Genomic DNA, 57,671 nt, shown 5'->3' with positions numbered 1-57,671 from the left:
TTGGAAGCAAAAGGTGTGGCCTATTCGCGAGAAATGGCTGAAATGGGTTACCATGTAAGCTGCTACGTTCACGTTGATTCAAAAGAAGATGCATTAAAGTTAGTTCAACACATGCCATTTTCTGGACACTATGTAACTACTGCCGAAGTGAATGAGTATACGACTCCAGTGATTGAACAATCAATCAATAAAATTGTTCAGATGACACCACTTGAACGTGTGAACGAGAAGATGCCTGAAATTTTAGAGTTGATTAAAGATCATTTACAAGAATTTTTGTCCGTGTATGGCTTGACGTTAAATGACGTGAAGGCATTGATTTTCCCACGTGATGAGCGGATGAAGGAATTGATCGCATTGCGTGCCTTTGGTCTCTCTGAGATTGATGCAGTGCGCTATTATACGGCGATGATGATGGCACAAAATGGGGTCGTATCTGCACCTAATATGGCTGTTGGCAAGCCGTACTATGTGGGAAATCCGCAAGTGGCTGCCATGAAATCGGTTGCGGGTGGCGATGAGAAGTGAGTGGATTGAGTCGTTATGGAATCTCGCTAAGTCCTAATGATCCCATTTCGTTTATGCTAAAAGGCTGGTTAAATGCATGGAGTTATGATGCAAGTAATCCGCTCAATAGCATACGTGATCGAAGCGTTCAAATACAAAACATTTGCGATGAAGCACTCGCACAGTATATGGTGCAATTGCGGGAACAATTGAGTTTATTGCGTAGACATTTAGAGCAACCAACCCATGAGAATCCCAATCCCATACAAGATGGATTAGAAGCTGTGCAAGATTTTGATCGATATATTCATCGCGTTGAGGCTTTACGCACGAAAATTCGATCATTTTCCCCCCCGCCAAAAGATATGATGTGGCGGGGGAAGGCGGGTAATTTGCTCTTATTCCAACAATTAGAGCAAATAGATCGAGATCTGTTGTTGCAACTAAGTGAGATGAATGAAGAGCAAATTCATGCCATTGAAGAGACACTAGCAAAGCGCAATTTCATCATGCAGCAGTTTTTTTTGCGTGAATAATTAGGGTCTATACCAGAAATGAAAATGCAATGATTGCGACTGAAAGATAAAATGCGATCTCCAGCCATTTTCTTGAACGATTTTGAGCAAGTGTGAATGCTACATATACACAGCGAATGATAATGATTAACAAAGCAAGCTCAATGATGACATGCGGAATCATAATCCCATCTCCTTCGTCATCCAAGTTAGCCCTGCACCCATAACCCTATTGTAAATGTAGTATATTGGGACACTATTCATGAGTGGATTAATGCAACTTGGGTGTCCATCGCACACTTGGATGACGTATGAGGATGTTATTTGCTCAATTGGATAGGGAAAGAGTCGAGTGTTGAACATAAGTGAAACGACTACAGAGGTGATGGTATGACGTATGTTCCAGATGTATCCATAGGGGCGTTTTTACTTGCTACGTCACTTGCTCTGATTCTTGGAGCAGTTATTGGTGCGGAACGACAGTGGCGGCAACGTACGGCCGGATTGCGTACAAATGCTCTTGTTTCGCTTGGAGCTGCTTTGTTTGTGGCTGTAGCAGTCCGTATATCCGGACCGCCTGGGTATGATCCGACGCGTATTGATGCCTATATTATTTCTGGTATGGGTTTCCTTGGGGCGGGGATTATCATGCGTGATGGTGTCAATATACGAGGTATTAACACGGCTGCAACGATGTGGTGCTCCGCTGCAGTTGGGGTTCTTGCAGGAAATCACTTCTATTTAGAAGCAATTGCAGCAACTGGATTTGTTGTAATAGGTAATACGCTCCTAAGACCACTGGCTCGCGTAATGGACCATCACCCCATGGGCCAAGAGAGTGCGGAAGTGGTATCTGCTTTTCGCTTTCGTCTGGTTAGTAAGTCTTCGGAGGAAGCTCACGTTCGGCTTTTACTTGCACAGTCCCTTTCGGCACCAGGTCTTCACTTACGATCACTTCGAAGTGAACATTTAGAGGATGGGATGGATCACGTACAAGTCGAGGCAGATATTGAACGGAGTGGAACTGACAACGTATCCATGGAGCAACTTGTAAGTCGCTTGAGTCTCGAACCATCTGTTACTGCGGTTAGTTGGACAGCAGTAGATAGCTAAAATGGACATGAATAAATATGCCAGTACAATACATTTTGAGTAATAACGTGAATGTGTGCGCGATGTAATCTCTGTATAGTATCATTTTCAAAAATCATACATAAAATTTACGCGTTATTTTTTGTATGTTCACTCATCGTATACATTGAAATTGTATCATTCTATGTAGATTCACGAATAATGTTGAAGGACTCTTTTCTAGAAAATGAAAAGACTACTTATGTGGAGGTGTTCATATGACGCGGCGCATCGCAGTCATAGGGGATGTGCATTACAGTCTTACCAATAGTCTACATGGGGAAGATAGAAAACTTTTTTATCACGGTTTGTTAGATGTGTTTTTTTCTACGAAGGCAGATCTTCATGTTGCATTAGGGGATATCTCTCATAACGGGACACATGAAGAATGGGAGGAGTTTATCTCTTTAGCAAAACACTTAGCGGCTAAACACAACTGTAACTTTCAATTGATCATTGGTAACCATGATACACTTCATTATACAAAAAGTGAGATTGTAGCACTCACGAAACAACCTCTCTATTCAATGATCGAATGGCAAGATCTTCGAATCATTTTACTGGATACTACAAAAGAATGTTCTCCCCTAGACTGGGGCGGGGAAATTGACGAAGTACAATTGCAGTGGCTACGCTCACTCCGTACACATCCGTCAAAGGTAACGGCAATTTTTGCACACCATCCGTTCCCCAATACAACAAGTGGCTCCCATGAGGTGATGATGTCGCTTGCTGAGCCATACGAGATTTATTCTGAACTGTCACAATCAAATTGTCGTGTGATTTATATCAATGGGCATAATCATACGCACAGCGTATTTGCAGATGCCACACTTTGGCCGAAATGGACTTTTGTACAAGCTGCATCGATCTTATCTAGCCCGTCATTTCTGCTAATAGACATTGCTCTTGGCCAATTTCGTTCTTCAACAATCGTGATTGATGATCCAGCCATTCATAGCGCTGCTTATCGCTTGCGCCATGACATGTCACATTATCACCATCCATCTATATGATCGATTTCATCAATTGGTAAATAGTAACGTTAGAATGTAAGAGTTGGGGTACAAGTGCTTGTGACTCCATTTTACATGTACGGATACCTTTGCAAAAACAATATTTGAGTGAAATTGTGGTCAAAATCGAATAAACACGTGGGTCGTGATGGTGTATGATGTTAAGTAAAGCTAACTAAGTTGGCTGCAATTGATACTGCTCAACAGTTTGTAGCATCCTGTTTCTAGAGTGGTTAAATGACATAACTAAGAGGAGATGAAGTTATGTACCAACAAATAAATTCTACAGTGAGAGTTCCTAAAAGCATGATTCTTGCTTATATCTTGTGGTTTTTTCTTGGCAGTCTGGGTGTACATCGTTTCTATCTTGGTCGCGTGAAAAGTGGTCTTGCCATTTTGTTATTAACGTTGCTTGGATCAGCTACAATGGGCATCATTATCGGTTATATATTTCTTGGGATGGTAGGTATTTGGCTATTTATTGATTTGTTCTTAATACCGTGGATGGTCACGATGCCAAAATCACTGATGATTTCATCAACCGTAACAATGATGCATGATCACCGTTTGGATAACGATATTATTGACATAACTCCCAAGGATAAATAAACGGTAAAAGTCACTAATCATTGGCATTTAAAGTTTTATCTACTTTCGTATTAAACGCATAGTTCTCCATAATAAAGGCGGTGTCCATAAGGTACACCGCCTTTATTATGGAGAACTAGAGAAAGATTTATCACATGCGTGAACCGCGAGTGGTTGATGAAGGCGTATCGTTGAAACGCAGAGCTTCTTGTGCACGACGTTTTTCTCGACGACGGTAGGAAGTGCGAGAGATGACGACACTGATTTCATAGAGAATCATCATCGGTACGTCAACACTTAAGTGAGAGACAATTTCAGGTGGACTGATGATGGAAGCGAGAACAATCATCCCCATGTAAGCATATTTACGTGTCTGACGTAATTTTTGAGGGGTTAAGATACCAATCTGTGTGAGAAACATAACGACGACAGGCATTTCAAAAATGAGACCAAATGGAAGCAATAAGTTGACCATGAACGAAAAATAGTTGTCAGCGGTGATCAGCATCTGAAAATTGCCGCTTGCCAGTTGGATTAAAAATTTAAGCAAGATGGGAAAGATCACAAAGTATGCAAAACTAGTACCCACAAGAAACATGATCGAAGCAAAGGGAAGAAGGCCCAATGCCGTTTTGCGTTCGTGGGGAGATAAGGCTGGTTTAATAAACAGCCATAACTGAAGCAACAAAAATGGCAATGCGACGGTCAATGCAACGACACCGGCCACCATAAAATAGACATGAATTACATCGCCAGGTCCAAGTAGCACTAACTTGACGCCACGAAGGGGTAGCGTCAACCAGCGATAAATGTGTGTGACAAGGACAAGTGCCGCAATAAAACAGACAGCGATACCGATGAGCGAATAGATGAGATGTTTTCGCAATTCACCTAGATGTTCAATCACGGTTTGATCGTTGTGTACATTGCGTTTCCACTGTGATAAATTAAATTTCATCCTTCTGTCACATCTTGGACAGGCGTTTCGACCCCACTGTGTACGGGAGTTTTGGCGATCTCGACCGGGACCACGGTGGCCATGGTGACTGGTGCTTCACTGGTTAATTCGTGGGTGGCTGATTTAAATTCTTTGAGTGTTTTACCCATGGCTCTTCCTAATTCAGGGAGCTTGGCTGGGCCAAATAAGATCAGTGCAAAAACAACGATGAGAATAACGCCTGGTATACCGATATTAGAAAACACATGAATGACCTCCCCAGTATGATAGGACTGCCAGAGTACGGACGTTCTCACAACCGTACCCTGGATGAAGCGATGGATTGCGGGACGGATGAATTATCCGTTGTGAATTTGTTGTTGTGTGAGTGGTTTTTTGTTATTGGGATTCCACCCGCCGTTAGAACCGACAGCCTCTTTGACTTGCCAAGAGGAGGGGAGAGCATAAGGACCATCTGAACCACCAGGGAATTGGTTGGGTGTAACAAAGGGAGCTAACCCAGCGGCAATGGCGGCAACAGAAGTACCACCTGATTCTTCAAGGTAAAAGTCGTTAGGTACGTTCAGACCGGCAATTTCGTGGCCTAAGACGCGATGCTCACACTCGACCCCCATAATTTCAGCAGCCAATTGAGCGAGAGCAGGTTGTTTTAAAGGCCCTCCAAATTGATAGACGGCAGCAAGATAGGCTTTAATGAAAGTGCCTTCTAATGCTTCGAGGATCGTTAAGAAGGTTTCGCTAGAAGCAAAGGTACCACTAGGGAAATAAAAGTTGGTAAAAGACGATTGAGCGCCCGCCCCTTTTAAAAGTTCAACGTGGTAATATTCAGCACCGAGAGCACCTTGAAGATAGGGTTTGTTATTACTATTGAGTAAAACACCTATTGGAGAATGCAAACCGGTATAATAAAATGTAGTAGCTAACAGTTCAGCAGTCAAAGCAGCATCAATAATACTCTGGACGGTGTCCGTCGATGTTGCAGCAAAGGCGTCACCATCCAGTAATCCAAAACCTCCAAGAGCTACAGAAGCACTGACGAAACCGGCTTGCTTTAAAAAATGTCTACGTGATGTGCGTTTGTTTTGGTCTTCCACGAAAACTTCACCTCTTCTTTAGGATGAAATGCATTGTCACTCTCTAGTACGTGGTGGTGTGTATCTTGGATCACCAGTACTACATAAATTTTTTTTAATGAACACTACCTTCTCTTCAACGCAATGACTTCATTTCATCTAATTCACACATACAATGCCATGACGCCCTTCCTATTCACGCGTTAAACGGTAAAGTACACTGAGATCCTACATTGTTGTTTCTTGTGTAAGGTAAAAAAAAGATGGATTTAATGATGCCTTAAGATCATTGCAAAAGGTTGAATGGCTGTGAAAAAGTTCGTTGATTACTGTGAACGCATAAGAACGAATAAACGTAATTATTCATAAAATACATGTAAAGATGAAGCGCTAGATGGGATCATTCACACATGTTTATACAAGAATATCCTGTGATCGTTGTGGTACTCTTGGACACAATAATTCCAGAGAGATACGGTGGACCGAATCGCGTATCAGAATGAAATGAGAGATAACGATTCAACATTTGTCAGAACCAACATCTTATTTTGCGGTTTTCTAATGTAATACATAAATATCCAGATTTATAGCAGCTTTAAATAGTTTATAATTACCAGATAACAGTAGATGTTTTATTCGATAATAATTATAATAGACTATGATAAGCTTCTTATTAAGAGAGTAAAGGTGTGTTATGAATGAAACTGTTGCCAATTACTTCTCATCAGTAGGAATACCTACTTTTTTAAAAATGTAAAGGATAAGGATGATTATAATGGATAATATAGAGAAAGTAACAGATGTGATTTTGATTGGTGCTGGAATCATGAGTGCAACTTTAGGTGCACTATTAAAAGAGTTAGTACCGGAATGGGAAATAAAAGTATTTGAAAAACTGGGGGATTCCGGTGAAGAAAGTTCTAACGAATGGAACAATGCGGGAACGGGTCATTCTGCTCTGTGCGAGCTTAACTATACAACTGAAAAATCTGATGGATCTATAGATATTAGCAAAGCTATCGTTATTAATGAACAGTTTCAGCTTTCAAGACAGTTTTGGTCTTTTCTTGTGAAGAGTAATCTCCTTCGGAACCCCAAAGATTTTATCATGCCGATACCTCATATGAGTTTAGTTCAGGGTGAAAAAAATGTTGCTTTTTTGAAAAAACGTTTCGAGGTATTATCAAATCATCCAATGTTTCAAGGGATGGAATTTTCCGATGATCCTGATCAATTGAAAGAATGGATTCCGCTTATTATGGAAGGTCGTACTTCGGAAGAACCAATAGCAGCTACAAAAATTGATTCTGGAACGGATGTCAATTTTGGCGCTTTAACACGCATGCTATTTGATCATTTAAAAAGTAAAGATGTGGAAATAAATTACAATCATAGTGTTGAGGATTTTAAACGTCTTAGCGATGGTTCGTGGGAAGTGAAAGTGCAAGATATCGCTAATGGTACAATTGAAAACCACATGGCAAAATTCGTTTTTATCGGCGGTGGTGGTGGGAGTTTGCCTTTATTACAAAAAACCGGTATTCCTGAATCGAAACATATTGGAGGATTCCCTGTTAGCGGTTTATTTATGGTATGCAGTAATCCGGAAGTTGTAGAGCAGCATCATGCAAAAGTATACGGTAAAGCTAAGATTGGTGCTCCTCCAATGTCTGTGCCCCACCTTGATACAAGATATATCGATAACAAAAGAACATTGCTGTTTGGACCGTTTGCAGGCTTCTCACCTAAGTTCTTAAAAACGGGTTCAAATTTTGATTTGATAGGTTCTGTAAAACCAGACAATGTATTGACGATGTTAGCTGCTGGAGTAAAAGAAATGGCTTTGACAAAATATCTGATTCAACAAGTGATGTTATCGAACGAAGAGCGTATGGAAGAACTACGGGAGTTTATTCCCAACGCTAAAAGCGAAGATTGGGAAGTAATGTCAGCAGGGCAGCGTGTGCAAATTATTAAGGATACTGAGTCAGGCGGTAAAGGGACACTTCAATTTGGTACAGAACTCATTACCTCTGCTGATGGTTCAATAGCTGCATTGCTTGGCGCTTCACCAGGTGCTTCTACTGTTGTACACGTGATGCTTGAGTTGTTAAATAAATGTTTCCCGCAACATATGAAAGAGTGGGAACCTAAGATTAAAGAAATGATCCCTTCTTATGGATTATCACTTGTTGAAAATCCAGAACTTTACAAAGAAATTCATGATTCAACTTCGCAAACACTTGGGCTAAGTGAAAAAGAAACGGTTTATCTATAGGAGGTTAAGAAGTTCCTTGGCTTTAAATGATTTGTTCGCTTGTTTGTAGGGAGTTTTGCGATAGTAGGTACAAAGCTCCACTCATTGCTGTAGTAAGCAAGGAGTGGAGCTAAATAAGGTTTGAACTGTGGATATTCGGGCTCACGAGTCATGTTTTTGGAATTAAGAGAGAAGGAGCTGTTTGGTACTAGTCAACAGACCATGATCATAAGGTTATGCTGTATGTGATACACTGGTGGTATCATTTTCAGTGCGGAAAAGTAAAGGAGATAGGATGAAAAATGATCAATATATACTCCTATGAAAGTCCTCTATTTTGGACTCTGTTTTATGTGTGGTTCATACTGGAGATTTTCTTTGGAGTACGAGCACGTTATCTTCAACGCGGGCAACCTAAAAGGAATCATAATGATCGCGGATCAGGTGCATTGATTATGGGAGGCATGTATATTCTCATAGTAATTTCGATAATCTTTGTTGTTAATCAGATAGGAATTTTACCGATTTGGGCTAGATATATAGGATATTTTCTGATGATTATTGGAATGATCATTCGTTTTTTTGCAATCATTCAGCTAGGGCGGTTTTTTTCACCTACTGTTGGAGTCGTGTCAAACCAAGAGATGATTCAGTCGGGTTTATACCGATCTATTCGGCATCCTGCTTATACTGGTGGATGGATTGCAGCGGTTGGTATCGGATTGAGTCTTGGAACATCGTGGGGGGCATTGCTTTTGGGACTTGGATTATTGCTGATCTATACATATAGAATTCGTATTGAGGAGCAAATGATGATTCAACATTTTGGAAATCAATATACAGAGTATAGGAATCATACTAAAAGGATGTTTCCTGGTATATGGTAACCTGAAAGTTTATCATTACTATAGTCTTCGTTCGCAAAAGTACACAATGATTTAATGACAGATCGTAATGGATGCTTTTACCTCACTTGTGTTCTGCTAATATATGATTACTTAAATGAATGTGGTATATTTGTGATGTCAATGAGTATATTCATTTCATTAGCTTAACTGATAAAAATGTTCCGATATATTATTTTGATTTTATATAAATAGATGTTAATATAAATGTATTATGTAAGTAAGGTGGTGAACCTGCAATGAACCCTCAAGTTCATGAGGTATTTAGAGCTTTAGGAGATAGTAACCGGTTAAAAATTGTCAATGGGTTATTGTTAGAGTGTCAAAATGTGAATGAAATTTCTGAGGGAATAGGACTTTCACAACCATTAACATCACATCATCTGAAAATCCTCAGAGGGGTTGGGATTGTTCGAATGGAGATTCAGGCAACTTTTCGTTACTACTGACTGGCAGATGCAACGATCCGTGAGATCGTTCGATTATGTCAAGAGTTTGTTACTAAATAGTTGGATCAAGAATCTTAGAAAAAGAAAATCATGTGGAGGCGATACAAAGATGATGTGGGGGTATGATGGAATAGCTGAAGGATGGACTTTGTTTCCTGTTGCTGGAGTGGTTATGATGGGATTTATGGTTTTTTTCATGACCAGAATGATGAGACAAAATCGTGGGCATGATCGTAGAGATTATGATGAACAGTCACATTTAGCTCATGAAATTCAAAATCTGCGTCATGAAATTGATGAGTTGAAGCGAAATCAACATAAAGGAGATATATAATGGACAATCAACATGTACTGAATGAACAACAACCGCAATGGGAGCAAGCATTTGCTAAGAACAAGGATATGTTTGGAGAAGCACCAAGTGAAGCCGCAGTGCGTGCTGCCGAGATCTTTAAAAAACATAACCAGACACACATTCTAGAATTAGGAGCGGGTCAAGGGAGAGATACACTGTATTTTGCTCGACAAGGATTTCATGTTCATGTACTTGATTACACGGTTGAAGGTACAGAACGTATTATACAAAAGGCCAGTGAACACGGACTCAGTGATCGAATCACAGTGACTCAACATGATGTGCGAATTCCCTTCCCGCAATTGGATGCGTCGATGGACGGTTGTTATTCCCATATGCTCTATTGCATGGCATTAACAACGGATGAACTACAAAAACTAAATGCACACATTCACAAAATTTTACGACCGGGTGGCTTGAACATCTATACTGCACGGCATATAGGGGATCCACATTATGGTCAAGGGGTCTACCGTGGTGAAGATTTGTATGAAGTAGGTGGATTTATCGTGCACTTTTTTGATCGTGCTAAAGTGAAACAATTAGCAGAGGGATATCGGATAGTAGATATACACGAACTTGAAGAAGGTGGACTTCCAAGGCGATTATTTCAAGTTACTTTAGAGAAAGTCGACATAAAGTAATGGGACAGGGGTGGGTTTGATGAAAACAGCCATCATCGGTGCCATGGAACAGGAAATTATTCTTTTACAAGAAACGCTCGCAGAGCGAGAGACAGTCACGATTCATGGGATAGTCTTTTCCACAGGCTTTATTGGGAAGCAAGAAATCGTTCTACTAAAATCGGGTATTGGAAAAGTGAATGCAGCGATCGGCACAACCTTGCTAAAACAACTATTTAACCCAGATAACGTTATTAATACAGGATCTGCGGGAGGATTTGATCCGTCTTTACATGTTGGGGACATAGTGATTTCTAGTGAAGTAAGGTATCACGATGTGGATGCGACCATTTTTGGTTATGAGTACGGTCAGGTTCCAAAAATGCCATCCATTTTTATGCCGGATTCTGAACTTGTACAGTTAGCATATCGTGCTGCACGACAGGTTATGGGCGCGCACGTGATGAAGGGGCCAATTGCATCTGGAGATTCTTTTATGAATGATCCTAAACGTGTTGCTTTTGTGCGAGAAAAGTTTCCAAACTTATGTGCTGCTGAAATGGAATCTGGAGCCATCGCACAAGTGTGCTATCAACTACAAATGCCATTTGTTGTGATTCGTTCATTATCTGATATTGCTGGTCAAGCGTCGCGAATCACTTATGAAAAATATATTGAAGTTGCATCTGAAAATTCAGCGAATGTAGTGATTAAATTGGTAAAAGAAATGGGCAATGTTATCTTGAGATAAAAGGTAAAAACACTTTTTTTATAATTTTTTATAAATAGCACATCTATCTATTTGTCCTTTTAATCGTTCATCCTTTACGTTAATCTTGTCATATAGTATGAAATCGTGAGGATTCGTGAGAAAATATAATTTGCTAGTGCGAGGTGTATATAAGCTGAAAGTATCAACGATCATCCAATCTAGTTTATTGTTTTTATCTACTTTGGTTGTATTTATTGGATTCTCTCATCAAGTATTAGGTCGTTCGATGGTCAGCGCAAAACAGTCCATACCGCTCATACAGCTACCCGTTTCTCTACCTAATGTACATTCTTTACCAAAGCATGTCTTATTGAATGTTCCAGCGGTCAATCAGTGGCCTGAGCTACCTAATGGTTGCGAGGTTACTTCTCTTTCTATGCTGTTACAATTTGAAGGTATTGACGTAAACAATACGACATTAGCTAATGAAATTGCTCGCGCCCACACACCTAGGAAAATAGTTCATGGTGTAACCGTTCAATGGGGAGATCCCAATGATGGATTCGTCGGATCTATGCGAGATTTTGACGATGGGTATGGCGTCTTTAATGGACCGATTGATGCACTGGCACAGAAATATTTAGGAGCGGACGTGGATGACCAAACAGGACGCTCTAGTAAGACATTATGGGAAGATTTGGCGACCGGACGTCCAGTAGAAGTATGGACGAATGTTTGGTTCGAACATTTACCTAGTTACGATTGGATGACCTGGCAAAGTGATCATGGACCTGTACGAGCAACGATGGAAGAGCATGCTGTCGTTTTAGTTGGGTATTCGAAGCACGAGGTTTATATCAATAATCCGGAGAATGGAGATAAAGACGAGGCTGTTGCTCGTGGTCCATTTCTTGCAAGTTGGCGTCAAATGGGGCGACAGACGATCACAGTTAAAGATCCAATCTTACATGGATTGACGTAAGATATGTTGAATGAGGGGGAGCACCTTATGCCATTTAGTGGGATGGTTGCGGGCATGGCAGGGATGGTCTCAGCGTTCAATCCTTGTGGAATTGCGCTTCTCCCATCGTACCTTATGTATCTATTATCAGGTCGTATTCAACAACGAAAATTTGGTTGGCTTGATGGTTTACGAGCAGGCTTATTGATGACACTAGGATTTGTCGTTTTATTTGGCGTTGCAGGATTGCTTGTAACTAGTGCTGGAATATTGCTCTTTGGTGCCACTCGTATGATTTCGATTTTGTTAGCTCTTATGATTTTTATTTTAGCTATTTTTGTATGGCGGGGACAACTTCATGTTGGAATTTCTACAAATCGTGTCTCTACATTATTAGAAAGTATGTTTACACGTGGTTCTTCTGGTTCTTTTTTTGCGTATGGGGTAGGTTTCGGACTGGCTTCATTAAGTTGTAGTTTGCCCGTGTTTCTCAGCGTTGCATCTCAAGGATTTGCTGCTGGTTTTCGTCATGGGTTACTCATTTTTTTTGCTTATAGTATGGGTATGGGATTCATAATTACGATTCTTTCTATCTTGGCGACTTCTACTCGAACACTATTGGAGACTTTTTTACATATCGCATTACCGTATGTTCAAAAGCTCAGTGCTATTGTGATGGTAATTGCGGGTGTGTATTTGTTGTGGTATTGGTTACTAGGACCACAGGGATTACTGATATAATATAAAAATTTACAGGGGATGTTACTTTGAATAAAGGTGGTCTGGTAGGAGCTAGTGTAGCCACGGGTGTTATCGTTATCTTGTTAGGGGTGACTTACATTGGATAGGAATTTGTCACAGGACTTCATCCTACATCCATAGAAACAACATCACCATCAACGTACTCAGCGCTGATCAATCAAGATGTTGATCCTGGTGCACCCTTACACGGTAGGCCTGCTCCTGATTTTTCCCTTGTCAATCAAGCAGGAAAGACGGTGTCGTTACATAGCATGCGAGGGAAAACTGTGGTGTTGGCTTTTATGAACAGTGAAGGTCAAACGGTTAGTCCACTGATGGCTATTGTATTGCGTAATTTTGTATACGATTTGGGCTCGTATCAACATGATGTACAGGTAATTGCAGTCAATACAAATCCTGTGGCTAGGAGCGTTTCTGCAATTAATCACTGGTCTGGTAATCACAAATGGCCAACTGATTGGCCTTTTTTAACTGGATCAACTACAGCACTTATGCATGTGTGGGACGACTATGCAGTCTCTAGTCAAGTGATCCATGGTTCCTTTTGAACACTACATCCAAGAACAACAACTGAACTTTCCTGTGGCATTAGACAATAAAGGTGCTGTCAGTGATTTATATGGAGTGACAGGGCTACCTACTCAAGTACTTGTATCAGGCAGTGGTCATATCTTATGGTATCATCAAGGACTATTGACCTATGCAGATCTTATGAAGCACATCAACAACATGAGCACCTAATCCAAGGTGACGGCATCATAGCCGAGAGGTGTCCCTGACTATTTTGAATGGTTGTTATACCATGCATTGAGCCCGTTGACGAGGTAGCGAACAGTAAGACCTTGCGAACGCATGAGCGCTGCACCATTGAGTCCACGATAGACTCCTGCACAGTAAGTAACGTATGTTGTGGTAGGTTCCATTGTTTTGGCGATATCCCGGATCTCAGACAAGGGAATATGGATAGATCCGCGGATGTTTTTGTTTTCCCACTCCAACTTTGTCCGCACATCAATGAAAATGCTTGAACCTTCTAATATGTCTTCTATATCCATGGTTTCGATACTTAGTAGCGGATACCCACCATCACTCCATTCATGAAAGTTTACGTAATCCACGATATGTCCTCCAACTTGATGGATCGCGTCGACTATACTTTGGGGAATCGTTGCATGATTGCCTATCACAAGAATACCTCGAGGATGAGGAAAAATTTTACGTACATGAACCAAAAAATCAGGCTCAGATTCAGGTATACAAAGTGAAAATGGAATAAAAGACTGTGTAAAATCAAAAATGGAACGAATGTCTAGAACATCTATCGAGCGGTTTTCTAGAATAGTGGTGACGATAGGAGATAAAGTGACTCTATGTTCATTCATGTTGATTCCTCCAGACATTGAATTAATGTGATGTATATAATATATACTTATATTCGGATATTAAATTTTACTTTGCTGTTAGATAAAGTGCAAGCAAAAAATGAAAAGCAAAAGAATAGGGCAATATGTAAGTCATATAAAATACAATTGACACTACCTGGATTCAAACGTAAGATAAGCCCATACATCCGAATATGCGGATAAATGTACGTGATTATAGAATGTCCATCATTGTAGCAAAGGGAGCGATACGAGTGAATCAAGAATCTCATGAATTAGGGATAAAACCTAATTTGCAGCAATTTTTATGGCTTGTTTTTAGTACGATTCTAGTCGGGATGACCGTTGGATTAGAACGAACGGTTGTTCCGTTACTCGGTAAAGATGTCTATCATATCACTTCCATAAGTGTTATCTTTGCGTTCATTATTGCATTTGGTGCAACAAAGGCTGTTTTAAATCTTGTCGCCGGACAATTCTCAGATGCTTTAGGCAGACGGCCTGTTCTCATTATGGGTTGGTTACTTGGGATACCGATGATCGTTTTATTGTTGTTTATTCATACGTGGACAGCAGTGATCATTGCAAATATTTTTCTCGGGGCTAATCAGGCATTTGCTTGGACCATGACCGTCACTAAGCAGCTAGATCTAGTAGGAACAAAGCAACGTGGTTTGGCGATGGGCATTAATGAGGCAACAGGATATATCGGAGTGGCCATTTCGACTATAGCAACAGGGATCATCGCAGAGCGCTATGGACTGATACAGGCGCCTTTCGTATACGGTGCAGTTGTCTTATTATTTGGGCTCGGAACAAGTGTATTCGTCATTCGCGAGACAAGAGGCCATGTTTTAAAAGAAGCAAAAGCAATACAAGGCTCAGCATCAACGATGAAAAAAAAGAAAGTTGGTGTAGGTGAAATCATCTGGACGACCACATTCGCCAATCCGACATTATCAGCATGTAGTCAAGCAGGATTGGTCAATAAGCTGGCAGACACGTTAGTATGGGCGATGTTGCCGCTGTATTTAGCGCATTTGCATGTATCAATTATCGATATTGGATACATTGGAGGAGCGTACACCATCATTTGGGGATTTGCACAGTTTGGTACGGGAATTCTATCTGACGTTATTGGTCGCAAACCACCCATTGTCATGGGTATGGCGCTACTTGGGGTCGGAATAGTAGCTTTTGGTTTAGGTCATTCAGTATCTTGGTGGATGATAACTGCTGCAGTGATGGGACTTGGCATGGCCTTACTTTATCCGAATTTAAATGCTGCAGTGGCTGATGTTGCTCCACCTGAAATACGCGGGGGGGTGCTCGGGGTTTACCGATTGTGGCGCGATGGCGGCTATGCGATTGGTGGGTTATTGCTTGGTTTTACGATTCATTCAATGGGGATGCTAAATAGTCTTTATATGATTGGAATCATCGTACTTGTTTCAATGGTAGTTGTTCTCATACGCATGAAAGAAACACATCCTAGACGACAATAGGTGATGTAGACAGTTTGTAAAGAAAGTAGACGTATGTGTTTAATGCAAATGGCGGCTATTCAGATGTTTTTTCGTCAATGATTCAAGATGACCCAAAAGCCAAAGAGTTTATATGGAATTCAAGTATTTAATATTGGGGAAATAAAAATAAAATTGGAGGTGTTGTAAATTTAATAAGGAATGCCATGTACCAAATGGATGTTGAGTAAGAAGTATAGTTTCCATGAGAAAAGATACATCGACTTGGCCTCTATAAAAATACCAAAAAATTTCAATAAAAGGGGATAACCGGCATGGGAAATACAACGAATTCAAAGGGTAAAATGGGTATCATGATTGTGAGCAAGGATGAGCAGCGAGTAAAAGTGGCATTGTCTTTAGCTTTACATATTCAAGAAGCCCCTGAACAAGATGGAGTCAGTCATCTAGAAGTTTATTTATTTGCAGAGGCAACTGATCTCATCGATCATGCATCGGATGAAATTAAGCAGATGATCAGTGAGTTAATATCTCGAGGTGTCATGGTGGGAGCGTGTAAAAATTTAGTTGATGCGTATCATGTACATGAAAAAGCAATTGCACTCAACCTTCAAGTATCTGGTGCCAATGCAACTTTAGGCCGCTGGGCCAATGAACATTATGTAACACTCAGTTTCTAAACGCACATTGGGCAAATAGATTATTTTTAGAGCAACAATACTTGTTTTGGTATTAATTCAACAAACAGAGAAAAAATAAAAGTATTTTTTGTATTTTTGAGAAAAGCTAGAGCGTGTATGATGCCTTAAAACATCGTACACGCTCTTTACATTGAATGATATAGTCATTATGGGAATAGGTAAAAGAGTTGACGAATCAACAGATAAAGACTATATATCAATATATCGATAAATATTGATATATAGGAGATGTTCTTATGGATATTCGTGATGTGGCTACTATTAAGCATGAGGTTGAAGAGGGGAAAGTTGTTGTTCAGTTTGAAGGAGTAGATAAACAAAAATTGGAGGATCTGGTCACTGAGTGCTCCAGCGGTGTTTGCTCCTGTGGAAGCGAAGAATTCTTATCCAACGTAGACGCATTTGTTCTATCTGATGATGGGAAAACGATTGAGATATCTGGGAAAATAAGTGCCAAAGAGGTAGCACAAACGCTCAGCGACTGGCAAAAAGATCTATAACATAAGATTGGCTGTAAGTATGATTTGATGATACTTACAGCCAACTTGATTTTGCTAAAAAGGAGATACAACAGTTGACTCAAAATAAAGAAGAACAACAACTCAGGGATTCAAAACTGCCCATGTATATAAAAGTAAATTTAGAAACTATATTTAAGGTACTGTCTGATACTACACGATTACGCATGTTCAATATGTTGAACGATAAGGGTGGTGTGTGTTGTCGGATCGTTCCTGATCCGGGTCAAGAAGAAACTCAATATGGACTTTGCGTTCAGGACTTTGTTGCTCATTTACAGTTACCACAATCGACCGTATCTCATCATTTATCCTTGCTTCGCAATGCTGGGCTTGTGCGGAGTGTGAAGAAAGGATTGTGGGTGTATTACTACCGAGATGAACGCGCAGTAGAACTGTTTAAACGTGTAGTGGAATCTTTATAGCGGGAGGTTATTTATCATGCAAGGGAAAAATGTATTGGTTTGCATAGCCCATCCAGACGATGAAGTATTTTGTTCAGGCACTATTTTACGTCTTTCTGATGCGGGGAATAACGTAACTTTAGTGGTTGGAACGCAGGGAGAAAAGGGAAGCCACGACCCAACGATGTCACCAGAAGGCATTGCTGAATTGAGGAAACTGGAACTCGATGAGGCAGCTAAACGACTTGGAATTCACAAAGTCATCCAACTAGGATATCGAGATGGAGAATTACAGTATGCCAGTGATTTAAAAGAAACATTGTTTCGATTGGTAAGATCTGTTCAGCCAGACGTCGTAATTACGTTTGATCCTTGGAAAAGGTATGAAATACATTCTGATCATAGAATTATTGGTTTTGCGATGATTGAAGCGGCCCACTTAGGTGCGAATTGTTGGTATTATCACAACCAGCTAACGAATGACATCATTTGTCATCGGAGTCAAGAACTCTATTTGTTTAATTGCGACGAACCTAATTATTATGTGGACATCACGGAAGTATTTGAACGCAAGCTACATGCTGCAGAGGCGCATGCTAGTCAGTTTGGAGGAGAAATTAATGAAAGTCGTCTGCGTCAAATAGTGAATCAAATGAATCCTGACGTCCAAATGACCATTGAACCTCTCCACAAAATGTGGCACTCACAGCTTTACCTATAAAGAGACACCAGGATCATGTTCAAGCTTCATTCGTGGGCCTTATGAAATAGTGAGTTTCAATGTCACAAGTGAAGATCGTTATCAGCGTGACAAATGGTTGCTTATTAGCAACTTAGGTCGTGGTATATCTCAGACAGGTATTGCAGATATTGTTTTACATGGGCAAATACTTTTTAAATGCTCCCATTAGCCATTTTCTATGGTCTAATGGGAGCATTCACTTCTTCAGCAATGTGAAGTATTATACCTGAGATCGCAGACAACTAGGTGAAATAGTGGCAGTGCCTCTATGAAATTTTTGGATAAAAAACAATTGCCACGATGAGAGAAAGTATTTTCATTTTAAATGTCTTTCAGGACATCTCTACAGTCCAAATGGTGCAGTTTCATGATCCCCTTCTATTTTCTTTTATCCTCTGGTTGCCTCAATGGGCATGTGCGAATACCAAATGGTAAGTATAGTACACATGTACCAATCATTCCTGTCAGTACGAAAACGACACCAAGGATTAATCCAATAATACCTAATATAGCATGTAAATGCATAACTCCATAAATAATGAAAACTGCGCCAAGAATGATGCGTAATGTACGATCAATGCCACCTACGTTTTTCATTGTTTTTCCTCCTTTGATATTCTCAATCATTAGTACGAGGAAAATCAGAAATTGGATCACTTTAAAAGGTAACCTGATGAAGTTTGCATTTAGGAAAATACTTTACTTTATACAAAGAAGTGCTCCACAAATTTCATGGGATGCACTTTCCCATATACGGCAGTGCGAAAAGGAAGATCACGGGATAAATGCAGTTTATTGTTATTTCTGAGCGTGGTACAGCAGGGAATCTACTAAGCCTCCTTTTGAGGACGATAGGTTTTCTTTGATTATTTGTAGTATCAGGCAAATATATCTCATTAATTACGATTTATTTGCTAAAGTTAACCATATAACCGCAGTGGTAACCACTAGAGCTGTACTCATATATAAAGGAAGGACTCCGAATTGTTGAAGAATTATACCGCCTGTAATCGATCCTGTAAAATCACCTAAAAAACGAAGCCGCGCTGCACCAAAATAAGCGCCTTGAAATTCCGGGTTGGATACCTCCAGTAACCACGGTACAATAAGTGTTAAACTCAGCATTTCACCAATTGATACGATCACCATGGACAATAGGTAAGAAATGAGGTCATGTGCCAATCCAAAAGAGAGATATCCACAGGCAGAAATGAGTGTACCTGCTATAATGGTTGTGCGTTTTGAAAAGCCTCGTACAAGCTGGAAAAGTGGCCACTGGCAGGTGACAATAAGTGCAGTGTTAAGTACGAGAATCCAAGCAAACCAGTGAACCGCTTCTGCATGATGAATCGCTAGCACTTGCGGAAGTGTTACATCAATTTGAATATATCCATAGGTCAGCATACAGGCGGCGAGCAACCCAAAAAGAAACGGTTTATTGTGCACAATATCTTGGTACGCTCGTTTTATGGATATAGTTGATTTTGTTGATTTTTTTTCTACATCATTCATCAAACGACGAGTTAACATGTATAACATGAAAGCATAAATGACATATCCAGCACCATTAATATAAAACGCTAAACTTTGACCCGCATACCCTAACCACGCACCCATAAGTGGCCCAACTCCAGAAGCAAAGTTGACGATGATATAGCGAATAGATAGAACTTCACTCTGTCTTGCAATGGGTGTGACTCTTACTACTAAAGATTGATTACTGGTTTCAAAAGCATTGCGCAATAGTCCAACCGCGGTGAGTACACCGCCGATTAAACAAATGGAATGAAAAATTGGAATCATAACAATCGATGCTGCAAGTGTAAGAAGCGAGAGTAGCATGATGTTACGTTGTCCATATTGATCTGTTAGATAGCCTGCAAAAAGACTCATGAACGCACCCGCTAAATAACTGATACCTAAGAGCAGGCCAATGATACTTGGAGATAGATGATCGTGTCTTAATAAAAATAAGGATAAAAACGGAATTGCTGATTTATAAATCAATTTACCAAAAGCTGTAGCAACCAATAACAACCACGTAAAGATTGGGATCGGAACAATTACATGTGCAAGATTATTTTCCAACGATCTTCTGGTGATTTTGAACATCTTCATCCCCCCGCAAAATTTACTATATAGAAGAGAGGGTAGTTTGTGTTAACGAATATTGAATGCTAGTGATGCATGATTTCGATCGATCGTTAGATAGATAAAAAATGTAAAGGGGATGTATGGTATGAAAGTAGAACATGCGGAGTCCTTTCTGACTGTTGTACGTTGTGGTTCTTTGCATCAGGCTGCAGATCTGTTATTTATTGCACAATCCACCTTAACTCATCGAATGAAACAACTTGAAACTGATCTTGGTACTGAATTATTTACGAGGCATTCAGGAGGCGTGACATTAACGGACACGGGTGCTCGATTTGTACCAATAGCGACATCAATTGTTGAGCAATTACGGACGTTTATGCAAACTTCACAAGAGGCAAAACCGATTACGATCGTGGCGGGAAAAGCGTTTGCGTCTTATGAATTACCGCGACTTATTGGCGGTTTTCGTCGATTGCACCCCCATTTTCGCTGTTATGTACGGTCTACTTTATTACCTGAATCAATGCAATCACTGTTAACTGGAACAGCTAATTTAGCTTTTGTAGGACATGAGATGTATCATCCATCGATTGAACACCTTTCTCTTGGTGATGATCAAATTGTTTTAATAACACATCCTCATCACAATTTTTCTATACGATTTCCTGGACTTCACGCATGGGGAGAGCAAGAGGTGATTGCATTTGGAGATTCAGGCGCACCTTATCGCAAGAGGATTGAACATTTTTTTGCTTTATCAGGGATAAGTCCTAACACGATCATGGAGCTAGACAGCATAAGCGCAGTGAAACGCATGGTCATGCAAAATTTGGGTGTTGCATTGTTGCCTAGGCGAACGGTAGTTGAAGAGGTTAACAATGGGTTGCTTGTCGCATTGGATATTGCTAAAGGTGAATTGACTAGGCCTACCTGGCTCGCTTTATTACGTTCAAGTCTTATGGATCCATTGTTGCAAGAATTTATACAGTGGGTACAGTCCAATTATTAGCGAGACAGGTATTTAGGAATCGAGAGGACCCTTTAACGACTTGAATTAAGTGTTGTATGTTTACGTGAGGCTTGTATATAGTATAATTTATACTGGAAAAAAGGATAGATTCATAAATAATGAATTATTTTTATTTTTTTGACGACATTTCTTTGGGTTAGGAAGACGATTGATACACAATATCGACTATATGAAACTCTAACATGTTGCTAAGGAGTGAGATTGACATGACTGAATCAAAAAAACATACCGTAGACAACTCAATTCATAAGAAATTAGCTGTTGATCTGTTTAATATGACGTGGGAATTAATTGAGAAAACTGATCGTAATGCTACTGAAGATGAGACTATGCTACATGCATCTTATGCGTCTCGTTTTCATTGGGGTGTGATAGGAACACCGCTGCATTTTGCGCGAGGCGAGTGGCAAATTTCAAGGGTATGTTCCATTTTGGGTATGGCTGCTTGTGCACTGTTTCATGCAAACAAATCGTTGAATCTTTGCTTAGACAACCAATTAGGCGATTTCGACCTTGGTTTCGCATACGAAGCATTGGCTCGAGCTTATGCTGTACAGGGGGACGTGGCGCAACGTGATGAAAACGTTGCTTTTGCCAAGTCGTCTGCTGAACGCGTAATTAAGGAAACAGACAGAATGTGGCTGTTGGAAAACGTGAATACTGTGCAGTCTCTTTCTCTTCCAAAATAGGAGAACAACTGAAATTAATTGTGCGGAGTCTATTTAAGAGAGTTATTGTAGGAATATCTATATAGGAATATCAGGCGAGGAGGGGATTTGTTGGATGGGGTATTGGGAGTAGAAGAAGTCCTCTATTTTGTTCCTGATGTGCAAACGGCTAAGCATTGGTACGGCGACTTACTTGGAGTAGAACCATACTTTGATCAAGAGGGCTATTGTGCGTTTCGATTAGCTAATATCACTGTGGGCTTACATCCAAGTGATGAAAAAAATTCATCAGGTATTGCTGGTCAAGTAACCTATTGGCGTGTTTCTGACATACAAAAGACGATCGCTCATTTTGAATTGAACGGCTGTCGTAAATTCCGTGGACCGACATTTGGAGTCGACCGAGTATGGGTATGCCAAATCATGGATCCTTTTGGGGATGTATGGGGCTTATTGGAGAAATAAAGGTGTTATCTATGTTTGCCCTGATTTAGCACACTGGAGAGGGGACAGTTTGGCTATCTTAAGGTGACAATTGAAAAAAATTATAGATAAACAGAAGAAAGCATTAATTTGTGATGGGGGGTATTTTCCTGTGGAAAACAAATGGAATGCGGAGCACTATGATGATAAGCTTGCTTTTGTATCGGAATTCGGAAAAGGAATTGTTTCATTATTGCAGCCTAAAACGGGAGAGAACATTCTTGATTTAGGTTGCGGAACGGGGGACTTGAGTAACGAAATAGCGGCATATGGTGTATCAGTTGTCGGTATTGATCTCTCTGAATTATTGATTCGACAGGTGCAGAGCAAGTATCCAAACCTGCTATTTGAGGTCGAAGGGGGTATCGCACTCTGCAATAAGTGGTCATATAAAATAGTCCATTTAATTTGACGATTACTTGAGAGTTGATGTATGATATGAATTATTAAATATTCTGTTAGTTATCTTTGGGGGATAGTGACTGCGAACGGAGTGATGTTTTATGACGATGACTATTGCAGTTCAAAAGGGGAGTACTGCTTAGGTCGTAAGGGGTCCGAGTAAACCAAGGGCTCCTTCGACCAGTTGTAACTAGGTCGAGGAGGCGTTTGGTTGAATCTTGATATGTATGGTTGGAATGGCGACTGGGAAGAGAAGTTTGCACAGTACCGCGCTCAAGGTTGCGAACCTGCGCGGGTGTTAGAAGCGGCACAGGGAATATATCGTGTGTGGGTAGCAGATGGATGGTGTTTTGCGAAAGTGTCGGGGAAGTTGCGTCATTTCGCCGTTGGACGCAGTGATTTTCCAGCAGTAGGCGATTGGGTGGCGCTGGAAGGCGTTAGGTCAGGAGATGCTCTGACTGGCCACAGCGCGGTCATTCACGGATTGCTTTCTCGAAAGAGCGTTTTTCTACGTAAAATAGCTGGTAATGAGTTGGATTCACAAGTCATTGCGGCCAATGTGGATGTAGTTTTTCTTGTAATGGCTGCAAACGATATGAATTTGCGGCGGCTCGAGCGATTCCTCATCGTGGGGTGGGAGAGTGGCGCAGTACCTGTAGTGATTTTAACAAAGACTGATTTGGTTGCTGATGACGCAAGGAGTCATGTGGATGCCGTGATAGCCATGAGTTCTGGTGTCGCAGTTCATGCGGTGAGCGTAGAAGCTGGTGTTGGATTAGATGCTGTGACCGCCTATTTACAAAAAGGGAAAACGGTCGCGTTAATTGGTGCGTCAGGAGCGGGGAAGTCAACACGAATAAATTACTGTATGGACGGTACAGTACAACGTGTACAGGGTGTTCGCGAAGGCGATGTAAGAGGGCGTCACACAACTACACAGCGTACGCTATTTCTCTTACCTAGCGGAGCCATGATGATGGATACGCCAGGGATGCGGGAATTGCAATTGTGGGATGGATCAGACGGCATTGACCAGGCGTTTGATGATATTGCACGACTGGCACAGGGCTGTTCTTACCGCAACTGTCAGCACCTTTCGGAGCCTGGGTGTGCAGTGCAAGAGGCTGTGTTACGTGGGACGTTGGATGTTGCGCGTTTGAATAACTACCGTAAGACGGAGCGTGAGTTGGCATTTGTAGCGCGCAAAGATGATATGCGGGAGCAACGAGCGGAGCGCGAAAAATGGAAAAAATTAAGTAAGTCGGCGCGGCAGAACGCTCATAAATCTAGATAGATGACATGCAGAGTTGAAGGAGGTTGGAGAAATTTCCTTTAGCTCTGCTTTTCTTGTCATTCTAATATTTAACGAAAAATAATTTTATATTATTTATGTAAAATTATAAATGCATACATAAAGTTGATAAAATTTTTACTTGTTGACTGGGCAACAAAACTTACTGTTTTGCTTGATTGTAATGATTTTTGTTTGGATGAGGTTGGCGAACTGCTTAACTCATGTGCTTGTAGGTCACATTCTGACCGGAAAATAGTAAAAATTAGGGCTGGATGGTGAATTTCAATGTATCAGGTGCTCACTGACCGGGATATTGAAAATCTTGGCTCAATGAAAATGATTATAGAGGCAATTACACGGTCTTTTGAAGAGCAATCAAATGGAACGTTAATTTCACCTCCAAGATTTCGTATAGAAACAGATCTAGGTGATTTGGTTTTTACAGCAGGAGCTGCTACAGCCTTAGATAAGGTTATCGGATTTCGTGTATACGAAACGTATAAAAATGATGTAGATGGTCACGGGCAAATAGTTTGTGTATTTGATTCGGAAAATGGGGTTTTTAAGGGGATTATTATCGGGAATCTACTTGGTGCACTTCGCACGGGCGCAATTGGTGGCGTTGCCATAAATGAATTGTCTCGAATGGATGCCGAGCAAATAGCTGTTATTGGTACAGGGTTACAAGCGCGGACACAGCTGGAAGCAGCTGTAGCTGTAGCTGTAGCTGTAGCTGTAGCTGTAGCTGTAGCTGTAAGGAATATTAAAAATATTAGGGTTTATAGTCGTAGCCATGATAATCGAGAAACGTTTGCACAAGAAATGTCGAAGAAACTCAACACTGATATTTTGCCGGTCACTTCGTCAAGAGATTGCATTGAAGGTGCTGATATTGTCATTTGTGCCACTAATAGTGTTACTCCAGTGTTTGAAATAGATGGGTTAAAACCAGGCGCACACATCAATACTGTCGGTTCAAAATCAGCAAGAAAACATGAGATACCATTTGAGTTAGCAGCTGTAAGTTCAGTGATTGCTAATGACTCTATCGAGCAACTTCGGGCTTATCAAACACCACATTTTTTAGTAGGAACACCTGACGAGAGTCGAGTTGTGCAACTGTCTGAGATCGTAACTGGGAGGGTATCGGGAAGAAGGGCAGCAGGGATGTCACTTTGTTTTGCTCTGTAGGCTTAGCGGGGACAGAAATCGTTGCTGCAAATGAATTGATGAAGATGGTAACACGTAACAATATTGTGAGGTGAATGAATGGATAAGAGTAACGCGAAGTTCCAAACTAAGATATGGGCAGGCATTCTTATAACTGGAGTAGGCATTTCTGCTATCGGGGATTTAATATATCTAGTATCCATCAACATCTTCATTCTCTCTCAAACACACTCGCCATCCGCTGTTGCAGGTCTGTGGCTTGATTCAGTTAGCTTCTTTTTCTATGCAATGTTGTGTATCTTGTTACCTGATTTAGATAAACCAAAAGCTTCTACAGGAAGAATACATCCATGGCGCACTGTTTTTACAGATTGGCAAACTGCGTTCCAATTTCTCCGTGAAAACCGACCGTTTACCGTACTGTTTAGTTTGAACGCACTTATTGGTATTTTTGCTCTTACAGCAGATAAGATAGTTTGCTTCCACGTAGCGAAGACTGCAAACATTTCTCTCACGTGACATCCTACTTCGGCGCATAGACAATGAAGTTGAACATGACATCACTAACGTTCTTTAGTGATGGTAACACATGTAAATAGAGTGGCTATAATACACTAGATTTAATAGAATAGTTATGATATGTTAAATCTAAAGGGAAATATTAACTTCATTGCGAACAATGGGTGTAAATTCAGCGAATGCACTGGGTGACAACATAGTAAAGTGCCATCTCGTCTCATTGGTAGGTTGAGTTTTGTAAGACTCATTAGCTATTAGATGTATGAGAATGACACTATAGAACATTACCTTGAATCATGAGATTTTAAAAGACTCATTAAATGGGGATGTTGGAACATGAAAATGATCAGAGTAAGTTCTGATTACGGATCATTACAGGCTACACCATATAAATTGTTATCCGGAGCGTTACAATTTGAGGAGGGACTAGTTTATGAATAGAAAATCGATGGTATTAGGATCTTTTATTATCACTGCACCTATGATTTCGCTATTATTGTTTGGGTTCTCTAATGGCAATTTTGCTCAAGTAAATGATAAAAAAATAAGTCAACCATCTCTTTCCCAATCTCAAATTTCACACATTGAAAACCATATCGAAGATATAACAACTCCAAACGGAGTGTATATTCGTACGAATCATGTTGTTGAATTACCTGCCAATGAAATTGCATATAATAATGACGAATCTACCAAATCTGGGATAGAGGAAATCATTTTGCCATATGGCACTTTTGTAAAAACAACCTTATATGGATTAAAATCTTTTCAAGAACAATGGCAAAAAACTCATTCTAATTAGGGTGATCATTGAACCACTCATGTACAATCTCTATTAGTAATGAAAAGGGGATGATTTTTGTGGATGTAGGAACTATCTATTTAAATGAAGTAGTAGATAACTTCCGCAACATGAAAAAAACTGCGGAAAGTGCAATGGGACAACTGAGCTTTAACGAATTACAGTTTGCACCAACCGAAGAGTCAAACAGCATTGCTCGGATTGTTAAACATATGTCTGGAAATATGATATCAAGGTGGACGAATTTTTTAACATCAGATGGTGAAAAACCTACTCGGGATAGGGACGGGGAGTTTGAGGGATCTTACGCTTCTCTTGAAGAAATGATGTCTGCTTGGAGTGCGGGTTGGGAAGTATTATTTGATACAATCACTCAATTGAAAGTCGATGATCTAGTGAAGACCGTTTTTATACGTTCTGAACCGCACAATGTTATTCAGTCAATAGAAAGGCAAGTCTATCATCTCTCTTACCACGTAGGACAGATTGTGTATGTGGCCAAGCAAATTCGTAACTGCGAGTGGGAAGTCTTAACGATACCAAAGGGGAAATCAAGAGAATTTCAAACCCAAATGAATAATCAATTCAGAAATAAAATGTGAGTTTAAGCTTCAAGTATGTGGCTACCAAGGGTATCAATCCAATAAGTTAATGCAATAATTACGCTCACCAAGATACAGATTTGGTTATGGACAATTGACGAACTACAAGCCAATATTCCTGCATGAGTACTCTCAATCCCCTAAATTTTGTGCCTATATAAACGATAAAATCACACCTGAATGGGAAGCAATTATATGTAAATCAAATGGTTATGGATGTCTTAACTTGCGTGGGTTTTATATGTTCACCAGTTGTTTCTAACCCTAGTGGATTGTATGTGAAAACAATAGTTATGAGAAAAGTGTTGTGTCGTTAAATAGGTGCGGGAATTCATTAAGCTGGCGCAATGGAAAGTGTACGATTATACACTTGGGCGATGACCAGTGTACTCTTTTAACGACAAGAGTGTGCGATTAGAGTTTTTAAATAAATAAGGGGAGGACTACATGCAGCTGGCGAACGTAGGATTTAGCGGGTTGATTCTCTTGTTGATTCCAATGATCACTTTGATTTTCTGGATTATCATGCTTATTGCTATATTACAGATTCGTAATGGCGTACGAAATATATCCGAAAAGTTGGATGCAATCTACAGGTTGTTGTCTGATAGTAGGAAATCCGATTAAACAATCATAGTATATGCAGGAAGCAGAGCGAGTGACGGTTGCATAAAAACTAGGCAGTTCTACACTGAAATGCGGAGCTATAGGGCACGAGATTGTAGTAGCTTCTTGGACGATATTTGCTATAAGTCAGCAAATGGTGAGCGTGTTGGATTGGTTGGAGCGAATGGTTCATGAGGGCCGACTTTATTGAACATATTAGATTATGAAACGATTTTTAAAGTGGTCGCTTCATTTGTCAAAACAGTCTAAATTGCTTTAACTACCACAGGTATTTGAACCACTAAAACTCCGACTTTAGTCGGGGGTAAAACTGGACCGAAGTTCATTGTTTAATAGATGATCGACATGTATCATAATTGGCAAATGAGTAAAGGAAGGATTATGATGAGTCGCAGTTCACGCTGGGGTGTAGTTTTGTTGTTCTTTGGAATTGCTTATTTGTTCATCCAGTTGAAGGTCATTCCCTGGAATTCAGAATGGCTTCGCGGGGATGTTATATGGCCTGGACTTTTGGCACTCTTTGGACTTTATGATCTAGTTGAAAAACGGCGAGCGCGGGCTGCCTTGTGGCCCATTTTTCTATTTGTCCTCGGACTGCTTCTTCTACTTCGTGATCTCCATTTGGTGGCAGCACTTACGTCCATTCCTAATGGATGGGATCTATTTTGGGCACTATTACTCATTTTTGCTGGTCTTGATCTCGTTTTACCCAAACGAGGCCGTTTGTTTACCATTCGCATTCTTGATATTAATTCAAGGCAGCGGGATGGTAAAGAGAGTATAGGTACTTGGCCGCTTTCGGGTAAGGGTTCTAGGCAAAAGCAAGCGTCTCGTGATTTTGGTGCTCGTCGGTTAATCGGTGAGTTGATGGTGGGTCGAAGTCCGTGGACGCTAAGAAGTGCCGATTATTGGACGGGTGTCGGAGAGACACGCATCAACTTGGCGACCGCCCATATTGAAGACGGAGATTATGAATTGGACGTAAGCGGCTGGATTGGTGAAATTCGCATTCTCGTACCTGAATCCCTCGATGTGTCTGCAGATGTGCACTTGGGAGTTGGCGAAATCAACGTATTTGGTGACAGCCACTCAGGTCCTGGGGGTTATATTCTCTATGAAGATCCGACATTTGGTCAATCAAGGCGTCGCTGTAAGTTGAAGGTCAACCTGAGTATTGGTTCAATCTCTTTGGTGAGGGTTTAGGGGATGACGTTGCGTACAACTTTTATGGCGATGAGTGCCACATTGGCTCTGGGGGGATTTGGCCTCGGTACTCTGCTCTGGAATCTGCACGTGCGCTGGGATGTGGACATCATTTTGTGTCTTATTTTGTTCATTTTGGCGATGGCTGTGGGGTTTGCTTTTGCTCAGGGTTACCGTCGGCGTCTTGCAGATATTGAAGAGGCGACAACGCTGCTTGGTCTTGGGCGGCTTCAGTATCGGATTGCTACCTTTGGCAAGGCGGATGAGGTTGACCGCTTAGCTTTAGGCTTCAATCAAATGGGGGAGACGCTCGAACAGCAAGTCGCTCAACTGCAAGCACTGGCGGAGGAAAATCGTCGTTTGGCAGGAGATGCCGAACGCGCAGCGACGATGGAAGAGCGGCAAAGGTTGGCACGCGACTTACACGACTCGGTCAGCCAGCAACTGTTTGCGCTCGCTATGCTAGCTGAGGCGGCAGTAGCTCATAGCATATCGAATTCGAGTGAGATTGTCGGAGATTTATCTATGATTGCTGAATTAGCTCACGCAGCTCAGCGAGAGATGCGCGGATTACTTTTACATTTGCGACCGATCGATTTGGAGGGCAGAAGCTTTATAGAAGCAGCAGGTATATTTTTGCAGGCCGTTCAGGAACGTCATGGGCTAGTGGTACAGTTCTCGTGTCGGGTGGAAGCAGATATACCTCCAATCATCGAAGAACAACTGTTTCGAATCTTGCAAGAGGCAGTCTCCAACACCCTAAAACACGCAGTAGCGACGTTGCTTGTCGTCCAATTACTGGAGCAACCTGCAGCGTATGAGTTTTCCGTCTCAGATGACGGTCAAGGGTTGACTAGCGCACCAAAGTTATTGACTGATTCTTACGGCATTCGAATGATGCGTGAGCGCGTCGGCAGATTAGGAGGTCGACTTGAATTGCTGGCGCGCTATCCTGGATTGACAGTTAGTGTTGTCATACCAAGGAGAAGGGAGAATTAAGATGACAATTAGAGTTTTACTAGCGGACGATCACGCTGTTGTACGTATGGGATTGGCGGCGGTTTTGACGACATCGACAGATTTTCAAGTAATCGCTGAGGCGGGGGATGGGGAGCAGGCGGTTGACCTTGTCATGACGCGCGACGTTGATGTTCTCTTACTCGATTTGTTGATGCCAAAACTGGATGGTGTGGCGGTTATACGAAGAATTCGAGCAAGCGGAAAGGTTACGCCCATTGTAGTGTTGACAAGTTCCGTCGAGGACACCCATGTATTTGCGGCTTTGCAGGCTGGCGCTACGTCTTATTTACTCAAGACATCTTCCGCACAGGAGATTCGCACGGCCTTGATACGCGCGGTTGCAGGTAAATCAACCTTATCTTCCGATGTTCAGCGCCAGGTGGTCATGCAGTTGCAAAATCCGTCGATGAGTAATGGTTTGGATGCTCTCACGGATCGCGAGCGGCAAGTCTTGGAGGTTCTGGCATCGGGAAAGAGCAACCAACAAATCGCTGATATACTCCACATTGGCTTGAAAACGGTCAAGTCGCATGTCAGTAACATTTTCATCAAGCTTGATGTGGAAGATCGAACGCAGGCTGCCATCTTTGCGATACGTCACGGTCTGGTCTAGATTTTTTTTGCGGTTCACTCCCATTGCCTTAAAGTATTCGGACGTTGTCAAGCGAAGGAAGATCTAACGGATCTACACAGGCGATACGGGAACGCACAGCCTCGGCGATTGTTATGGATCACATATTGAAGCTTAAATCCTTTTTTTCTAGCTATTTTAAAGGACGGAGAGATCGTGCTATCATTGCGTATAGTAAGGCATCATACTATCCGAAACTTCAGTATCTTTGGAGAGAGAATGAGGAATTCAGTGGGGCGAATGTACACCACATGTAGGACTAGATTTTTAGAAATGAGGTTGAACTTGTGAAAGCCGTTTTATTTGATTTGTTCGAAACCCTCATTACAGAGCGAGAAAACGGAATAAACATAAGAGATTTTGGAACGCCAGATTGTCACTGTCCAGCCGATCAACTCGGCATTCATAAAGCATTGTTTGAAGAGGAATGGGTAGTAAGGAGACCCGATCGAATGAATGGAGTTTTCCCTGACTATTACACGGTGCTCAAGGACATTTGCTTGAATCTACATCTGTCTGTAGATGATGCAATCCTTCGTTCGCTTGATGAGAAACGTGTATTAGCAAAACGTACTACGTACGAGCACATCGAAGAGCGCGTACTAGTCGCTGTTAGAGAATTGAAGAACAAAGGTCTTAAAATCGGACTGATTAGCAATTGTTCTCCTGAAGAGATTGATGGTCTATTTTCTTGTCAGTTAACTGATCTTATTGACGAAATGGTGTTGTCTTTTCAAGTGGGTGTATCGAAACCTCATAAAGAAATTTACGAGATAGCCTGTGAGCGCCTTCAAGTGATACCAGCGGAATGTATCTTTGTAGGTGATGGTGGGGCAAGTGAGCTTATCGGTGCTACAAACGCTGGAATAAAGGCTTTTCGAGCGACTTGGTTTTACAATAGAACGGACATAGGTGAAGCATTTTTGCAAGTGCAGAATCCGATGCACATCCTTAATTTAATTTAATTGTTGATGTCGCACTTATGGTACTATGAGCCACATAGCATCGATATAAAAGAATAATAAGTGGAGAAAGGAGATGAATGGAGTTGATGTGCGCTGATTAGTTTCATTGACAACCTACCCAGATTGGGGACGCCCTTGATTAGTATTCATTCGTTTTTTTCTCCATAATTTAAAGTATCCAACAACGATAAACAGCATGAGGATGGTTCCATAGATAAAAGGAAGTCGTTGCTCTAATACAATATCTTTAAAATCAATGGCATCAGACAATGTGTTAGGCAATAAGGCTATATAGTAGACAAGAACTGCAATTGAAGGTATGAATCGACGATAATTTTGTGCTCGTACCATTCCTGCTGCACCAATACTTAAAAGATACATCATAAAACTAAGTCTCAAACATGCAACAATTAACCATGAGACAGCATACACAGATTCAACATGCTGAATAAATCTTCCAAAATACATTAATTTAGCCATTTCAATCGATAGAAAGAATAGATGATCACTTGATGGATAGGGTAGAACAAATTGTATAGAAAGTAATTGAAAAATACCTATGATAAGCGTAACAACAGCTATAAGATAAAATGAACGTCTATAGCTTGAATAACTACGAATATATGGACGTATCATTAGATACCCGATAAACTCGCCAAAAAAACCAACATGTAATATTCCCTGCTTAAGAATAGCGGAAATTCCAGGTCCAAATATAGGAGGTATATTATTAAAATCAGCACTTGATAAGGAAAATATATTTGTAAATATAATAGTTAATACAATAAATGACATCATAAATAAGCTTGTTCTTCCTAGAACCTCTATACCGTAATATACAGGAATCATCATACTTACTATTAAAATAAATAAAATGAAGGCCGTAGGTGTAGTCGGCAAGAAAATGGAATGTATTTGTTCAAAATCAAATGTCAAATTGACCGAAAGATCAAGAATAAGTGCAATAAAAATGATGAAACTAAATACGGAACCAATAATAGGACCAAAATAATCAAATAGATGATCGAATAAATTTTTCGAAGGATCTTTGAATAGCGGAAGCATTATCCCAATGATCAAAACCATAATCAATTGGCTGATTATGAGGAGTAATTCAGCTGCATTATGCCCCCAATGAATGAGTATTAATACACCAGGATCCATTTCTTTTCCTACCATGAGAATAAAAAATAATGACATTAGCTGCAGTGGGCTAATATGTCCATCTTTTATCAATATATATCATCCTTTGTTCATGCTTACATATGTAAAATGTCCACATAAATGAATTTTATGTATACTGTACAATATGATTGTACGTACTTTCATCAGCAGATCTATAAGAAAAGAGGGGGTGTAGAGTGTTGATCGATACAGTGGAAACGATTGGTCATTTGAACTTTGATCACGTCATTCACGTAGTTCAAGATCCAGCTAGCACAAGGCATTTATTCGAATGTGAACTAGGTATCCATACAATAGCTGGTGGCATGCATCCTGCGTGGGGGACATTTAATATGCTTGCGTATTTCGGTCTTCCTTATATTGAATGGTTAGGTGTCCATGATGTTAAAACTGCGCTTAATACAGAATTCGGTCGCAATGCATTAAATAAATTATTGATAGGTGAGGGTGCTATACAATTTGCTATGCGAACGCGACATATGGATGAGTTAGTAAAATTGTGGATGCAACGTCAATTACCCTTTGTTGGGCCCATTGAAGCAAGTCGTGAGAGGCCAGATGGTACGACTATTCGCTGGCGTATGCTTTTTCCAGAACAATTATCTGAAAGTGTTTCAGCACGGAATCAGGCACTTCTACCATTTGTCATTGAATGGGATAAAGACGATGAATCTCGTCTTATCGAGTTGCGGGAAGGTGGGGCGCTGTTATCTCAAGATGTGTTGCGATTAGATGCTGTACATTTGGCAACTCTTGACGCGACAGATTGGATACATCGATTCAATATCTATTTTGGCAATAAGTTATTTGAGGAGGATAAAGAATTATGTTTTGCTCAAACTACGTCTCCATTTCAAATCAAGATTGGTGAGATTAGTGTTTTCGTGTGGTCACTGACTAGAGTAGCTGAATGTTTTCATGATCAAGAAGAAGTTACTGCTTCAGGGCTTTTTCAAATCGATCTTTCTAGGATTGGTCATACCTCAAAAAAGGATGATATGAACATAACTCCTTTAGTGTTGGCAGGCCTGCGAGTGCAAATTCATCATGATTAGTTGTATAGGAGAAGTTTTATGCACGAATGCCTATAGAAAGGCATACCATACAGCGAGAATTGCGGGGGATACGAACCGATTATACAAAAAAGTGGGGATAGATATGAGAGTTCATGTGACTAAACGAGGTGATACCCTGTGGAATCTTGCACAACGCTATCATACTACAGTAGGTGCTATTCAGTATCTAAATGGCATTCCATCAAGTCTTATTGTTCCCGGTATTGCACTCGTCATACCGTCTCGGCAGTCGTATATCGTACGTCAGTATACTGTAAAATCAGGGGATAGTTTATGGTCAATTGCAAATGATTTCGGAGTACCCCTTACTGATTTGCGAGATTTTAACATGCCATTTCCTAATCAACGTTTAAGTAGTGGGCAAACGATACTTATCCCAGTGGCTATTACTGAAAAGCCTAGAATTGAGTCAAATGCTTATTTGGTTGTGTCTGGAAAAGAACGAGACCTTGATCTTGTGAGACAATATGAGTCGATGCTAACAGATGTGTCAGTATTTAGTTATCGAATGAAACCAACTGGTGAGCTAGTTAAGCCAGTATTTTCTTTACCGCCTGTGCCTGGTATTCGATACTGGATGGTTGTTTCAAATGCCACAAAAGAGGGGGATTTCAGTGCAGATTTGGCTCACCACATTTTTACGGATGGTAGTGCTCTTCAAAGACTAATTGATGAGATTTTGGATGAATTAGGGGATAGACAATGGGCTGGTATCAGCCTAGATGTAGAACATGTAAATCCATCTGATCGGCAGCTTTTGTCGGCATTTGTACAAAAGGTGACTCAAGCACTACATGGTAAAGGGTATCAAGTAGCTATGGCCATGCCGCCCAAATCATTTGATGACCCACAGAATCCTTGGGTTGGTGCAGTTGACTATGCAGTTCTCGGAAAATTGGTGGATCGCGTAATGCTAATGACGTATGATTGGGGATATCCTGCTGGAACACCTATGGCCGTAGCTCCAGTGGATAAAGTCAGAGGTGTGTTAAACTATGCACTTTCACAAATGGATAGCCGTAAGGTATTACTTGGTATGCCCCTTTATGGTGATGATTGGCCACTCCCGCATCTCCCCACAAAGCCTGCTACACTGATGGATAATCAAAGTTTGCTACTTCGTGCACTTCAATATGAAGCGGAAATTGCGATTGATCCAGTCTCTGTTGCTCCTGTATATACTTATGAACATGAGGGACAGCGTATTGTTTGGTTTAATGATGCACTCAGCACGTTAGCTAAAAATGCACTCGTGAGAGAATACAATATGCGGGGGTTCTTTTACTGGGAACTCGGATTTGATTTCCCACAAAATTGGGAACTTCTTACTGATGGTTTTACTATTGATCATGCATGAGTCAATAAAAGGTATGTTAAGATAATAGTGATTCACAGTCGCATGAATAGAGGCATTCGATCTATTGATACGACTTACATACGATGTGTCTTATAGGAGGATGTACGCAATGGATGATACTAAGGCTAAGGAAATGCTTCCAGAACATGTACAAAAACTAGCATTTAATTTAACTGTTAAACCATATTTTCTGGATGAGTATAGATTTTGGTACATACAAGAAATTCGATTCGATGATATAGTTAAACCTCGTGGTAAACGGTTTCGACTAGTTGACAGCCGGACCGGTGAAGTGCGTGATGCATTTGATCATGATCGTATGGCAATACAATTAGCGAGTAAGCTCGATGCAAGGCTGGACGCCACTGACCTTCCCATAACTGATATTGTAGAATTACAGGAACAAGCGATTGTGATTATGGTAGATAATAGAAAGTTTCAATGGAACTTATTGGACGATCATATTGTAGAGAGAAAGTCTTATGAAATTGTAGCAGATTATGAATTGATGTCTCCTGATGGGAAATGGGTTGCCTATGTTGATCAATATAATTTGTATGTTCGCTCACTTGAGCAAGGAGATATCATTCAAATAACAACTGATGGAGAAAAAGAGTATGCATATGCGACCCTTCCAGATGCATACGGTTCCAAGTTAGTCGATGAACTGGCAGCAAAAAAATTACCTCCAATGGCCATTTGGTCCCCTGATTCTTCTCATCTTTTTACACATAAAACAGATCAGCGTCATGTGCGGACAATGTATATTGAACAATACGTCCCAGAAGGGGATGGAGTTCCTCCAAAGACACATGCCATGCGTTATGCATTGCCAGGTGATGAACATGTGCCTTTATTAGAGCTTGTTGTGTGCAGTCTTACGGGTGAGCAAGTATTTTTAAAAACAGACCCATTGGAGATGAGTGCTCTTCAATACACGTTATTTGATCCAAGTGCTCCCATTGCTTGGTGGCTTGACGAACAACATGTGTACTATCTTCATGTGTCGCGTGGAACTAAATCGACACGCCTTTGCGTAGCACATAGTCCTTCTGGTGAAGTGACGATTATTTATGAGGAATGTGCAGATACATTTATGCAAATGGATTTTATTCCAAGAGGGAAAAGTGTACATGTTTTACGTGATCAAACAGCATGCATATGGCTTTCCGCTAGAACTGGATGGAACCATTTGTATATGATACAGATTGGTTCTGAAAAAAAGGAATATGCTCTAACAGAAGGAGAGTATGCTGTCGATGCAATTGTTCAAGTCGATGAGAAGAATGGCTATGTTTATTTCTTGGCAAATGGAAGAGAAGAAGGATTACACCCTTATTATCGTCAACTATACCGAGTGTCATTTACGGGAGGAAGTATCGAACGTTTAACTCCTGAAAACGCAGATCATCGTATCGTGTTTTCACCTGAACTTAGCAGTTTCGTTGATACCTACTCACGTGTTGATCTTTCACCTATCACTGTTGTACGAGCATATGACGGAAAGCTGATTGCTACTATTCAAAGCAGTGATATTGAATTATTACTAGCGCATGGATATCAATTGCCAGAAGTTTTTCATGTAAAAGCACGCGATGGGGTAACGGATCTGTATGGTGTCTTCATTCGTCCTGTACCATTTGAGGAGAATAAAAAATATCCAGTTATTGATTTTGCGTATGGTGGGGTACACACAACTTTTGCGCCAACAACCTTTCCTCTTACTGCACAAGGACGAGATCAAATGCACATCGCCCAGTCCCTCGCACAACTTGGATTTGTAGTGATCATGATGGACGGAATGGGAACACCAGGTCGATCCAAGGCATTTTATGATGTATGCTACAAAAATCTTCAAGGTGCAGCAGGTATACATGATCACGTGTTAGGAACACGGGAGTTGGCAGAACGCTTTCCTTTTATAGACATAGAACGAGTCGGCATGTATGGCTTTTCAGGTGGTGGATATGGAAGTGTTAGAGCCATGCTTGAATTTCCAGAATTCTATAAGGTAGCGGTAGCTGGCTGTGGTGATCACGATAACCGTTTGTATTCAGTCGAGTGGGGTGAGCGTTATCAAGGATTATATGATGAGGATATCTATCAGCAACAAGTTAGCTCTACACTTGCACAGCAGTTAGAAGGAAAATTATTTCTTATGCATGGGGATATTGATGACAATGTGCATATGCACCACACCATGCGCATGGTCGATGCATTGATACATGCTGATAAGGACTTTGATCTACTTATATTGCCAAATCGTGGGCATGCTTTATCAAGAGATCCGTATGTCATTCGTCGTATCATGAAATACTTCACTCAAAATCTATAAGTTATGAGATAGTTAGAGTGGCTTGTATGTTAGATTTTCAGAGGCCTCTGGCAGTTATGTCAGGGACCTCTGTTATCTACAAAACGATGTTATCATGCTATTTCACAACTTCATGAATTTAGCGGACAAGCAGTACAGAACAAGGGGCGCGACGTGTTACGGATTCGCTCACACTACCAAGGAGTAGGCGCTCAAGTGCCCCTTTGTTATGTGCTCCGAGCACGACAAGATCAGCTTTTATTTTTTCTGCAAAGTCGACAATCACTTCTCCAGGAACACCAATCTCTGATTGAAGAGTAGGAATAATGTGTGAGTCTTTAAAAAGTGCATCTGCATGGTTTAAAATTTCATGATTAATTGTAATATCGTATGGCACAGGTAAAACGCCAAATTCACCGTTAACATACGGAATCGATTCAACATACAAAATATGTACTTTTACATCTTGATGTGCTGAGAAAGTGTGCAATGCATATTGAACAGCATGATCAGCTGATGGTGTTCCATCGTATCCAATGAGAATATTCATGTTCTCGTCCCCTACCTTTTCATGTAGCTATATGTATTATGCCGTATTTCTCTAGCCTTGACTAGGGAATATCCTGTAGCAACTTAGAGCAATGTCACTAGATCACTGCATTTCCATGTATAGAAAAAGAAGCGTACAAGTAGAAACCAGTACGCTTCTTGATGTGTGCATCATGAAATTAAAATTTCTCTGAAACCAATTTAGCTTGCATAAATAATTGTAGATAATCTGGGCCACCTGTTTTTGAATCAGTACCAGACATACTAAATCCACCAAAAGGATGAACACCGACAAGTGCTCCTGTACATTTGCGATTAAAGTACAAATTGCCACAAAACATCCGCTCACTTGCATAAGCTAGATGTTCCTCATTTTGACTAAATACAGAACCAGTCAGGCCATAATCTGTGGAATTAAAGATATCAATAGCTTCCTCAAAACTGTCTGCTTTCATCATACCAAGTACTGGTCCAAAAATCTCTTCTTGCATCAATCGGCTATCTGCCTTTGCGTCGATGAAGATAGTTGGTTGAATGAAGTATCCGTAATCCGGGCCTAATTCACCACCTGTAGCAAGCTTTGCTTCCGTCTTTCCAATCTCGATATACCGTTGTACTTTTGCAAACGATTTATCATCGATGACCGGACCGACGTATGCATTATCTTCAGGATTACCCATTTTTAATGCTTTGGTTAACTGTACTACTTTTTCTACAACAGTATCATAAACGTCTTTATGGATGATGGCACGACTGGCTGCAGAGCATTTTTGACCCTGAAATCCAAAAGATGATTGGACGATAGCAGTAGCTGCAGCATCGAGATCTGCATCGCTGTCTACAACAATACCGTCTTTCCCACCCATTTCTGCAATGACACGCTTGATCCATTTTTGACCAGGGATACGCTTATTAGCATGTTCGACAATATGCAACCCGACATCACGTGAACCTGTAAAGGAAATAAACCGAGTATCGACATGACCAGTCATATAATCGCCAATCGTTTCTGGGCGTCCAGGCACATAGTTAAGAACGCCTTTAGGTAAACCTAGTTCTTGCATTAGTTCTACAAATTTAGCAGCTATAATCGGAGCATTGGGAGACGGCTTAAGTAAAATAGTATTACCTGCAACAATGGCGGATGTTGCCATCCCAGCCATAATGGCAAGTGGGAAATTCCACGGCGGAATAACAATGCCAACTCCTAGTGGGATGTATATCTGACGATTTAATTCTCCCTCATAGGGCACAAGTGGAACAGGAATATCAATCCGCAACATTTCCCGCGCGTAATACTCCATGAAATCAATGGCTTCTGCAACATCAGCATCTGCTTCCGCAAAACTTTTCCCAGTTTCATATACCATCCAAGCACTAAATTCAAACTTGCGACGACGTACTGCTGCAGAGGCTTTTAGTAAATAACTACTGCGAACTTCAGCGGAAGTATAGCGCCATGTCTTAAATGCTTGTGTTGCTGCTTCCATGGCTTGATCCACTAACTTTTGATCAGCTTGACTAACCGTTCCAATGATCTGTTCTTTGTTTGCAGGATTATAAGATGGTTCAGTTTCATTTGTAAAAACCGCTTCTCCGTTAATGATGAGGGGATAGGATTTACCAAGTTCATTTTTTACTTTAGCCAATGCATCTCGCATTGCTTTGTCGTTTTGTGGCAAACTAAAATCAACAAACGGTTCATTTTTAAATGGGGTTGTTGTCATCTTGCATCATCCTTTCAATTATGAGTGAACCATTGATTTTACAACAAATGCAACATTTGCGGGTCGCTCAGCTAGGCGCCGCATAAAATATGCATACCAATCGTCTCCATAAGGAACATAAATACGGACTCTATATCCTTCTGAAGCTAATTGCTGTTGTAGTTGTGTGCGAATACCGTATAGCATTTGAAACTCAAAGCGATCATTGGCTATGTGGTGCTCGCTTATAAAGTGCTTCATCTGATCGATAATAGCATCGTCATGCGTAGCAATAGCTGTATAATGTCCTGCAGATAAGTGCTGTTGAACCAGGGTTACGTAGTTTTTATCAACGTCTGCTTTGACTGGATAAGCTACAGATGCCTCTTCTTTATAAGCACCTTTTACAATGCGTAAGTTAACATCAAGCGCACCTAGATGCGTGATATCTTCCTTACTCTTATACAAATATGACTGAATCACTAGTCCTACTGTATTTCCATATATCTCATGCATTTCTTTAAAAAGTGCAATGGTTGCTTCGTTATGTGCATAATCTTCCATGTCAATACGCACAAAATTACGGTGTTTTTTTGCTTCATCAAGGATTCTACGTACGTTGTTGACGCATAAATCGCGCGACAGATCCATACCCAGCTGAGTAAGCTTAATAGAAAGGTTGGATCGTATGCCATGTTCAGCTATGGCTGTTAGAGCTGATACGCAAGCATCGGCAGAGAGTTCAGCTTCCTCTGCTGTAAATACAGACTCACCAAGATGATCTAATGTGACAAGTAAATTTTGTTTATTTAACGTCTGCACTGACTTAATTGCTTCGGACAATGTCTGTCCAGCAACAAACCGCTGTGCACCAAATCGCAATCCATAGCGACGCGCTAACTCGTTAGCTTGACGATTCTTTGCCATGTAGAGTAAGGCGTTACGCATAACTTGTTCCACCGTCTCATATCTCCTTTCACACGATAAAGGGAGTCATATCAATTCGTTCCCTTATCCATATGACAAGCAAAAAACGTGCCATAATAATGATATGGTGGAGTTATCATAAATGCTAAGACACTCACTGTGATTGCTTCTAACATAAAATATCTTAACACATATGTATACCTATGTACAGGTTATATGCAAAAGTGTATATTTACAATATTGACATGTATGTATAGTGATAATGACAAGTAAAGGATGTACTGCTGATGAATGAAAAGGATTTTTTTGATTCTGTAGATTTTCATAATATTTTGCCGAAAGTGAGTAGGGGAGCTAGTGATTTTGACCATGCAACTGAAGTAAGTCAAGCAACTGTTGCTACTTTGCTTGATACCTTACAAGAAGCTGTAACGATCGTAGATGCAGTTGGTGTGGTCCGTCATTGGAGTGCTGCAGCGAAGCGGTTGTATGGTATTGATGCAGAAGATATTGTAGGGAAACCTATTGTAGATTTTCCTTGGAAATCTCTTATATTGGATCGTGTATTAAAAGAAGGAATTAGTGTTCATCAACTTTATCATGAACCTCGTCCGCATGTGCATGTCCTAATTAATGCACTGCCTATTCGCGTTCACGGAGAGATTGTCGGGGCAATTGCAACAGAGCAAGACGTCACAAGTATGGTTCGTTTAGGTGATGAACTGATGAATACAACTAGGCAACTAGCGACGTTAGAGGGAACGGTACAACGCAAAGGTATCGATTTTGATGCTTTTGAAGGAATTCTCGGAAACGGATCTGTGATGACAAAGGCGATTGATTTAGCTCGTCGCGTGGCAACTTCCAATGCTACTGTGTTTTTATATGGTGAGTCAGGCGTCGGAAAAGAGTTATTTGCTCATGCTATCCACCGCGCAAGTAAACAGTCTAAAGGTCCTTTTATTGCAGTCAATTGTGGAGCAATACCACAGGCTTTGTTTGAAAGTGAGCTCTTTGGCTATCAATCTGGAACATTTACTGGAGCGGATCGTAAAGGGAAGATGGGAAAGATGGAACTTGCGCAAAAGGGGACGCTTTTTCTAGATGAAATTGGTGAGCTTCCACTTGAACTCCAGGTTAAATTACTTCGCGTTTTAGAGGATCGTGTATTGTATCGCATTGGAAGTGAACGAGGTATCGATCTTGACGTGCGCATTATTTCGGCGACAAATCGAGACTTGCAGATGGAGGTCAAGAGTGGGCGATTTCGAGCAGATCTTTACTATCGCTTAAACGTTGTTTCGCTTGATTTACCCCCGCTAAGAGATCATATGGAAGATATTCCACTTCTCGTTCAGCGATTTGCTCATCAATTTGCTATCCAGTACAACAAAGTCATTCCAACTTTTGATCCTGATGTCATCTTAGCGCTCATGAGATTTTCTTGGCCAGGAAATGTTCGGCAACTGAAGAATATTGTAGAGCGAGTTGTGATATTAGCAGAGGAAGATCATATTCATGTTCATCATTTACCTGCAGAAGTGCAACAATTTGTTTTGACAAAAGAAGATGCAACGGTACCTTACGTGATGCAAGATAGACATGAAGTACGAGAAACTCTAGAAGATCATGCAAACTTCCTTGACAACCAAAATCACGTAAAGTTCCCAAGTACAAACGCTCATTTTACTACAGAAGCTGCTGCTATTACTACAAAATTGCAGAAGAATAAAAGGGGAGTTACCAAAGCCATAGTACAAGCAGCCTTGTTGCGCACATATGGCAACAAGGCTGCGGCGGCGCGTGAATTGGGTGTTTCTCGTGCTACTTTGTATCATTATATGCGCGTATACGGAATATCTGATGATAGTCGAGTAGCAGACACCAAGAAAAGCTAAGCATTTTCTTGTTCACGTGCACTTTTTTCTATGAGTGCGGTTTGTAATGATTGGGTATGTAACCCACTTGCACTTCCCCAGTAAAAAAAGATGATCGAACCAATGATTACAACTACGATATCATAAGGATAGGGGAGTGCATTGATCCCGCCAAAACTTCCAAAATACGAGATGAGTAGCATAAAAATCATAAAGGCGAGTAACCAAATGGAGGCCTTGATATGTGCTGAAAGTTGACTGCGCAGATGTTTCGATCGCGTGACAAATCCAGCATAAATGACAAGTGCAATTAATTCTAAAATCATAAGTGGCTCTACGTTTCCCCAACCTGACCAGTACACTATATTGCTACCTACGATAAAAGCAATGAGTGAAATGACAGGAAGATTACGTAAACGCACAGGGCGACTAGCATCTGGTGCATGGCGTCTAAACACCATGGCGGAAACGGGACCCATAATATATGTGAGAACAGATGCACTAGAAGCAAAACCCACCAATTTACTCCAAAGTGGGAAAGGTCCCGTCCAGATAATTCCTAATATGAGACTGAGCCACATCGCCGCTCTAGGAATTCCAGTAGCAGGATCAATTTTACCGAAAACACGCCAAAAATAACCGTTATTTGAGAAACCCAAAACAACTCGAGCCGTGGAGGCGAAATATACCCAACCGGATCCGAGTGGAGAAATGACTGCACTAAAACGCATAAACCACGCTAACCAAGTGAGAGAAAGAATCATAGCGACATCAACCAGTGGACCTTGAAATGATATACTTGCCCAACCTTTTGCTAGATATTGTGGTGGTATAGCACCAATAAAGACCACTTGTACAAGAATGTAAATGACAGCTACGATGATTAATTCAAGTACGATGGCACGTGGTACATCACGACCAGGATTACGTGCTTCTGCGGCGAGATCAACCGCTTGTCGAAAACCTAACATAGAAAAAACAATGCCTGATGTGGCGACAGCAGTTAAAATGCCATGAAAACCATAAGGTGCAAATCCGTGGGATGTAAAATTAGAAATATGAATACTAAAGAGAAGAGTAATGACGGTTATGGCGGGAATAATAATCTTTATGGCAGTAACAAAGTTGTTGATGCGCGCTAATAATTTAACGCCATAATAATTGACTAAGAAAAATCCTACGACAAGGAGTGCTTCGATGATCCAACCCAGCAATGTTGGAAAGCCAGTTGTGGCATTAAACAACCCTGAAATACCTAAATATTGAACTGCTGCTTCTGCTTCAATAGGGGGAATCGTTGAATACGCAATTAATGTGGCCACAGACATTAAAAATCCAACGAGCGATCCATGTGAATAATCAGGATATCATACGACTCCACCTGCTTCAGGTAGCATAGCTGAAAGTTCAGCATAAACCAGAGCGATGAAGATCAGTGCAATAGCCCCAATGATCCATCCCACAATTGCACCCGGTCCTGCATCGACAGCAGCATATTGAACGCCAAATAACCACCCTGATCCAATGGCAGCACCTATGCCAATCAGTGTTAAGTCAAGCATGGATAAATGACGTTTTAAATGGTGATTATCATTTTGCACAGATAAGCAACCTCCTTTTGAAATATAGTAGAATCATCGCGTGTAATCGTTTACAATCGGACTATTGTTCCATTTGCAAACAACGCTGAATCATAAAGTATTATGGGTTATTTTATCCTGCAATAAGATTTTATACAAGAGTGGTATAGTTATATAGCCTGTTCAAAAAGGGGGCAGGTAAGACCCGCGCAGTGCAAGGAAGCAAGCCAAGAATGTGGACTGAGCGTACGTTTTGGGTACGTGAGGGAGCGTTCTTGGCGCTGACGCTGCCATGCGCCGGGGAGTTCTGACCCCTTTTTGAACAACCTCTTATAGAGTGGATTGGGGGAATAGTTATGAAAGAGCCTATCTTGGTATATACAACAACACAGTGAGGAAAATGTCGCATGGTGAAAGAGTTTCTTTCACAACGCCATTTAGAGTTTAAAGAAGTGAATGTATTTCATAGTTCAGAGACTATTGATGAAATGTTGCACTATACAGGTTCGTTTACTGCACCGTTATTACGGATAGGAACAGAGTACGTTCATGGTTACGATCCGATGTCGATTTCACAATTGCTAGAACGTACAGGTTGGATCGATGATCCAACAAAAGAAACATAGAAACCAGCCCTTAGTACATTGACTAGGGCTAGTTTCTACGACAATGCGTTACTTTAATTTTCCTAAAGTGTATCTTATCTCATGACTTTCTGAAGTGTTTGCGTGGCATTTTTTATATCTGCCTGTACCTGAGCACCAGGATTGTACGCTTGATACCAGCCACGTTGAATCATTAGATCAGTAATCTTGCCATGAGCATACACCGTGTCGTTCAAATGGTGCATGAGCATATCGCGGATATCTGATGTAGCTACCTCAGTAAGGGCGAGTGCCTGATTTTTAATTGAAGCTTTAAGGGTATTGAGCAATTCTGAAGCGACTACTTGGTCTGTGATTAGCATTGTATCCATCATCATCGTGGCCATAGTAACGCCTCCTATTAGTTAAATGCACTTCGTGTTAGCGCATGCTGCAAGTCCGTGATGTGTTTATGACAAGACTGAGCTTGGTTCATGAGAATGCCTCCAAGTTCTTGATCTGTCACGTGTGGTAAAAGGACATTGCATATTGTATAGGAAGTGGTCGTCGAAGCAAGTAGTTCATGTAGTTCGAGTGTTTCGTGTGCGGCTAATCGCTGTGAATTCATCAAACCACTCCTCCAAAGCATTGTACGTTCACGATATGTAATTTACCCTAACGGAGGCACGGTATACTTAGCAAACAATGTCTATTTGGAGCGCATTTTTGCGCTTAATTGATCCCAGTCCTCGTTGGTTAGATCGGCTAATTCGTTAAATTCACCCGCTCCTTGAAGCCACTCACCGCCATCGATAGTCACAACTTCACCGTTGATGTAAGCAGCTTCATCAGATACTAAAAACGCTGCAAGGTTTGCTAATTCACTTTTATTACCTGCTCTATGTAAGGGTACTCTGTTTAAGAGGCGTTCACCCATTTCTTCGGATGGAACTAATCTTGACCACGCGCCTTCAGTAGGGAACATGCCTGGAGCGATAGCGACTTGACGAATGCCGTACTTTGCCCATTCCACAGCAAGTGATCGAGTCAGTGTTAAAACGCCCGCTTTAGCTGCCGCCGAAGGGACTACAAATCCCGAACCAGCACCAGATGCGGCATAGGTTGTTACGATATTGAGCATGGTCCCGCTCTTTTTTTCCTCAATCCAGCGTTTGCCCAGTTCAAGAGTCATATAAAATGTGCCATGCAATACAATATTAAGCACAGAATCGACAGCTCGAGAGGATAGACGCTCTGTTGGACTAATGAAATTTCCTGCCGCATTATTTACAAGTATATCTACCTTACCATAGTGTGCGTAGATCGCATCAAATAATTCAGTCACTTGACTAGGATCTCTTACATCGCATGGATGGTAAAAAACTTCGCCTCCATTTTGCGTCATTTCCTGTGCAGCTGTTTGTAAGACATCTTTTCTCCTACTAGCAATAGCAAGCTTTGCCCCTAATTCTAAATAGCGTTCTCCAATAGCGCGACCTAATCCTGTACCACCACCTGTTATTACAATTACTTTGTCCCGTAATAAATCACTGCGAAACATGGATACCAATCCCCTCATAAGTTAGAAACTCTACATTCTATTATACATGGGTAAGCTATAAGGTATCAGGCAATACAGATATTAGCTGTAGAAATTCGATTAAATATATAGTTATCGTGTATCGCTACAACAGTTGTATTAGAATAAATAGAAGTAAGAAAGAAAGAGGCGAGTGAGATGACCGTTACATTAGGGGATTACCCATTATTTATTGGAGGTAATTGGAGTTCTGGAATATCAGATAAACGATTTGACATTGTCAATCCAGCCACTGAAGAAGTGGTTGCCACAGTACCCAATGCGGTACCAGAAGATATGCACATGGCTATAGAAGCAGCGGTGATTGCTCAATCAGAGTGGGGTAACAGTGTGGCATCGTACCGTTCACAGATTTTAGCACGTGCTGCACATCTGATGCGTGAGCGAGTAGAAAAATTGGCAGAGGTTATGACCCTTGAAGAGGGGAAGCCACTTGCTGATGCGCGCGGTGAAGTGCTATATGCGGCCTCATTTTTAGAATGGTTTGGGGAAGAAGCAAAGCGCATATATGGCGATATGATTCCAGCAAATACGCCAGAAAAACGCATAGTAGTTATCAAACGACCCGTAGGCGTAACAGCTGCGATTACCCCATGGAATTTCCCGGCAGCCATGATTACGCGCAAAGTAGGACCGGCACTTGCTGCAGGATGTACGATGATTATTAAGCCGTCAGAATTAACTCCATTATCAGCCCTTGAGATTGCGAAAATTTTCGAGGAAGCTGGGTTACCTAAGGGAGTCTTATCAGTCGTTGTAGGAAATGATGCGTCAGCTCTTGCTAAAGTCGTGATGGATGATATGCGCGTACGCAAAATATCATTTACAGGATCAACTGAAGTTGGGAAGATCCTGATGCGACAAGCTGCAGATACGATGAAACGAGTATCATTGGAACTAGGGGGCCATGCGCCATTTATTGTGTTTGACGATGCAAATATCGATGATGCAGTAGAGCAGGCCATTATTTGTAAAATGCGTGGTATGGGAGAAACGTGTGTCTCAGCTAACCGTTTCTATGTGCAACAAGGTATTGTGGAAGCGTTTACGGACAAATTGGCAACACGGATGGGACAAATGCGTGTGGGTAATGGACTAGATGCAGGCATTTCAGTAGGTCCTTTAATCGAACCTGCTGCAGTTGATAAAGTGGATCGACATGTACAAGATGCAGTTGATCAAGGGGCAACACTTATTAGTGGAGGTAAACGACATAGTGAACAACGCGGATATTTTTACGAACCAACCGTTTTAGCGAATGTCACAGAATCTATGCTCGTGATGAATGAAGAAACATTTGGCCCAGTTGCAGCTATTACTCCATTTACGGATGAAGATGAAGTCATAGAGCGCGCTAACCATTCACCGTTTGGACTTGCCGCCTACTATTTTACACGTGACATAGGACGTGTATTTCGCTTAGCAGAACGTTTGGAGTACGGTATTATCGGTGTAAATGATGGAATGCCATCGACTGCACAAGCACCCTTTGGTGGTGTAAAGCTATCTGGGATTGGACGCGAGGGAAGTAAGTATGGATTAGAGGAGTATCTCGATATTAAATATATCTCATTGGGAGGTATTCTTAAATAACAACGAATGCATGCATGGTATGACGGATGATACATACAATTCCAGCCACGTCTAATTCCAAAGCCTAGGGGATACTTGCCGCTTTCCAAAGCGGGTAAAGATGCATTTACATATCTCAGGTAAACTTTTCGATCGATGTGAAAAGGAGGAGGAAAATGTATGCATCCGCTATATCGTCATGCCACTACACTTGTTGGTCAACCAATTTACGTACACAGTAATGGACGTGTGCATTATGGTGTACTGCATTCAGTGACTTCCGAAGGCGTGTATCTTCGCCCCATGAACCGTACTGGAACAGCTAGTGCAACAAAGGATGATCGTTTGAATGTTCAACAACTGGCACTCACAGAAACAGAAAACATGGATATTGAACAAGTCTTTTGGCCATTATTCTTTTTGCCGTGGTTAGCTATTGGAGCACTTGGTGCTTGGGCATGGTGGTAATCCACTACCTGTATCAACAAGGTAGAAGACGGGATGATATCCCTTCTTCTACCTCACAATCTTTACATAAACTACGGAACCATAGTTTTTGAATCTTGTGTCTCAGTATTGAGAATGTTTGTTACTTGAGATGTCTGCCAATTCTTAAGTTGTTCTTTTACTTCCTGCAATTCTGATCTAAAATCTTTCCAGCCCTGCAAATCTTGATGTATTGATGTTAAACGTTCTGTTGCTTCGTTAAACCGTTCGACATTTTCCCTGACGTAACGAATAATTTGAATTTTCTCTTGAGGGGTCACTGATCTTAAAGTGAATGGTTCTGGATCATTTGGTATAAGTGCCTGTGTTTTTTCGATTTTGCTATATAATTTACGTAAAGCAGCCCGTAATTGTCTCATATCTTCCTGTGTTTGGTCATAATTCCTCGTCATTAATTCCTCTAGGTGCGTGTTTTGTGAAGAAGATCCATTCGATGGTTGCATGTGTTAAACTCTCCCTTTTTTCAAGATATCTCATCATACTCAGTAAAATCTATTTGGTCTCCTGTCTTGGTAAAAAATGATGGTTTCGCCCAATTTGCATACTCATGCGCATTTTTTTATGAAGTGCATAGGCTATAGTCGTGTGAACATATGTACTTTTGAACAAAGGGGATAGAAAATTGAGTTACCGTATAAGTGTTCACGAGGCCTTGATGGTTCATGAATTGCTGTTGGAAACAAGCGTTGGACTATGGAAATGCCATCAAGCTATTCATGAGGTCCATGACCAAGAACTAAAGGAGTTAATCGAAGCCCATGTGGTAGATGCTAAAGAGGGAATGTGGAATCTCGTTACACTATTGCAACGTCGCCCTTTACTCCTGCCAAGTGACTATATTTATAAGGGGTCTGAGTATGGAAAATAAAGAAATCATTACACGAATGATAGTGTTAGACCTACTCCTTACAACCAAATTAGCCATGCAAAACAGTGCATCTGCCTTGATGGAGGCTGCCACACCAGAGGTGCGAGAAGTATTTTCTAACCAGTTTCAAACTGCTGCAGATTTTCATGCTATGTTGGCTGATTTGGCAGCACAACGAGGATGGTATGACGCATACGATATGGAAACACAAATGAGACATGATGCGCGCTTAGCCCAGTGGGTATATCAAATGAGTTGACAAGAAAGGTGTCGTCTAAAGAGCAATGTACTCTTTAGACGACACCTTGTGTTTATCAAGTATTATAAGAAACTAAAACATTTGATGAACAGCTACTAAATGATGACTCCAGAAACCATGATCAATTGATAAATAACCAACTTTACCTAGCCCGCCGCCTTCTTCGATCATCTCACCATGTCCAATATAGATGCCAACATGAGCTGATCCAGATGGGTTCGTCGTATCGGAGAAAAATAATTCATCGCCAGGTTGCATTTGTGAAATAGGTATATTCCATCCAATGCGCTCAAATTGCACTTTAGAGGAGCTAGAAAAATCATACCCTAACGCTTCATGAAAAACATATTGCACAAAATTTGAACAGTCAAATCCGTATTGCCCTCTGTCTTCATTGTGTCCCCAAATATAAGGAGTACCCAACTTGCTTGTTGCAATCTGTTCCACAGCTTGTAATTTTGCAGCATAACTTGCAGTAAGAGGTACCAACGGTTGGATGTTCGGATCAATTGTTACGCCAGGTGGAAGAATACTACCTGAAGAATCATTGTGTTGCGTATACCCAGTAGCTTGCTGTGTACTACTGCTGTTAACAGGAACGCTTTGAGTCACCGTAGCTGTACTAGTTACTGAATGTGTTTGTGACTGACCACCATTCGATGAAGGGATGCTGGAAGTTGAAAATTGTGAAACATAATAATGATCAGCTGTAATATAACCAATGGTTCCATCAGGAAGTTGTACATGTAGCCAGTAACGAGTAGCACTTAACACTTGAAGGTTTGTCCCAACTTGAACTAACTGAATCTCATTATACGTTCCTAAGTGTGGAGAAGTTTTAAGGTACGCGGCGTGTACAACGACAGCCTGCGATGATGACTCTGTTGCCATCGTAGAGGCGAATGCAAGCGGGAAACTAGACATAAATGGAAATGCTATCGTGCTCATTAAAATACCTGATCCAATTAATGTAGTGAGTGTTTTTTTAGTCGTTAGTTGCATGTTTTGATGGCCTCCTTTGTAGTAGCCTCCGAGGTTAATTGTCGGGTTAGGGAACAAAGGATCGGCCCATCTCATGGATTCACCCCGAGTCTGCTGTACAGACAATACGACTCCCCCGTACTTCTTTGCGAAGATTCGGCACGAGTAGGTTAACATGAGAGATGGATAAACACATTGCAAAATATATAGAATGAGAGGAATAATACGGTTAATAATGTCTGATTACAATAGCAGATGAATTTATTATGTATCTGAAACTTGCTCAGTATGTTTTTGCGTAACTTCTTTTTTGACAGTGCGGGTGGTTTCTAAAAACATTGGATTCGCATCTTCATTTAGCCCGCCATAACGCGTCCAAAGAAGTCGTACAATAAGGATCAGGCAAAATGCTCCGACTTCTATAGCAAGATGTTCATCATTCATTGAAAGTAATATTTTTCGTGCAAGTACAGTTAAGATGACATCCATAAGGCGATTTGGAGATAAGGTGCGAATTAGATCTAAAATTTCATAGACAAGTAACAAAGAGAAGATATCTTCTGTCATTTTTCTGTAATTTGTTAAAAATAATTCTGGATGAAATAAAAATTCACCCCACTGCGCAGCAAACCCAATCACGCCCATGACGAGGGTAAAAAGTATTAAAGCGACGATGGCCCAACGAATAAATAATAGCATATGACGGCCTAATGCAAAGATGCGACGATCCATGGAATCCCTCCTGAATGATTTCATTAAAAGTATTCCATAAAAAGGACAATATAAAACAAAAAAGATGATATAGAAAATAATCATTTATAAGTGTACGTCACTAGCATTAGGTGATCCTCTTGTTATATAATTTGGTAAAGATATTTTTGACAAATTACTAACATCTTATGATGATTATAGTTTTGAATGTATATATTGAAACAATCTTAAAAATAGTTGGAGGTTTATTTTGAAAACATTAACAGTTGCTCAAAAACTCATTATGGTATGGATTCTCATGGCATTATCCGTACTGATCGTTAACTTAATTACATTTTCAATGAGTCAACAGGAAAAGACGCATGTTGCTCAATTAAAAAATGAAAAAATGGAGTTGCTTGATTTATCCAATAATGCATTTATCGGTTTTTTAAATATGGATGACCAATCGAATATGCTTGTAGGATTAGAAGGTACTTCACTTTCAAAGTCACTATATTCTCAAACACTGCAACAAGTATTACAAGGTGAAGCACAACTTAACCAATCCTTACAAGCAATGAAAACACTTCCATTCCTCTCTCCTAAGGAGCGTGCTATGGTACAGCAAGCTTCTCTCGCAGCACAGGGATATGAGAGTTATTGGAATATTGTTGATAAAAATAATGAAACAAATCATGCGCTTGCAGCGACAACAATGTATGTAACAAATAGTAACGTTTCTAATGAAGTGACTTCAGATTTGCAAAATATTAGTTCTTTAGCACAAACAAGTATTCAGGCATTTTTTAAAGCCACAAATTCAGAAGCAAACACGCTTTCATTCGTTTCTTTATGTACGCTAATACTTGTGATTATCGGGAGTGCAGGTAGTTTGTTGTACATCCGATATCTGGTTCGCCCCATTGCATACTTGTCTAATGAAGCTAACTTAATGGCAAAAGGTAATTTTGCCAAACGCACTTTGCCATATAAGCGTAAAGACGATTTAGGAATGCTTGCAGATCACCTCTACGTTATGGCAAGTGAAATGCGAAGAATGATTATAGGAATCCAAGAAACAGCGATGCAATTGACTGCTGCTTCAGAAGAATTTACAGCAAGTGCCCAAGAAACTGCACATGCAGTAGAACAATCTACCCTATATGTGCAACAAGTAGCAAAAGGGGCATATGAGCAGCAAGAAAAGGCGGAATCCGCATCAAGTCAGGCTTTAACTATGACGAAGGAAATGGCTAAAATGACGGATTTCACCAAACATTTGAGAGAGCAATCACTTTTACATGTATCTAAAGCCAATGATGGTCAAGCGAATGCAGATATTGCTACAGAACAAATGCGTACAGTACGTGATGATGTAGCGGGTATTGCTCAAACCATGCGCCAACTAGAAGATGATGCAAGAACGATTACTAGTACTATGGAAGTTATTCAGGATATTGCCGCACAAACTAATCTGCTTGCATTAAATGCAGCGATCGAGGCTGCAAGAGCAGGAGATGCCGGACGAGGGTTTTCAGTTGTAGCAGAAGAAGTGCGTAAGCTTGCAGATCAATCACGAGTAGCGGCGCAATCAATCACGTTACTTGTACTCGCAGTCAATGATCGCATTATGCAAACAACTGCTGCCGTGCACAGTGCAGATGAGCAGGTCAAAGTGTGTGCAAGCTCTGTGGAAGAGTCTAGTGATTCTTTTCATTCGTTTGCATCTGAGGCAACGATTCGAGCACAAGATGCAAATGATGGCAGTTTAAGAGCCAATTTGTTACAACAAGCTTCTGAAGAATCGGCTACTGTTGTAGATGAGATTGCATATATTGCAAGACAAACTTCAACTGCTGTTGCACAAATTGCGGCAAATGCTGAAGAACAATTGGCTACTATGGAAGAAGTTACATCAAGTGCAGTAGCCTTAAGTCGATTAGCGGAACACTTACAGGGGATGATTGAAGAGTTTGTGGTGTAGCATGTAAACATTAGCCACAATGATTATAGGGCAATGCGTGATTAATCACGCATTGCCCTATAATCCATGAGTACACGTTATATCTTTGAGTGATTGAGTTGGTTCGTCCATTGAATGAGGTTATCCATGAGTTGCTTAAGAAAATCTCGCGCTACATCATCTGTAAGTTTGCCGTCTTCAGAAAATTTTTGAGCTGCAAAGGAGATGAGAACTTCTGGTCGTGATACTGGACGCATATCGAGAGCATGTATTATATCACGTAAATGAACCTGTGCTTTAGATGTCCCATAAGCACCAAGAGTAGCGCCAGTAATGGCTACTGGTTTACGAGCTAATGGAGACCCAAATGTAGAGCGTGACAACCATTCTAAAGAATTTTTAAGTGCAGCTGAAATAGTGAAATTGTACTCTGGAGTTACAAAAATAAAGGCATCGGCAGACTTAGCAAGTGTAACTAAGGCTTCTATGGAAGCTGGCAGCTCATTTTCTAAGTCTTGGTTATAAAGAGGCAGATTTGAGATATCTGCTGTGGTATACTTGACATTAGATGGTAGTAATTCACTGGCAGCAGTCAGCAGTTTCGTATTATAAGAGTTTTTTCTCAAGCTCCCCGAAATACCTACTATGTGTAATTGCTTTGATTCACTCATTAAAAGTATCCTCCTAAAACTAATGAAATATTAGTCACTTATTTAATTATACAATAGTAAATGCATCGCCGCAAATTACGATCGAATGGAAAGGACATTGTAATTCCTTAGACTGATGTTGCGGTTATAGAGTCAAGGGCGGTTATCCTTTAAAGAAAGGGCTGGGAAAGAGATGAGATCAACTTGGTTGAGTATACTTGTGATTGTCATTGTAGGATTAGGCGCAATGATTACTAATCCACCAGAAAATAAATATACAACTTGGCTTGTGACTCAAGAAGCTCAACGTGAGCATTCTCAACTTGGAAAAGGACTGATCCATTTAGTCGGTAATTTTGTGGCCACGCAAAGTACGACAGAAGAAAATTATGCAGTTTGTACCATATACACTACTGCTATATTTGGTCAAAAGATTGTTGTATTAGGTGCTTTTGATTCTTTTATTCCACTTCATTTGCCATCTTCGACTGACTCAAATGGTAGTGAGTGATGAGTAATGTAAGAGACATCATCATTCTTTTAAAGTTCCAAGGATGATGATGTCTCTAAGTAAAATGATGCATGAGTATGTGCGTGTGAGGCGGTTTATGTTATGACAAGATCATGCGGATATCAAATGATAGGTCTAATACCCTATAATTTGATATCCTGATTCTGCTAAACGAATAAGCGCTTCACCAGCTTGTTCTCCATGCAGTCCGGCTGCAGATACTGCAGTTTCTACCTCATATTGTTGTGCATTAAATGGACAAAATCCCCCATGAACTTTTGCTTCTTGTAACATAGCGAGGGCTCCTTTAACGCGTTCACTTTCACTTCCCACTAATTTGACACCGGGACCAAAAAAGTATACTTCTACATCTTGTCCACGATTTTGTTTTAAACGGCTGGCAAGAATAATACCAGAAAGTGCTTTCTCTTCAAGTTCTGGTCCTGCCGTAATCCAGAAGGCTAACTTTGCCATATGATACAGCTCCTTTTTGAAAATGATCATTGGAAGACATGTGCCATGAGATAGTATATCACAATTCCTTACAATGGAGTTAAGAGTGAGTGTCTGACGCTTTTTTATCGATCTTAGCAAGAGTCCAAATCATTCGCAAAACAAAAACGACTACAAATACCCACATATACTCGGATAACGTAGGATTTCCAGGGGATAAAAGCAATTTACGTGCAAAAATCGTCAGCAGTAGGTCAAGTAAACGTATGGGTGATAAGTATCTTAATAAATCTAAGACTTCATATAATAATAGCAGAGAAAATAAATCGTCAACAATCGCATAAAAGTCAGTAAATAAAATACCAGGATGTAAAATGAGCATAGACCAACGAATAAGAAAATCAACAAGTCCTATGATAATGAGAAGTACGATTATTATGACAATAGATGGTCTAATAAGATGAACAAGCATTTTCGATCGTTCGATCCATATTCTCAATTCGCTCATCACACCAACTCCTTATCGGTGTAGTATAACACAACAAAAAATAATCTAGTGTTACAATTCTGCAATTGATCATTTCATCGTGTTTGAATTGTGTTAAGATAAATATGTAATCTATTCGAAATTCGAAAGATTTAAAAGGCTTTTAAAAAGGAGAATGATAGATGCAAGAACGATTGCGACGTAAAGATGTACCAGAAGAACTCACTTGGAATGTAGCAGCACTTTTTCCTTCTGTAGTTGAGTTTGAAAAAGAAATTACCGATCTTGAAAAAGATGTAGCTACAGTCACTCAATTCAAAGGAAGGTTACACGAAGGTAGCGCAAATCTTTTGGCTGCGTTTCTAGCAAAGGAAGCTCTGAGTATGCGCTTAGTTAGAGTGTACACTTATGCAAGTTTAAAATCTTCTGAGGATGGAACAAACTCAGAAAATCAGTCTGCCTCAAGTAAAGTAGCCGGCCTAATGGCTCATGTGAATGCTATGCTTTCTTTTTTTGAAGCAGAACTTCTTGCCCTGCCAAGTGGAACACTAGAACACTTTCTAAAGGAGGAACCGCAACTAGCTGATTTCCAAAAGTATATCACTGAACTTTTGGATTCTAAGGCACATCAGTTGTCGGCAGAAACTGAAGAAGCACTAGCTTCATTAGGAGAAGTACATAACGCACCATATATGATTTATCAACGAAGTAAGTCGTCAGACATGCAATTTCAACCTGTTAAAAACAGTCTAGGTCAAGTGGAGCCAGTATCGTTTGCGCTTTTTGAAGATCATTATGAACAGTCACCGGATCACACGCTTCGGCGCGCTGCTTTTACGTCATTTACGCATACGTTAGACCAATATAAAAACACGTTTGCTGCTACCTATGCAACAGAAGTCAAAAAGCAAATTGCACTTTCTCGCATGCGCAAATATGAATCAGTCACGGACATGCTATTGGAACCTCAGCAAGTTAGTACAGACATGTATCATCATTTACTGGATATTATTCAAACTGAATTAGCACCTCATATGCAAAGATTCATCAAATTGCGGCAACGTGTACTAAAGCTTGATCAGATGTTGTACTGCGATCTAAAGGCTCCCTTGGATCCGGAATTTACTCCTTCAATGACATTCAAAGAAGCTTCGGAACTTATTGTAGACGCTTTACGTGTTCTAGGGCCAGAATACACTGATATTATAAAAACGGCACTTAGTGAACGTTGGGTAGATCTTGCTGATAATATTGGGAAATCTACAGGGGCTTTTTGTTCTAGTCCCTATGGAGTGCATCCTTTTATTCTCATTACATGGACGGATACAATGCGTAGTGCATTTGTATTAGCTCATGAATTAGGTCATGCTGGTCACTTTAGTCTTGCAAACCGCTATCAACGAATGGTGAATACAAGGCCATCCATGTATTTTGTTGAAGCACCGTCAACAATGAATGAAATGCTACTTGGACAACATATTTTAGCTAAATCAGAGGACAAACGCATGCGAAGATGGGTGATATCCCAACTTTTAGGAACGTATTACCATAATTATGTGACGCATTTACTGGAAGCTGAATTGCAGCGTCGAGTCTACGCTATGGTAGAGAGTGGCCAGGCACTCACAGCGAAGGTATTAAGTGAGCAAATGGGTGAGGTACTCTCGAAATTTTGGGGAGATACAGTACAAATTGACGATGGTGCACGTCTCACCTGGATGCGTCAACCGCATTACTATATGGGTCTTTATCCATATACGTATTCTGCTGGCCTGACGCTGTCAACTCTTGTTTCACAATTAATACAGCAAGAAGGAAAGACGGCAGTTGATCGGTGGATACAGGTTCTTAAAGCGGGTGGTACGATGAAACCACTAGATTTGATGCGATTAGCAGGCGTCGATATGTCACAACCGGAACCCATCCGTCAAGCGGTTGCTTATGTTGGCAGGTTGGTGGACGAGTTAGAGGCAAGTTTTTAATCTAGGACACGTAGTATGTACAAAGGGCGGTATAGAAACCGCCCGCTCTGCTTTATGCACCGTAACCTGCACCGTACGTGGGTACAAATAAGAAAAATAGTACGAAGATAATAAGAAACACGATGGCCCAGGTGGTATATCCTCCAAAAGCGCCCATGGTTCATTCCTCCTAGTATGTGTGTATATGATTTGCTGCGGCATACTGATGTTTGCACGTTGTATCGCGCCGCATTGTGCACTATACGTTGGCAAAGGACCATCCGCCAAGGCTAATGACGGGGGATTGGGCCTAATTTTAGAAATAGCGGAGACCAGCTATCTAATGTCAAGCACTTAATTGAGTTCTAAGAACAATGAAGGGAAGTGATTTTGGACGCATCTATATAAGCCTGCCATAGACAGACATATTTTTAATTTTCAGTATAAAATGCTGT

General features: G+C 40.7%; 66 protein-coding genes, 1 pseudogene and 1 riboswitch (1 of these 68 running past the window's edge). Of the genes and pseudogenes, 46 read left to right on the top strand and 21 right to left on the bottom strand.

Going from position 1 to position 57,671, the window contains the following annotated elements:
• On the top strand, nucleotides 1-528 hold the 3' portion of the coding sequence (locus MM817_RS06585; RefSeq protein ID WP_241712839.1) for an SPFH domain-containing protein. It extends 303 nt beyond the left edge of the window; 528 of the gene's 831 nt are visible here — the last part of the coding sequence; its start codon lies off the left edge, out of view; the stop codon is at nucleotides 526-528.
• A complete protein-coding gene (locus MM817_RS06580; protein ID WP_241712837.1) occupies nucleotides 525-1,043 on the top strand; it encodes a hypothetical protein in 519 nt (172 codons plus the stop codon). Before MM817_RS06585 ends, MM817_RS06580 begins: the two co-directional genes overlap by 4 nt.
• A 7-nt stretch (nucleotides 1,044-1,050) precedes the next feature.
• Here the strand turns inward: MM817_RS06580 and MM817_RS06575 are convergent, their stop codons facing one another.
• Nucleotides 1,051-1,230 (bottom strand): hypothetical protein, encoded by a 180-nt coding sequence (locus tag MM817_RS06575; protein ID WP_241712835.1) that lies wholly within the window; start codon nucleotides 1,228-1,230, stop codon nucleotides 1,051-1,053.
• Nucleotides 1,231-1,412: 182 nt separating this feature from the next.
• Here MM817_RS06575 and MM817_RS06570 point away from each other — a divergent pair, with 182 nt between their 5' ends.
• The 3 genes from MM817_RS06570 to MM817_RS06560 all read left to right on the top strand — a co-directional run bounded on the left by MM817_RS06570 (nucleotide 1,413) and on the right by MM817_RS06560 (nucleotide 3,778).
• Nucleotides 1,413-2,135, top strand: coding sequence for an MgtC/SapB family protein (locus MM817_RS06570; RefSeq protein ID WP_241712833.1), 723 nt, complete (start codon nucleotides 1,413-1,415; stop codon nucleotides 2,133-2,135).
• A gap of 236 nt (nucleotides 2,136-2,371) precedes the next feature.
• A complete protein-coding gene (locus MM817_RS06565) occupies nucleotides 2,372-3,169 on the top strand; it encodes a metallophosphoesterase family protein (protein ID WP_241712831.1) in 798 nt (265 codons plus the stop codon).
• Nucleotides 3,170-3,433: 264 nt separating this feature from the next.
• A complete protein-coding gene (locus MM817_RS06560) occupies nucleotides 3,434-3,778 on the top strand; it encodes a TM2 domain-containing protein (RefSeq protein WP_241712829.1) in 345 nt (114 codons plus the stop codon).
• 130 nt (nucleotides 3,779-3,908) lie between these two features.
• On the opposite strand, the gene tatC is transcribed toward MM817_RS06560, so the two are convergent.
• From tatC to MM817_RS06545, 3 genes are all read right to left on the bottom strand, one after another.
• Nucleotides 3,909-4,715, bottom strand: coding sequence for a twin-arginine translocase subunit TatC (gene tatC, locus MM817_RS06555; RefSeq protein WP_241712827.1), 807 nt, complete (start codon nucleotides 4,713-4,715; stop codon nucleotides 3,909-3,911).
• Nucleotides 4,712-4,960, bottom strand: a complete 249-nt coding sequence (locus MM817_RS06550; protein WP_241712825.1) for a twin-arginine translocase TatA/TatE family subunit — start codon at nucleotides 4,958-4,960, stop codon at nucleotides 4,712-4,714. The genes tatC and MM817_RS06550 overlap by 4 nt, the downstream gene beginning before the upstream one ends.
• A gap of 93 nt (nucleotides 4,961-5,053) precedes the next feature.
• Nucleotides 5,054-5,809: a ferritin-like domain-containing protein gene (locus MM817_RS06545; protein ID WP_241712823.1), complete on the bottom strand. Its 756-nt coding sequence runs from the start codon at nucleotides 5,807-5,809 to the stop codon at nucleotides 5,054-5,056.
• Nucleotides 5,810-6,563: 754 nt separating this feature from the next.
• Between MM817_RS06545 and MM817_RS06540 the strand changes: the two genes are divergently transcribed.
• The 10 genes from MM817_RS06540 (at nucleotide 6,564) to MM817_RS06495 (ending at nucleotide 13,553) form a co-directional block, all read left to right on the top strand.
• A complete protein-coding gene (locus MM817_RS06540) occupies nucleotides 6,564-8,066 on the top strand; it encodes a malate:quinone oxidoreductase (RefSeq protein ID WP_241712821.1) in 1,503 nt (500 codons plus the stop codon).
• A gap of 281 nt (nucleotides 8,067-8,347) precedes the next feature.
• Nucleotides 8,348-8,932 (top strand): methyltransferase family protein, encoded by a 585-nt coding sequence (locus tag MM817_RS06535; protein WP_241712819.1) that lies wholly within the window; start codon nucleotides 8,348-8,350, stop codon nucleotides 8,930-8,932.
• Nucleotides 8,933-9,189: 257 nt separating this feature from the next.
• Nucleotides 9,190-9,399 carry an ArsR/SmtB family transcription factor gene (locus MM817_RS06530; protein WP_241712817.1) on the top strand — a complete coding sequence of 70 codons (210 nt, stop codon included), beginning with the start codon at nucleotides 9,190-9,192 and terminating at the stop codon, nucleotides 9,397-9,399.
• A 109-nt stretch (nucleotides 9,400-9,508) separates the two neighbouring features.
• Nucleotides 9,509-9,733, top strand: coding sequence for a hypothetical protein (locus tag MM817_RS06525; protein ID WP_241712815.1), 225 nt, complete (start codon nucleotides 9,509-9,511; stop codon nucleotides 9,731-9,733).
• On the top strand, nucleotides 9,733-10,398 hold the full coding sequence (locus MM817_RS06520; RefSeq protein ID WP_241712813.1) for a class I SAM-dependent methyltransferase: 666 nt from the start codon (nucleotides 9,733-9,735) through the stop codon (nucleotides 10,396-10,398). Before MM817_RS06525 ends, MM817_RS06520 begins: the two co-directional genes overlap by 1 nt.
• Before the next feature lie 19 nt (nucleotides 10,399-10,417).
• Nucleotides 10,418-11,128, top strand: coding sequence for a 5'-methylthioadenosine/S-adenosylhomocysteine nucleosidase (gene mtnN / locus MM817_RS06515; RefSeq protein WP_241712811.1), 711 nt, complete (start codon nucleotides 10,418-10,420; stop codon nucleotides 11,126-11,128).
• Nucleotides 11,129-11,243: 115 nt separating this feature from the next.
• Nucleotides 11,244-12,071, top strand: coding sequence for a C39 family peptidase (locus MM817_RS06510; RefSeq protein ID WP_241712810.1), 828 nt, complete (start codon nucleotides 11,244-11,246; stop codon nucleotides 12,069-12,071).
• Nucleotides 12,072-12,098: 27 nt separating this feature from the next.
• Nucleotides 12,099-12,791, top strand: coding sequence for a cytochrome c biogenesis CcdA family protein (locus MM817_RS06505; protein WP_241712808.1), 693 nt, complete (start codon nucleotides 12,099-12,101; stop codon nucleotides 12,789-12,791).
• Between the two features lie 137 nt (nucleotides 12,792-12,928).
• Entirely contained in the window at nucleotides 12,929-13,360 is a 432-nt protein-coding gene (locus MM817_RS06500; RefSeq protein WP_336605157.1) for an SCO family protein, read from the top strand.
• Complete coding sequence (locus MM817_RS06495; protein WP_241712804.1) at nucleotides 13,347-13,553, top strand: TlpA family protein disulfide reductase; 207 nt, start codon at nucleotides 13,347-13,349, stop codon at nucleotides 13,551-13,553. Before MM817_RS06500 ends, MM817_RS06495 begins: the two co-directional genes overlap by 14 nt.
• A gap of 38 nt (nucleotides 13,554-13,591) precedes the next feature.
• Here MM817_RS06495 and MM817_RS06490 read toward each other — a convergent pair whose 3' ends face one another.
• Complete coding sequence (locus MM817_RS06490; RefSeq protein WP_241712802.1) at nucleotides 13,592-14,194, bottom strand: rhodanese-like domain-containing protein; 603 nt, start codon at nucleotides 14,192-14,194, stop codon at nucleotides 13,592-13,594.
• 254 nt (nucleotides 14,195-14,448) lie between these two features.
• Here MM817_RS06490 and MM817_RS06485 point away from each other — a divergent pair, with 254 nt between their 5' ends.
• The 5 genes from MM817_RS06485 (at nucleotide 14,449) to MM817_RS06465 (ending at nucleotide 18,022) form a co-directional block, all read left to right on the top strand.
• Nucleotides 14,449-15,699, top strand: a complete 1,251-nt coding sequence (locus MM817_RS06485; RefSeq protein ID WP_241712800.1) for an MFS transporter — start codon at nucleotides 14,449-14,451, stop codon at nucleotides 15,697-15,699.
• Between the two features lie 293 nt (nucleotides 15,700-15,992).
• Nucleotides 15,993-16,358: a DsrE family protein gene (locus MM817_RS06480; RefSeq protein WP_241712798.1), complete on the top strand. Its 366-nt coding sequence runs from the start codon at nucleotides 15,993-15,995 to the stop codon at nucleotides 16,356-16,358.
• A 257-nt stretch (nucleotides 16,359-16,615) separates the two neighbouring features.
• Nucleotides 16,616-16,879 (top strand): hypothetical protein, encoded by a 264-nt coding sequence (locus MM817_RS06475; protein WP_241712796.1) that lies wholly within the window; start codon nucleotides 16,616-16,618, stop codon nucleotides 16,877-16,879.
• Between the two features lie 74 nt (nucleotides 16,880-16,953).
• Nucleotides 16,954-17,322 (top strand): ArsR/SmtB family transcription factor, encoded by a 369-nt coding sequence (locus MM817_RS06470; RefSeq protein WP_241712794.1) that lies wholly within the window; start codon nucleotides 16,954-16,956, stop codon nucleotides 17,320-17,322.
• A 16-nt stretch (nucleotides 17,323-17,338) separates the two neighbouring features.
• A complete protein-coding gene (locus MM817_RS06465) occupies nucleotides 17,339-18,022 on the top strand; it encodes a PIG-L deacetylase family protein (RefSeq protein ID WP_241712792.1) in 684 nt (227 codons plus the stop codon).
• A gap of 399 nt (nucleotides 18,023-18,421) precedes the next feature.
• On the opposite strand, the gene MM817_RS06460 is transcribed toward MM817_RS06465, so the two are convergent.
• Both MM817_RS06460 and MM817_RS06455 read right to left on the bottom strand, forming a co-directional pair.
• Complete coding sequence (locus tag MM817_RS06460; RefSeq protein ID WP_241712791.1) at nucleotides 18,422-18,640, bottom strand: YgaP family membrane protein; 219 nt, start codon at nucleotides 18,638-18,640, stop codon at nucleotides 18,422-18,424.
• Nucleotides 18,641-18,943: 303 nt separating this feature from the next.
• Nucleotides 18,944-20,155: an MFS transporter gene (locus MM817_RS06455; RefSeq protein WP_241712789.1), complete on the bottom strand. Its 1,212-nt coding sequence runs from the start codon at nucleotides 20,153-20,155 to the stop codon at nucleotides 18,944-18,946.
• Between the two features lie 127 nt (nucleotides 20,156-20,282).
• On the opposite strand from MM817_RS06455, the gene MM817_RS06450 reads away from it, so the two are divergent.
• From MM817_RS06450 to MM817_RS06385, 14 genes are all read left to right on the top strand, one after another.
• Nucleotides 20,283-21,149: a LysR family transcriptional regulator gene (locus tag MM817_RS06450; protein WP_241712787.1), complete on the top strand. Its 867-nt coding sequence runs from the start codon at nucleotides 20,283-20,285 to the stop codon at nucleotides 21,147-21,149.
• A gap of 227 nt (nucleotides 21,150-21,376) precedes the next feature.
• On the top strand, nucleotides 21,377-21,859 hold the full coding sequence (locus tag MM817_RS06445) for a hypothetical protein (protein WP_241712785.1): 483 nt from the start codon (nucleotides 21,377-21,379) through the stop codon (nucleotides 21,857-21,859).
• A gap of 90 nt (nucleotides 21,860-21,949) precedes the next feature.
• Nucleotides 21,950-22,303: a VOC family protein gene (locus tag MM817_RS06440; protein WP_241712783.1), complete on the top strand. Its 354-nt coding sequence runs from the start codon at nucleotides 21,950-21,952 to the stop codon at nucleotides 22,301-22,303.
• Between the two features lie 130 nt (nucleotides 22,304-22,433).
• Nucleotides 22,434-22,733, top strand: coding sequence for a class I SAM-dependent methyltransferase (locus tag MM817_RS06435; RefSeq protein ID WP_241712781.1), 300 nt, complete (start codon nucleotides 22,434-22,436; stop codon nucleotides 22,731-22,733).
• Nucleotides 22,734-22,934: 201 nt separating this feature from the next.
• A complete protein-coding gene (gene rsgA / locus MM817_RS06430) occupies nucleotides 22,935-24,017 on the top strand; it encodes a ribosome small subunit-dependent GTPase A (RefSeq protein WP_241712779.1) in 1,083 nt (360 codons plus the stop codon).
• 285 nt (nucleotides 24,018-24,302) lie between these two features.
• Nucleotides 24,303-25,208, top strand: coding sequence for an ornithine cyclodeaminase family protein (locus MM817_RS06425; protein ID WP_241712777.1), 906 nt, complete (start codon nucleotides 24,303-24,305; stop codon nucleotides 25,206-25,208).
• Nucleotides 25,209-25,286: 78 nt separating this feature from the next.
• Nucleotides 25,287-25,706, top strand: coding sequence for a hypothetical protein (locus MM817_RS06420; protein WP_241712775.1), 420 nt, complete (start codon nucleotides 25,287-25,289; stop codon nucleotides 25,704-25,706).
• 433 nt (nucleotides 25,707-26,139) lie between these two features.
• Complete coding sequence (locus MM817_RS06415) at nucleotides 26,140-26,508, top strand: hypothetical protein (RefSeq protein WP_241712773.1); 369 nt, start codon at nucleotides 26,140-26,142, stop codon at nucleotides 26,506-26,508.
• A gap of 59 nt (nucleotides 26,509-26,567) precedes the next feature.
• A complete protein-coding gene (locus MM817_RS06410; RefSeq protein WP_241712771.1) occupies nucleotides 26,568-27,110 on the top strand; it encodes a DUF1572 family protein in 543 nt (180 codons plus the stop codon).
• A 447-nt stretch (nucleotides 27,111-27,557) separates the two neighbouring features.
• Entirely contained in the window at nucleotides 27,558-27,737 is a 180-nt protein-coding gene (locus MM817_RS06405; protein ID WP_241712769.1) for a hypothetical protein, read from the top strand.
• 384 nt (nucleotides 27,738-28,121) lie between these two features.
• The gene (gene liaF / locus MM817_RS06400; protein ID WP_241712767.1) at nucleotides 28,122-28,940 is read left to right on the top strand and encodes a cell wall-active antibiotics response protein LiaF; all 819 of its coding nucleotides are present in this window, start codon (nucleotides 28,122-28,124) and stop codon (nucleotides 28,938-28,940) included.
• 3 nt (nucleotides 28,941-28,943) lie between these two features.
• The gene (locus MM817_RS06395) at nucleotides 28,944-29,939 is read left to right on the top strand and encodes a sensor histidine kinase (RefSeq protein ID WP_241712765.1); all 996 of its coding nucleotides are present in this window, start codon (nucleotides 28,944-28,946) and stop codon (nucleotides 29,937-29,939) included.
• 1 nt (nucleotide 29,940) lies between these two features.
• The gene (locus tag MM817_RS06390) at nucleotides 29,941-30,573 is read left to right on the top strand and encodes a response regulator (RefSeq protein WP_241712762.1); all 633 of its coding nucleotides are present in this window, start codon (nucleotides 29,941-29,943) and stop codon (nucleotides 30,571-30,573) included.
• Nucleotides 30,574-30,878: 305 nt separating this feature from the next.
• Nucleotides 30,879-31,556, top strand: coding sequence for an HAD family hydrolase (locus tag MM817_RS06385; protein WP_241712761.1), 678 nt, complete (start codon nucleotides 30,879-30,881; stop codon nucleotides 31,554-31,556).
• Nucleotides 31,557-31,670: 114 nt separating this feature from the next.
• Here MM817_RS06385 and MM817_RS06380 read toward each other — a convergent pair whose 3' ends face one another.
• Entirely contained in the window at nucleotides 31,671-32,792 is a 1,122-nt protein-coding gene (locus tag MM817_RS06380) for a GerAB/ArcD/ProY family transporter (protein ID WP_241712759.1), read from the bottom strand.
• A 128-nt stretch (nucleotides 32,793-32,920) separates the two neighbouring features.
• Here MM817_RS06380 and MM817_RS06375 point away from each other — a divergent pair, with 128 nt between their 5' ends.
• The 3 genes from MM817_RS06375 (at nucleotide 32,921) to MM817_RS06365 (ending at nucleotide 37,509) form a co-directional block, all read left to right on the top strand.
• The gene (locus MM817_RS06375; protein WP_241712757.1) at nucleotides 32,921-33,796 is read left to right on the top strand and encodes a VOC family protein; all 876 of its coding nucleotides are present in this window, start codon (nucleotides 32,921-32,923) and stop codon (nucleotides 33,794-33,796) included.
• A gap of 115 nt (nucleotides 33,797-33,911) precedes the next feature.
• The gene (locus tag MM817_RS06370) at nucleotides 33,912-35,174 is read left to right on the top strand and encodes a LysM peptidoglycan-binding domain-containing protein (protein WP_241712754.1); all 1,263 of its coding nucleotides are present in this window, start codon (nucleotides 33,912-33,914) and stop codon (nucleotides 35,172-35,174) included.
• A gap of 109 nt (nucleotides 35,175-35,283) precedes the next feature.
• The gene (locus MM817_RS06365; RefSeq protein WP_241712753.1) at nucleotides 35,284-37,509 is read left to right on the top strand and encodes a S9 family peptidase; all 2,226 of its coding nucleotides are present in this window, start codon (nucleotides 35,284-35,286) and stop codon (nucleotides 37,507-37,509) included.
• A gap of 118 nt (nucleotides 37,510-37,627) precedes the next feature.
• Here MM817_RS06365 and MM817_RS06360 read toward each other — a convergent pair whose 3' ends face one another.
• From MM817_RS06360 to MM817_RS06350, 3 genes are all read right to left on the bottom strand, one after another.
• Complete coding sequence (locus MM817_RS06360; protein ID WP_241712752.1) at nucleotides 37,628-38,038, bottom strand: universal stress protein; 411 nt, start codon at nucleotides 38,036-38,038, stop codon at nucleotides 37,628-37,630.
• Nucleotides 38,039-38,216: 178 nt separating this feature from the next.
• Nucleotides 38,217-39,764 (bottom strand): L-glutamate gamma-semialdehyde dehydrogenase, encoded by a 1,548-nt coding sequence (gene pruA, locus MM817_RS06355; protein ID WP_241712750.1) that lies wholly within the window; start codon nucleotides 39,762-39,764, stop codon nucleotides 38,217-38,219.
• Nucleotides 39,765-39,782: 18 nt separating this feature from the next.
• Nucleotides 39,783-40,703 carry a proline dehydrogenase family protein gene (locus tag MM817_RS06350; RefSeq protein ID WP_241712748.1) on the bottom strand — a complete coding sequence of 307 codons (921 nt, stop codon included), beginning with the start codon at nucleotides 40,701-40,703 and terminating at the stop codon, nucleotides 39,783-39,785.
• A 254-nt stretch (nucleotides 40,704-40,957) separates the two neighbouring features.
• Between MM817_RS06350 and MM817_RS06345 the strand changes: the two genes are divergently transcribed.
• On the top strand, nucleotides 40,958-42,568 hold the full coding sequence (locus MM817_RS06345; protein ID WP_241712746.1) for a sigma-54 interaction domain-containing protein: 1,611 nt from the start codon (nucleotides 40,958-40,960) through the stop codon (nucleotides 42,566-42,568).
• Here MM817_RS06345 and MM817_RS06340 read toward each other — a convergent pair.
• Nucleotides 42,565-44,109 (bottom strand): annotated as a pseudogene (locus MM817_RS06340) (APC family permease). The gene MM817_RS06345 and the pseudogene MM817_RS06340 overlap by 4 nt on opposite strands.
• A gap of 425 nt (nucleotides 44,110-44,534) precedes the next feature.
• Between MM817_RS06340 and MM817_RS06335 the strand changes: the two are divergent.
• On the top strand, nucleotides 44,535-44,753 hold the full coding sequence (locus MM817_RS06335) for a glutaredoxin family protein (protein WP_241712743.1): 219 nt from the start codon (nucleotides 44,535-44,537) through the stop codon (nucleotides 44,751-44,753).
• 74 nt (nucleotides 44,754-44,827) lie between these two features.
• On the opposite strand, the gene MM817_RS06330 is transcribed toward MM817_RS06335, so the two are convergent.
• The 3 genes from MM817_RS06330 to MM817_RS06320 all read right to left on the bottom strand — a co-directional run bounded on the left by MM817_RS06330 (nucleotide 44,828) and on the right by MM817_RS06320 (nucleotide 46,272).
• A complete protein-coding gene (locus MM817_RS06330) occupies nucleotides 44,828-45,118 on the bottom strand; it encodes a spore coat protein (protein WP_241712742.1) in 291 nt (96 codons plus the stop codon).
• Between the two features lie 14 nt (nucleotides 45,119-45,132).
• Complete coding sequence (locus MM817_RS06325) at nucleotides 45,133-45,339, bottom strand: hypothetical protein (protein WP_241712740.1); 207 nt, start codon at nucleotides 45,337-45,339, stop codon at nucleotides 45,133-45,135.
• 81 nt (nucleotides 45,340-45,420) lie between these two features.
• Entirely contained in the window at nucleotides 45,421-46,272 is an 852-nt protein-coding gene (locus tag MM817_RS06320) for an SDR family oxidoreductase (protein WP_241712738.1), read from the bottom strand.
• Nucleotides 46,273-46,449: 177 nt separating this feature from the next.
• Here MM817_RS06320 and MM817_RS06315 point away from each other — a divergent pair, with 177 nt between their 5' ends.
• Together MM817_RS06315 and MM817_RS06310 are read left to right on the top strand one after the other, a co-directional pair.
• Nucleotides 46,450-47,904, top strand: a complete 1,455-nt coding sequence (locus MM817_RS06315) for an NAD-dependent succinate-semialdehyde dehydrogenase (protein WP_241712736.1) — start codon at nucleotides 46,450-46,452, stop codon at nucleotides 47,902-47,904.
• Nucleotides 47,905-48,063: 159 nt separating this feature from the next.
• Nucleotides 48,064-48,351: a hypothetical protein gene (locus MM817_RS06310; protein WP_241712734.1), complete on the top strand. Its 288-nt coding sequence runs from the start codon at nucleotides 48,064-48,066 to the stop codon at nucleotides 48,349-48,351.
• A 71-nt stretch (nucleotides 48,352-48,422) separates the two neighbouring features.
• Here the strand turns inward: MM817_RS06310 and MM817_RS06305 are convergent, their stop codons facing one another.
• A complete protein-coding gene (locus MM817_RS06305) occupies nucleotides 48,423-48,833 on the bottom strand; it encodes a hypothetical protein (RefSeq protein ID WP_241712732.1) in 411 nt (136 codons plus the stop codon).
• 179 nt (nucleotides 48,834-49,012) lie between these two features.
• Between MM817_RS06305 and MM817_RS06300 the strand changes: the two genes are divergently transcribed.
• A complete protein-coding gene (locus tag MM817_RS06300; RefSeq protein ID WP_241712730.1) occupies nucleotides 49,013-49,258 on the top strand; it encodes a hypothetical protein in 246 nt (81 codons plus the stop codon).
• Nucleotides 49,248-49,517, top strand: a complete 270-nt coding sequence (locus tag MM817_RS06295; protein ID WP_241712727.1) for a spore coat protein — start codon at nucleotides 49,248-49,250, stop codon at nucleotides 49,515-49,517. The genes MM817_RS06300 and MM817_RS06295 overlap by 11 nt, the downstream gene beginning before the upstream one ends.
• Nucleotides 49,518-49,589: 72 nt before the next feature.
• Here the strand turns inward: MM817_RS06295 and MM817_RS06290 are convergent, their stop codons facing one another.
• Both MM817_RS06290 and MM817_RS06285 read right to left on the bottom strand, forming a co-directional pair.
• Entirely contained in the window at nucleotides 49,590-50,519 is a 930-nt protein-coding gene (locus tag MM817_RS06290; RefSeq protein ID WP_241712726.1) for a C40 family peptidase, read from the bottom strand.
• Between the two features lie 9 nt (nucleotides 50,520-50,528).
• Nucleotides 50,529-50,670, bottom strand: a riboswitch (cyclic di-AMP (ydaO/yuaA leader).
• A 92-nt stretch (nucleotides 50,671-50,762) separates the two neighbouring features.
• On the bottom strand, nucleotides 50,763-51,230 hold the full coding sequence (locus MM817_RS06285; RefSeq protein ID WP_241712724.1) for a hypothetical protein: 468 nt from the start codon (nucleotides 51,228-51,230) through the stop codon (nucleotides 50,763-50,765).
• 229 nt (nucleotides 51,231-51,459) lie between these two features.
• Here MM817_RS06285 and MM817_RS06280 point away from each other — a divergent pair, with 229 nt between their 5' ends.
• Nucleotides 51,460-53,175, top strand: coding sequence for a methyl-accepting chemotaxis protein (locus MM817_RS06280; protein WP_241712722.1), 1,716 nt, complete (start codon nucleotides 51,460-51,462; stop codon nucleotides 53,173-53,175).
• A gap of 77 nt (nucleotides 53,176-53,252) precedes the next feature.
• Here the strand turns inward: MM817_RS06280 and MM817_RS06275 are convergent, their stop codons facing one another.
• Nucleotides 53,253-53,825 carry an NADPH-dependent FMN reductase gene (locus tag MM817_RS06275; protein ID WP_241712720.1) on the bottom strand — a complete coding sequence of 191 codons (573 nt, stop codon included), beginning with the start codon at nucleotides 53,823-53,825 and terminating at the stop codon, nucleotides 53,253-53,255.
• A 187-nt stretch (nucleotides 53,826-54,012) separates the two neighbouring features.
• Here MM817_RS06275 and MM817_RS06270 point away from each other — a divergent pair, with 187 nt between their 5' ends.
• Nucleotides 54,013-54,315, top strand: a complete 303-nt coding sequence (locus MM817_RS06270; protein ID WP_241712718.1) for a DUF4359 domain-containing protein — start codon at nucleotides 54,013-54,015, stop codon at nucleotides 54,313-54,315.
• Nucleotides 54,316-54,450: 135 nt separating this feature from the next.
• Here MM817_RS06270 and MM817_RS06265 read toward each other — a convergent pair whose 3' ends face one another.
• Complete coding sequence (locus MM817_RS06265) at nucleotides 54,451-54,789, bottom strand: DsrE family protein (RefSeq protein WP_241712716.1); 339 nt, start codon at nucleotides 54,787-54,789, stop codon at nucleotides 54,451-54,453.
• A gap of 79 nt (nucleotides 54,790-54,868) precedes the next feature.
• Nucleotides 54,869-55,276 (bottom strand): hypothetical protein, encoded by a 408-nt coding sequence (locus MM817_RS06260; protein WP_241712714.1) that lies wholly within the window; start codon nucleotides 55,274-55,276, stop codon nucleotides 54,869-54,871.
• A 161-nt stretch (nucleotides 55,277-55,437) separates the two neighbouring features.
• On the opposite strand from MM817_RS06260, the gene pepF reads away from it, so the two are divergent.
• Complete coding sequence (gene pepF / locus MM817_RS06255) at nucleotides 55,438-57,237, top strand: oligoendopeptidase F (protein ID WP_241712713.1); 1,800 nt, start codon at nucleotides 55,438-55,440, stop codon at nucleotides 57,235-57,237.
• The last annotated feature ends 434 nt before the right edge of the window (nucleotides 57,238-57,671 follow it).

The sequence above is a fragment of the Sulfoacidibacillus ferrooxidans genome (assembly GCF_022606465.1).
Classification (GTDB): domain Bacteria; phylum Bacillota; class Bacilli; order Alicyclobacillales; family SLC66; genus Sulfoacidibacillus; species Sulfoacidibacillus ferrooxidans.
The sequence above is the reverse complement of the archived record's forward strand: the minus strand, read 5'-3'. Positions and strand labels throughout refer to the sequence as shown.

Bases quoted from the DNA above. Each gene is read 5' to 3' on its own strand.
- MM817_RS06570 (WP_241712833.1), top strand. From the start codon at position 1,413: ATGACGTATGTTCCAGATGTATCCATAGGGGCGTTTTTACTTGCTACG.
- MM817_RS06565 (WP_241712831.1), top strand. From the start codon at position 2,372: ATGACGCGGCGCATCGCAGTCATAGGGGATGTGCATTACAGTCTTACC.
- MM817_RS06560 (WP_241712829.1), top strand. From the start codon at position 3,434: ATGTACCAACAAATAAATTCTACAGTGAGAGTTCCTAAAAGCATGATT.
- tatC (WP_241712827.1), bottom strand. From the start codon at position 4,715: ATGAAATTTAATTTATCACAGTGGAAACGCAATGTACACAACGATCAA.
- MM817_RS06540 (WP_241712821.1), top strand. From the start codon at position 6,564: ATGGATAATATAGAGAAAGTAACAGATGTGATTTTGATTGGTGCTGGA.
- MM817_RS06535 (WP_241712819.1), top strand. From the start codon at position 8,348: ATGATCAATATATACTCCTATGAAAGTCCTCTATTTTGGACTCTGTTT.
- MM817_RS06530 (WP_241712817.1), top strand. From the start codon at position 9,190: ATGAACCCTCAAGTTCATGAGGTATTTAGAGCTTTAGGAGATAGTAAC.
- MM817_RS06525 (WP_241712815.1), top strand. From the start codon at position 9,509: ATGATGTGGGGGTATGATGGAATAGCTGAAGGATGGACTTTGTTTCCT.
- MM817_RS06520 (WP_241712813.1), top strand. From the start codon at position 9,733: ATGGACAATCAACATGTACTGAATGAACAACAACCGCAATGGGAGCAA.
- mtnN (WP_241712811.1), top strand. From the start codon at position 10,418: ATGAAAACAGCCATCATCGGTGCCATGGAACAGGAAATTATTCTTTTA.
- MM817_RS06505 (WP_241712808.1), top strand. From the start codon at position 12,099: ATGCCATTTAGTGGGATGGTTGCGGGCATGGCAGGGATGGTCTCAGCG.
- MM817_RS06495 (WP_241712804.1), top strand. From the start codon at position 13,347: ATGGTTCCTTTTGAACACTACATCCAAGAACAACAACTGAACTTTCCT.
- MM817_RS06490 (WP_241712802.1), bottom strand. From the start codon at position 14,194: ATGAATGAACATAGAGTCACTTTATCTCCTATCGTCACCACTATTCTA.
- MM817_RS06480 (WP_241712798.1), top strand. From the start codon at position 15,993: ATGGGAAATACAACGAATTCAAAGGGTAAAATGGGTATCATGATTGTG.
- MM817_RS06475 (WP_241712796.1), top strand. From the start codon at position 16,616: ATGGATATTCGTGATGTGGCTACTATTAAGCATGAGGTTGAAGAGGGG.
- MM817_RS06465 (WP_241712792.1), top strand. From the start codon at position 17,339: ATGCAAGGGAAAAATGTATTGGTTTGCATAGCCCATCCAGACGATGAA.
- MM817_RS06460 (WP_241712791.1), bottom strand. From the start codon at position 18,640: ATGAAAAACGTAGGTGGCATTGATCGTACATTACGCATCATTCTTGGC.
- MM817_RS06455 (WP_241712789.1), bottom strand. From the start codon at position 20,155: ATGTTCAAAATCACCAGAAGATCGTTGGAAAATAATCTTGCACATGTA.
- MM817_RS06450 (WP_241712787.1), top strand. From the start codon at position 20,283: ATGAAAGTAGAACATGCGGAGTCCTTTCTGACTGTTGTACGTTGTGGT.
- MM817_RS06445 (WP_241712785.1), top strand. From the start codon at position 21,377: ATGACTGAATCAAAAAAACATACCGTAGACAACTCAATTCATAAGAAA.
- MM817_RS06425 (WP_241712777.1), top strand. From the start codon at position 24,303: ATGTATCAGGTGCTCACTGACCGGGATATTGAAAATCTTGGCTCAATG.
- MM817_RS06420 (WP_241712775.1), top strand. From the start codon at position 25,287: ATGGATAAGAGTAACGCGAAGTTCCAAACTAAGATATGGGCAGGCATT.
- MM817_RS06415 (WP_241712773.1), top strand. From the start codon at position 26,140: ATGAATAGAAAATCGATGGTATTAGGATCTTTTATTATCACTGCACCT.
- MM817_RS06405 (WP_241712769.1), top strand. From the start codon at position 27,558: ATGCAGCTGGCGAACGTAGGATTTAGCGGGTTGATTCTCTTGTTGATT.
- liaF (WP_241712767.1), top strand. From the start codon at position 28,122: ATGAGTCGCAGTTCACGCTGGGGTGTAGTTTTGTTGTTCTTTGGAATT.
- MM817_RS06395 (WP_241712765.1), top strand. From the start codon at position 28,944: ATGACGTTGCGTACAACTTTTATGGCGATGAGTGCCACATTGGCTCTG.
- MM817_RS06390 (WP_241712762.1), top strand. From the start codon at position 29,941: ATGACAATTAGAGTTTTACTAGCGGACGATCACGCTGTTGTACGTATG.
- MM817_RS06365 (WP_241712753.1), top strand. From the start codon at position 35,284: ATGGATGATACTAAGGCTAAGGAAATGCTTCCAGAACATGTACAAAAA.
- MM817_RS06360 (WP_241712752.1), bottom strand. From the start codon at position 38,038: ATGAATATTCTCATTGGATACGATGGAACACCATCAGCTGATCATGCT.
- pruA (WP_241712750.1), bottom strand. From the start codon at position 39,764: ATGACAACAACCCCATTTAAAAATGAACCGTTTGTTGATTTTAGTTTG.
- MM817_RS06345 (WP_241712746.1), top strand. From the start codon at position 40,958: ATGAATGAAAAGGATTTTTTTGATTCTGTAGATTTTCATAATATTTTG.
- MM817_RS06335 (WP_241712743.1), top strand. From the start codon at position 44,535: ATGGTGAAAGAGTTTCTTTCACAACGCCATTTAGAGTTTAAAGAAGTG.
- MM817_RS06330 (WP_241712742.1), bottom strand. From the start codon at position 45,118: ATGGCCACGATGATGATGGATACAATGCTAATCACAGACCAAGTAGTC.
- MM817_RS06325 (WP_241712740.1), bottom strand. From the start codon at position 45,339: ATGAATTCACAGCGATTAGCCGCACACGAAACACTCGAACTACATGAA.
- MM817_RS06320 (WP_241712738.1), bottom strand. From the start codon at position 46,272: ATGTTTCGCAGTGATTTATTACGGGACAAAGTAATTGTAATAACAGGT.
- MM817_RS06315 (WP_241712736.1), top strand. From the start codon at position 46,450: ATGACCGTTACATTAGGGGATTACCCATTATTTATTGGAGGTAATTGG.
- MM817_RS06310 (WP_241712734.1), top strand. From the start codon at position 48,064: ATGCATCCGCTATATCGTCATGCCACTACACTTGTTGGTCAACCAATT.
- MM817_RS06305 (WP_241712732.1), bottom strand. From the start codon at position 48,833: ATGCAACCATCGAATGGATCTTCTTCACAAAACACGCACCTAGAGGAA.
- MM817_RS06295 (WP_241712727.1), top strand. From the start codon at position 49,248: ATGGAAAATAAAGAAATCATTACACGAATGATAGTGTTAGACCTACTC.
- MM817_RS06290 (WP_241712726.1), bottom strand. From the start codon at position 50,519: ATGCAACTAACGACTAAAAAAACACTCACTACATTAATTGGATCAGGT.
- MM817_RS06285 (WP_241712724.1), bottom strand. From the start codon at position 51,230: ATGGATCGTCGCATCTTTGCATTAGGCCGTCATATGCTATTATTTATT.
- MM817_RS06275 (WP_241712720.1), bottom strand. From the start codon at position 53,825: ATGAGTGAATCAAAGCAATTACACATAGTAGGTATTTCGGGGAGCTTG.
- MM817_RS06265 (WP_241712716.1), bottom strand. From the start codon at position 54,789: ATGGCAAAGTTAGCCTTCTGGATTACGGCAGGACCAGAACTTGAAGAG.
- MM817_RS06260 (WP_241712714.1), bottom strand. From the start codon at position 55,276: ATGAGCGAATTGAGAATATGGATCGAACGATCGAAAATGCTTGTTCAT.
- pepF (WP_241712713.1), top strand. From the start codon at position 55,438: ATGCAAGAACGATTGCGACGTAAAGATGTACCAGAAGAACTCACTTGG.